General features: G+C 30.7%; 40 protein-coding genes and 6 tRNA genes (1 of these 46 running past the window's edge). 15 read left to right on the forward strand and 31 right to left on the reverse strand.

The annotated features are described in order from the left end of the window. Window positions 1-162 precede the first annotated feature (162 nt). The 5 genes from recQ (at window position 163) to obgE (ending at window position 8,454) form a co-directional block, all read left to right on the forward strand. Window positions 163-2,274, forward strand: coding sequence for a DNA helicase RecQ (gene recQ / locus Q0762_RS08060; protein WP_298765761.1), 2,112 nt, complete (start codon window positions 163-165; stop codon window positions 2,272-2,274). A gap of 131 nt (window positions 2,275-2,405) precedes the next feature. Next, a complete protein-coding gene (locus Q0762_RS08065) occupies window positions 2,406-3,008 on the forward strand; it encodes a hypothetical protein (RefSeq protein WP_298765764.1) in 603 nt (200 codons plus the stop codon). 160 nt (window positions 3,009-3,168) lie between these two features. Beyond that, a complete protein-coding gene (gene secDF, locus Q0762_RS08070) occupies window positions 3,169-6,162 on the forward strand; it encodes a protein translocase subunit SecDF (protein WP_298765766.1) in 2,994 nt (997 codons plus the stop codon). A 100-nt stretch (window positions 6,163-6,262) separates the two neighbouring features. After that, complete coding sequence (locus Q0762_RS08075) at window positions 6,263-7,381, forward strand: adenylate kinase (protein WP_298765771.1); 1,119 nt, start codon at window positions 6,263-6,265, stop codon at window positions 7,379-7,381. Window positions 7,382-7,464: 83 nt separating this feature from the next. Beyond that, window positions 7,465-8,454 carry a GTPase ObgE gene (gene obgE, locus Q0762_RS08080; protein WP_298765774.1) on the forward strand — a complete coding sequence of 330 codons (990 nt, stop codon included), beginning with the start codon at window positions 7,465-7,467 and terminating at the stop codon, window positions 8,452-8,454. Between the two features lie 99 nt (window positions 8,455-8,553). On the opposite strand, the gene Q0762_RS08085 is transcribed toward obgE, so the two are convergent. The 4 genes from Q0762_RS08085 to Q0762_RS08100 form a co-directional block, all read right to left on the reverse strand. Then, entirely contained in the window at window positions 8,554-8,994 is a 441-nt protein-coding gene (locus Q0762_RS08085) for a hypothetical protein (RefSeq protein WP_298765776.1), read from the reverse strand. 75 nt (window positions 8,995-9,069) lie between these two features. After that, window positions 9,070-10,323, reverse strand: a complete 1,254-nt coding sequence (locus Q0762_RS08090; protein ID WP_298765779.1) for a tetratricopeptide repeat protein — start codon at window positions 10,321-10,323, stop codon at window positions 9,070-9,072. Continuing rightward, entirely contained in the window at window positions 10,323-11,885 is a 1,563-nt protein-coding gene (locus Q0762_RS08095; protein WP_298765782.1) for a M56 family metallopeptidase, read from the reverse strand. The genes Q0762_RS08090 and Q0762_RS08095 overlap by 1 nt, the downstream gene beginning before the upstream one ends. A gap of 172 nt (window positions 11,886-12,057) precedes the next feature. After that, entirely contained in the window at window positions 12,058-12,420 is a 363-nt protein-coding gene (locus Q0762_RS08100) for a BlaI/MecI/CopY family transcriptional regulator (protein ID WP_298765785.1), read from the reverse strand. 1,210 nt (window positions 12,421-13,630) lie between these two features. On the opposite strand from Q0762_RS08100, the gene Q0762_RS08110 reads away from it, so the two are divergent. Beyond that, window positions 13,631-14,404, forward strand: a complete 774-nt coding sequence (locus Q0762_RS08110) for a transposase (RefSeq protein WP_298766128.1) — start codon at window positions 13,631-13,633, stop codon at window positions 14,402-14,404. Window positions 14,405-14,560: 156 nt separating this feature from the next. Here the strand turns inward: Q0762_RS08110 and Q0762_RS08115 are convergent. Further along, window positions 14,561-14,648, reverse strand: a tRNA-Ser gene (locus Q0762_RS08115). 242 nt (window positions 14,649-14,890) lie between these two features. Here Q0762_RS08115 and aroC point away from each other — a divergent pair. Then, window positions 14,891-15,955: a chorismate synthase gene (gene aroC, locus Q0762_RS08120; RefSeq protein WP_298765788.1), complete on the forward strand. Its 1,065-nt coding sequence runs from the start codon at window positions 14,891-14,893 to the stop codon at window positions 15,953-15,955. Between the two features lie 108 nt (window positions 15,956-16,063). Here the strand turns inward: aroC and Q0762_RS08125 are convergent, their stop codons facing one another. The 25 genes from Q0762_RS08125 to Q0762_RS08245 form a co-directional block, all read right to left on the reverse strand. After that, entirely contained in the window at window positions 16,064-17,086 is a 1,023-nt protein-coding gene (locus Q0762_RS08125; protein ID WP_298765790.1) for a phytase, read from the reverse strand. Window positions 17,087-17,099: 13 nt separating this feature from the next. Further along, window positions 17,100-19,955, reverse strand: a complete 2,856-nt coding sequence (locus tag Q0762_RS08130; RefSeq protein WP_298765793.1) for a TonB-dependent receptor — start codon at window positions 19,953-19,955, stop codon at window positions 17,100-17,102. Window positions 19,956-20,267: 312 nt separating this feature from the next. Then, window positions 20,268-20,579: a DUF3467 domain-containing protein gene (locus Q0762_RS08135; protein WP_298765795.1), complete on the reverse strand. Its 312-nt coding sequence runs from the start codon at window positions 20,577-20,579 to the stop codon at window positions 20,268-20,270. A gap of 187 nt (window positions 20,580-20,766) precedes the next feature. Beyond that, window positions 20,767-25,041, reverse strand: a complete 4,275-nt coding sequence (rpoC, locus tag Q0762_RS08140; protein ID WP_298765798.1) for a DNA-directed RNA polymerase subunit beta' — start codon at window positions 25,039-25,041, stop codon at window positions 20,767-20,769. Between the two features lie 104 nt (window positions 25,042-25,145). Continuing rightward, window positions 25,146-28,955 carry a DNA-directed RNA polymerase subunit beta gene (rpoB, locus tag Q0762_RS08145; RefSeq protein ID WP_298765802.1) on the reverse strand — a complete coding sequence of 1,270 codons (3,810 nt, stop codon included), beginning with the start codon at window positions 28,953-28,955 and terminating at the stop codon, window positions 25,146-25,148. 150 nt (window positions 28,956-29,105) lie between these two features. Further along, window positions 29,106-29,483, reverse strand: coding sequence for a 50S ribosomal protein L7/L12 (rplL, locus tag Q0762_RS08150; RefSeq protein ID WP_298765804.1), 378 nt, complete (start codon window positions 29,481-29,483; stop codon window positions 29,106-29,108). Between the two features lie 47 nt (window positions 29,484-29,530). Next, window positions 29,531-30,049 (reverse strand): 50S ribosomal protein L10, encoded by a 519-nt coding sequence (gene rplJ, locus Q0762_RS08155; RefSeq protein WP_298765809.1) that lies wholly within the window; start codon window positions 30,047-30,049, stop codon window positions 29,531-29,533. A 20-nt stretch (window positions 30,050-30,069) separates the two neighbouring features. After that, a complete protein-coding gene (rplA, locus tag Q0762_RS08160; protein ID WP_298765811.1) occupies window positions 30,070-30,759 on the reverse strand; it encodes a 50S ribosomal protein L1 in 690 nt (229 codons plus the stop codon). 20 nt (window positions 30,760-30,779) lie between these two features. Beyond that, complete coding sequence (gene rplK, locus Q0762_RS08165; RefSeq protein ID WP_298765814.1) at window positions 30,780-31,217, reverse strand: 50S ribosomal protein L11; 438 nt, start codon at window positions 31,215-31,217, stop codon at window positions 30,780-30,782. 73 nt (window positions 31,218-31,290) lie between these two features. Beyond that, window positions 31,291-31,839 carry a transcription termination/antitermination protein NusG gene (gene nusG / locus Q0762_RS08170; protein ID WP_298765816.1) on the reverse strand — a complete coding sequence of 183 codons (549 nt, stop codon included), beginning with the start codon at window positions 31,837-31,839 and terminating at the stop codon, window positions 31,291-31,293. 9 nt (window positions 31,840-31,848) lie between these two features. Then, the gene (gene secE, locus Q0762_RS08175; RefSeq protein WP_298765818.1) at window positions 31,849-32,037 is read right to left on the reverse strand and encodes a preprotein translocase subunit SecE; all 189 of its coding nucleotides are present in this window, start codon (window positions 32,035-32,037) and stop codon (window positions 31,849-31,851) included. A gap of 21 nt (window positions 32,038-32,058) precedes the next feature. Next, window positions 32,059-32,130 (reverse strand) — tRNA-Trp (locus Q0762_RS08180). Between the two features lie 79 nt (window positions 32,131-32,209). After that, window positions 32,210-33,397: an elongation factor Tu gene (gene tuf, locus Q0762_RS08185; protein WP_298765820.1), complete on the reverse strand. Its 1,188-nt coding sequence runs from the start codon at window positions 33,395-33,397 to the stop codon at window positions 32,210-32,212. A gap of 61 nt (window positions 33,398-33,458) precedes the next feature. Beyond that, a tRNA-Thr gene (locus tag Q0762_RS08190) sits at window positions 33,459-33,531 on the reverse strand. A gap of 17 nt (window positions 33,532-33,548) precedes the next feature. After that, a tRNA-Gly gene (locus Q0762_RS08195) sits at window positions 33,549-33,621 on the reverse strand. Between the two features lie 13 nt (window positions 33,622-33,634). Then, window positions 33,635-33,716 (reverse strand) — tRNA-Tyr (locus Q0762_RS08200). A 57-nt stretch (window positions 33,717-33,773) separates the two neighbouring features. After that, window positions 33,774-33,847 (reverse strand) — tRNA-Thr (locus Q0762_RS08205). A gap of 106 nt (window positions 33,848-33,953) precedes the next feature. After that, a complete protein-coding gene (gene raiA, locus Q0762_RS08210) occupies window positions 33,954-34,262 on the reverse strand; it encodes a ribosome-associated translation inhibitor RaiA (RefSeq protein WP_298765823.1) in 309 nt (102 codons plus the stop codon). A gap of 4 nt (window positions 34,263-34,266) precedes the next feature. Further along, window positions 34,267-35,151, reverse strand: a complete 885-nt coding sequence (locus tag Q0762_RS08215) for a tyrosine-type recombinase/integrase (protein WP_298765825.1) — start codon at window positions 35,149-35,151, stop codon at window positions 34,267-34,269. Window positions 35,152-35,479: 328 nt separating this feature from the next. Next, a complete protein-coding gene (gene rpsU, locus Q0762_RS08220) occupies window positions 35,480-35,677 on the reverse strand; it encodes a 30S ribosomal protein S21 (RefSeq protein WP_088323159.1) in 198 nt (65 codons plus the stop codon). Between the two features lie 413 nt (window positions 35,678-36,090). Continuing rightward, window positions 36,091-37,257 carry an acyl-CoA dehydrogenase family protein gene (locus Q0762_RS08225; RefSeq protein ID WP_298765840.1) on the reverse strand — a complete coding sequence of 389 codons (1,167 nt, stop codon included), beginning with the start codon at window positions 37,255-37,257 and terminating at the stop codon, window positions 36,091-36,093. A gap of 23 nt (window positions 37,258-37,280) precedes the next feature. Further along, window positions 37,281-38,177, reverse strand: a complete 897-nt coding sequence (locus tag Q0762_RS08230) for a helix-hairpin-helix domain-containing protein (protein WP_298765842.1) — start codon at window positions 38,175-38,177, stop codon at window positions 37,281-37,283. Window positions 38,178-38,189: 12 nt separating this feature from the next. Then, a complete protein-coding gene (locus tag Q0762_RS08235) occupies window positions 38,190-39,782 on the reverse strand; it encodes a sodium:alanine symporter family protein (RefSeq protein ID WP_298765844.1) in 1,593 nt (530 codons plus the stop codon). 176 nt (window positions 39,783-39,958) lie between these two features. Next, complete coding sequence (locus tag Q0762_RS08240) at window positions 39,959-40,957, reverse strand: TrkA family potassium uptake protein (RefSeq protein ID WP_298765846.1); 999 nt, start codon at window positions 40,955-40,957, stop codon at window positions 39,959-39,961. 3 nt (window positions 40,958-40,960) lie between these two features. Next, the gene (locus Q0762_RS08245) at window positions 40,961-41,197 is read right to left on the reverse strand and encodes a PspC domain-containing protein (RefSeq protein ID WP_298765848.1); all 237 of its coding nucleotides are present in this window, start codon (window positions 41,195-41,197) and stop codon (window positions 40,961-40,963) included. A gap of 162 nt (window positions 41,198-41,359) precedes the next feature. Here Q0762_RS08245 and uvrA point away from each other — a divergent pair, with 162 nt between their 5' ends. The 5 genes from uvrA (at window position 41,360) to Q0762_RS08270 (ending at window position 53,302) form a co-directional block, all read left to right on the forward strand. Then, window positions 41,360-44,179 carry an excinuclease ABC subunit UvrA gene (gene uvrA / locus Q0762_RS08250; RefSeq protein WP_298765850.1) on the forward strand — a complete coding sequence of 940 codons (2,820 nt, stop codon included), beginning with the start codon at window positions 41,360-41,362 and terminating at the stop codon, window positions 44,177-44,179. 223 nt (window positions 44,180-44,402) lie between these two features. After that, a complete protein-coding gene (locus Q0762_RS08255; protein WP_298765853.1) occupies window positions 44,403-45,110 on the forward strand; it encodes a TIGR00730 family Rossman fold protein in 708 nt (235 codons plus the stop codon). A gap of 251 nt (window positions 45,111-45,361) precedes the next feature. After that, window positions 45,362-48,163: an aminopeptidase gene (locus tag Q0762_RS08260; protein ID WP_298765856.1), complete on the forward strand. Its 2,802-nt coding sequence runs from the start codon at window positions 45,362-45,364 to the stop codon at window positions 48,161-48,163. A 145-nt stretch (window positions 48,164-48,308) separates the two neighbouring features. Continuing rightward, window positions 48,309-50,762 carry a thiamine pyrophosphate-dependent enzyme gene (locus Q0762_RS08265; RefSeq protein ID WP_298765858.1) on the forward strand — a complete coding sequence of 818 codons (2,454 nt, stop codon included), beginning with the start codon at window positions 48,309-48,311 and terminating at the stop codon, window positions 50,760-50,762. A 128-nt stretch (window positions 50,763-50,890) separates the two neighbouring features. Continuing rightward, window positions 50,891-53,302 (forward strand): zinc-dependent metalloprotease, encoded by a 2,412-nt coding sequence (locus Q0762_RS08270; protein ID WP_298765860.1) that lies wholly within the window; start codon window positions 50,891-50,893, stop codon window positions 53,300-53,302. Between the two features lie 132 nt (window positions 53,303-53,434). On the opposite strand, the gene Q0762_RS08275 is transcribed toward Q0762_RS08270, so the two are convergent. Beyond that, window positions 53,435-54,706 carry a DUF2851 family protein gene (locus Q0762_RS08275; protein WP_298765862.1) on the reverse strand — a complete coding sequence of 424 codons (1,272 nt, stop codon included), beginning with the start codon at window positions 54,704-54,706 and terminating at the stop codon, window positions 53,435-53,437. 113 nt (window positions 54,707-54,819) lie between these two features. On the opposite strand from Q0762_RS08275, the gene Q0762_RS08280 reads away from it, so the two are divergent. From Q0762_RS08280 to Q0762_RS08290, 3 genes are all read left to right on the forward strand, one after another. Then, window positions 54,820-55,449, forward strand: coding sequence for an NAD(P)H-dependent oxidoreductase (locus Q0762_RS08280; protein WP_298765864.1), 630 nt, complete (start codon window positions 54,820-54,822; stop codon window positions 55,447-55,449). A 128-nt stretch (window positions 55,450-55,577) separates the two neighbouring features. After that, complete coding sequence (locus Q0762_RS08285) at window positions 55,578-57,038, forward strand: aminoacyl-histidine dipeptidase (protein ID WP_298765896.1); 1,461 nt, start codon at window positions 55,578-55,580, stop codon at window positions 57,036-57,038. Between the two features lie 191 nt (window positions 57,039-57,229). Then, window positions 57,230-57,671: the 5' portion of an AAA family ATPase gene (locus Q0762_RS08290; protein WP_298765898.1), read on the forward strand. 323 nt of this gene lie beyond the right edge of the window; the window shows 442 of its 765 coding nt (coding positions 1-442); it begins with the start codon at window positions 57,230-57,232; its stop codon lies off the right edge, out of view.

The following is a 57,671-nucleotide window of genomic DNA, read 5'->3' on the forward strand; positions in this document are numbered from 1 at the left end:
TTTAGACTTTAGACTTTAGACTTTAGACTTTAGACTTTAGACTTTAGACTTTAGACTTTAGACTTTAGACTTTAGACAAAAATAAAAAATCCAGCTTTTGCTGGATTTTTTATTGTGCTTTATTCAAAGAAAAATTTCATTTTTGTAGTATAATTTTATCCCTTGAAAACAACAGCAAATACACTTTTAAAGACAGTTTATGGTTATGACAACTTTAGACCTTTACAAGAAGATATCATCAACAGAACTATAGCAGGTAAAGATAGCTTTGTTTTAATGCCAACTGGCGGTGGTAAATCTATTTGTTTTCAAATACCAGCATTATTGTTTGACGGAATTACAATAGTAGTTTCTCCATTAATTTCTTTAATGAAAGATCAAGTACAAGCATTAAAAGCAAACGGTATTAAAGCAGATTTTTTTAACAGCTCTATTACACCTCAAGAGGAAAATGAAGTGATTGAAAAAGCAATTAAAGGAAATATTCAACTGCTATATTTATCACCAGAAAAATTAATAAGTGTAAGCAGCACTTGGCTAAAAATGCTGAATATTAAATTAGTTGCCATAGATGAAGCACATTGCGTAAGTATGTGGGGTCATGATTTTAGACCAGAATACACCCAACTAAAAACCTTTAGAAGATCTCTGCAAAACGTGCCTTTCATGGCACTTACTGCTACTGCAGATAAATCTGCCAGAAAAGATATTGAAGCACAATTAGGCTTGCAAAACTCCAAACTATTTATTTCTTCTTTTGATAGAAAAAACTTAAGTATTGAAGTTCGCGGGCAAGTGCCAAAGAAGAAAAAACTACATGAAATTGGCAATTTCATCAACCAAAGAAAAAATGAAAGTGGCATTATTTACTGTTTGAGTAGAAAAAATACAGAAGAAGTTGCCAGTTATTTAAAAGCTGAAGGACATTCTGTTACTTTTTATCATGCAGGAATGGATTTTGAAGAAAGAGAACAAACCCAAACTAACTTTATAAATGACGATATAAAAATTGTTGTAGCAACCATAGCATTTGGAATGGGAATTGATAAATCTAACGTGCGCTATGTAATTCATTATAATTTACCAAAAAATTTAGAAGGCTATTACCAAGAAATTGGAAGGGCTGGTAGAGATGGTTTACCTTCTGAAACCATTTTGTATTATAATATGAGAGATTTTGTATTGTACAGTCAGTTTGCAGATGAAGGTGCAAATACTACCATGCAAAAAGAGAAGTTAAATAGAATGTTGCAATTTGCAGAAGCAAAATCTTGTAGAAGAAAAATATTACTCTCTTATTTTGGAGAACATTTAACCGAAAATTGTAATAATTGCGACGTTTGTTTAAATCCGCCCAAAGATTTTGAAGGAACTATTTTAGCACAAAAAGCATTATCTGGTATTGTAAGAATGCAAGAAAAAAACGGAATTACCATGCTAATTAATGTTTTAAGAGGTAGTAATAATGCAGATATTCATGCAAAACAATACTATACTTTAAAAACTTACGGAGTTGGTAAAGAAGTTTCTTTTTTTAATTGGCGAGATTACATCATACAAATGGCAAACCAAGGATTAATAGAAATTATGTATGCAGAAAACTCTGCTTTAAAAATAACACCAATTGGCTGGCAAGTTTTAAAAGGAAACAAACAAATCCGTTTAACTACACCAATAGAAAAAACAGAAAAAACCAAAATAAAAAAACAACTAAAAGTTGGTATTGAAGGTGAAACCAACACCAATTTATTAGCCGAATTAAAAAAGCTACGTTTATCAATTTCCAAAGAAGAAAAAATGCCTGCTTACATCATTTTTAATGATAAAACCTTAAAATTAATGGCAAGTGAATTACCAACAACAGAAAACGAATTCTTATCCATTTCTGGAGTTGGAACCAACAAAATGGAGAAATATGGAGACGATTTTATGGATATTATTCGTAAATATAAAAACGTTGCTAAACCTAGAAAACAATCTACTACGTTAAAAACTTTTGAATTGTATCAGCAAGGTTTAAAACCCATTGCAATTGCTAAAGAAAGAAATTTATCTATCACAACCATTTATTCACATTTATCGCAATTGTACACAGAAGGGAAAAATATTAATTTAAGCCAATATGTTACCAAAGAAATCATAGAAAGGGTACGTTCCGTTTTTAATAAATTCAATAAAAAAATAGAGCTAAAACCAATCTACGAAAAACTAAATGAAGAGATTACTTACAGTGAAATTAGAATAAGTATTACGCTTATTTTAAAGGAAGAGTAAGCAAAGTTCATAACAAAACCTAGCCTTAAAAACCCTCATTCATTATCAATTTACTAAAATACTTTTATAAACTACCGTAAACTTTACAAATCACTAAGAAAAAACCAATCTTTTTTACATATATTTGGCACATGAAAGCAAAATGGTACGTAAGTGCTTTACTTTTTATTTCGCTGTGTTTTGGAGCTTTCCAAGAGCAAGTGTATGAGCCTAATCAAGAAATTGTATTAGAGTTTACAAACACAAACCGTACAGAAAATAGCGTTGCTTTTACCATTAATCAAATTAAAGAAAGTCTTTTAAAGGTTGGTGCCACCAATATTAAAATTCAGAATAACAAAAATGGAAGTTTAAAAATTGGCTATTACAGCACTTTAGATGCCCAAGATGTAAAAGCTATTCTTACCGAAAAAAAGCAATTAAATTTACTAGAACAATCTAAGCAAAAAGAAAATAAAGAGATTTCTTCTATTTATAATTTAGATGTTTATGAATTAAAAGAGCAAACAGATCTTTCCTCTACAACAGATAACAAGTTTATCCTAGAAATAAAATATCAATCAGACAGGTTTACAACCAATCACTTTTCTGATCTTTCTAAAAACCTAGAGTACAAAGCAAATCGATATTTTAAAACTGCTTTTAAAATAAGTAAAAGCAATCCTTTTGCTAAAGATTTTACTTCACATAAAGAACCAGAGGTTAGAGCTGGCCCACAAATAAAACTTTCTTAAAAGAGTTTATTACAACACTCTTTTGCAATTAATTACCTAGTATTGGTGTGCCCAAAACACATCAACCAAAACAAACATTAAAAACATTGTCAGGTTTTACGAGTTGGTATATATTTGCTCGTTTTTTATTTAAAAAAAAATCAGACTTAAAAATTACAAAATGCAAAACAAAGGACTTATTAAGGTATTTGCTATTCTATTTGGTTTAGTTAGTTTATACCAATTATCATTTACGTTTTTAGCCAATAAGGTAGAAGACGATGCTGTGGTTTATGCAGAAAGCAAAGCAAGCACTGCAAGAGAAAAAGCAAATTTCGAAAGAAAATATTTAGATAGTGTTGCCAATAAAGACATTATAAATTTAGGTATTGCACAATATTCTTACAACGATGTAAGAGACAAAGAAATGAATTTAGGTTTAGACCTAAAAGGTGGTATAAATGCCATTTTACAAGTTTCTGTAAAAGAAGTTTTAAGAAGTTTATCTAACGATTCTAAAAACGAAGCGTTTAACAATGCTTTAGCTGCTGCAGACGAAAAACAAAAAAGTAGTAATGAAAACTATTTAGATTTATTTTTCGAAGAATTTGAAAAAGTTGCTGGAGACACAAAATTAAGCGATCCTGCTATTTTTGGTACAAAAGCTTTAAGCGAAAAAATTACTTTTAATGAAGCAAATGCATCTGTTAAAGAAACTTTACAAGAAGAAATTAACAGTTCTATAGGTACTGCTTTTGAAGTTTTAAGAAGTAGAATAGATAAGTTTGGGGTAACGTCTCCAAACATTCAAAGAATTGGAAACTCAGGTAGAATTCAAATTGAATTGCCAGGTGCTAAAGACATTGAGCGTGTTACAAAATTAATTACAAGTAAAGCAGAATTACAATTCTGGGAAGTGTACACCAATGCAGAAGTGCAAGGATTCTTATTTTCTGCAAACGCAAAAGTAGCAGAATTATTAAAGGAAGATGTTACTACTGAGCAAGTAAAAGACACTACTAAAAAAGACGATATTGATGATCTTTTAGGCGAAGCAGTAGATTCTACAAGTGTTCAAAAAAACTTATTTACGTACTTATTTCCTAATGTAGCACAATCTCAACAACAAATGAGCTCTTTAGTGGCACGTGCTAGAGTAATTGATACTGCTAAAGTTAATGATTTATTGGCTCGAAAAGAAATTAGAGATTTATTACCAAATGAATTAAGGTATGTAAAATTCTTGTGGGATTACAAACCTTTTACAACTGAAAAACCAGCAACCGCTGGAGACGATTTTGAGGCAGAAGAAATAATTGGTTTATATGCAATTAAATCTAATAGAAATGATGTTCCTTCAATTGAAGGAGACGTTATTTTAGATGCTGGTCAAGTATTTGATCAATTAAACAAGCCAGAAGTTAGCATGACAATGAACAGCTCTGGAACAAAACAATGGGCAAAAATGACTGCAGAAAATGTAGGTAGATTTGTAGCTGTTGTTTTAGATGATTACGTTTATACTGCCCCATCTGTAAATCAAGCCATTACTGGTGGTAGAACTTCTATCTCTGGTGGAAGTATGACAGTTGCAGAAGCAGAAGATATTGCTACAGTTTTAAAAGCAGGTAAATTACCAGCCGCTGCAAGAATTATACAATCTGCAGTTGTAGGACCATCTTTAGGACAAGAAGCAATTGACGCCTCTTTCTTATCTTTTGGTTTGGCTATTTTATTAGTTTTAGTTTGGATGGTAGTGTATTATGGTAAAGCAGGTTTATTTGCAGATGTTGCTTTAATTGTAAACATTTTATTCATTTTTGGTATTTTAGCAAGCTTTAATGCTGTGTTAACTTTACCTGGCATTGCTGGTATAATATTAACTATTGGTATGTCTGTAGATGCCAACGTAATTATCTTTGAAAGAATTAAAGAAGGTTTAGGTTTAAAGAAAGGTTTAAAACAATCTGTAGAAGAAGGTTTCTCTGTAAAAGGAGCGCTTTCTGCAATTATAGATGCCAATATTACTACACTTTTAACAGGTATTATTTTATATGTATTTGGTACAGGACCAATTAAAGGTTTTGCATTAACTTTAATGATTGGTATTGCAACTTCTTTATTTACAGCAGTATTTATTACACGTTTATTAATTGATGGCGCCGTTAATAAAGGCACTAACTTAACCTTTAATACTTCTGTATCTAAAGGATGGTTCCAAAATATAAATGTAGAGTTCTTAAAGAAACGTAAAATTGCATATGTAATTTCTGGAGGAATTATTATTGCAGGTTTAATTTCTATTTTATCTATAGGTTTAAAGCAAGGTGTAGATTTTAAAGGAGGTAGATCTTACTTGGTTCGTTTTGATCAAGCTATGGTACCAACTGAAGTAGCTTCTACTTTAAAAGATGCATTTGGTACAGCACCAGAAGTAAAAACGTACGGAGAAGACAATCAATTAAAAATTACAACCGTTTATAAAATTGATGATGAAGGGCAAGCTGTAGATGAAGAAGTACAAAATGCTTTATTTACAGGTTTAAAACCATATTTAGGAAATACTACTTACGAAAGCTTTAAACCAGGTTTTGAAAAAACTGGTGCAGGAATTATGAGTGCAGATAAAGTAGAACCTACAATTGCAGATGATATTAAAACCTCTGCTTTATATGCTGTATTTGGTTCTTTATTAGTTGTTTTCTTATATATTTTATTACGTTTTAGAAAAATATCTTATTCTATTGGAGCTGTAGCAGCCGTTTTTCATGATGTATTAATTGTACTAGGTGTATTCTCTATTACCTACAATTTTATGCCTTTTGATATGGAAATTGGCCAATCTTTTATTGCAGCCATACTAACTGTTGTTGGTTACTCTCTAAATGATACAGTGGTAATTTTTGATAGAATTAGAGAATTTGTTGGAGATTATAAAAACAGATCATTAAGCGAAAATGTAGATAAAGCCGTAAGTTCTACCTTAGGAAGAACAATAAACACCTCTTTAACTACCTTATTGGTAATGATTGCAATATTTGCTTTTGGTGGAGATTCTATTAAAGGATTTATGTTTGCATTAATTGTAGGTGTTGCTGTAGGTACATACTCATCATTATTTGTGGCAACTCCAATAATGTATGATGCTACCAAGAAAAAAGAAAAAAATAAGTAATTCTTTAGAACATACTAAAAACCGTTTTCTTATGATGATTTTAGAATCTCATAATAAAACGGTTTTTTCATTTGATAATTAGCGTTTATATTTGCAATATATGAGTATTATTAAGCTACATAACCTCTATTTTAAACCTTTTATTAAAAAGGAAGAAATAAAACAAATTGTAAAGCAATTAGCTTATCAAGTAAAACAGGAATTACCCAAAGATGAAATCCCTATTTTTGTAGGAATTTTAAATGGTTGTTTCTTATTTGCTGCAGATTTTATAAGAGAATTTAATGGAAATTGTGAAGTTTCTTTTGTAAAACTAGCCTCTTATAATGGCACAAAATCTACTGAAAAAGTAAAAGAATTAGTAGGTATAAATGAAGATATAACGAATAGAACTGTTATTATCTTAGAAGATGTTATAGATACTGGCACTACCTTGCAAGAAATTTATAATATCTTTAGAAACAAAAATGTAAAACAATTAAAAATAGTCTCACTTTTTTTTAAACCAGATGTTTTTAGAAAAGAATTACCAATAGATTATATTGGCAAAAGTATTGCAGATAAATTTATTGTAGGTTACGGATTAGATTATAACGGATTAGGTAGAAATTACCCAGAAATATATCAATTAACAACAGCACCCAAAATGAAAAACATTGTATTATTTGGTCCTCCAGGAGCAGGAAAAGGAACACAAGCAGAATTTTTAAAAGACATGTACAACTTAGTACATATTTCTACTGGAGACGTTTTTCGTTTCAATATTAAAAATGCTACTGAATTAGGTTTACTAGCAAAAAAATATATGGACGAAGGAGATTTAGTACCAGATGAAGTTACCATAAATATGCTAAAAGCAGAAGTAGAAAAAAATGCAGATGCTAACGGTTTTATTTTTGATGGTTTTCCTAGAACACAATCTCAAGCAGAAGCTTTAGACGCTTTTTTAGCTGATAAAGGAGAACAAATAAACGGAATGGTAGCTTTAGAAGTGCCTGAAGATTTATTAGTAGAACGTTTGCTAGAAAGAGGAAAAACTAGCGGAAGAGCAGATGATACCGATGAAGGTAAAATTAGAAATCGTTTTAACGAATACAACACAAAAACTGCTATTCTTAAAGATTATTTCGCAGAACAAAATAAATATTACGGCATTAATGGTGTAGGTTCTATTGCTGAAATTACCAAAAGAATTGCAGAAGTATTTAATACATTGTAAAATGTGTAACTTTTTAAACGTTTAACTTTTTAAACGTTACAAATACAACTACACTTTTAACAATTACCCAATTATACACTAAGATGACCGAAGGAAATTTTGTTGACTACATAAAAATATACGCTTCTTCTGGAAAAGGAGGGCAAGGTTCTGCACACTTACACAGAGAAAAATACATTACCAAAGGTGGTCCAGATGGTGGAGATGGTGGACGTGGAGGACACATTATTTTACGTGGAGACAAAAATATGTGGACTTTATTTCACCTAAAATTCAAACGTCATTTTAGAGCAGAACACGGTGGTGCTGGTAGTAAAAGTAGAAGTTCTGGGCACGATGCAGAAGATGTTTATATAGATGTACCCTTAGGAACTATTATTAGAGATGCAGATACCGATGAAATTTTACACGAAATTACAGAAAATGGTAAAGAAGTAATTTTATTACCTGGTGGTAAAGGTGGTTTAGGAAACTGGAATTTTAAATCGTCTACAAACCAAACACCAAGATATGCCCAACCAGGAATTGATGGACAAGATGGTTGGTTTAGAATTGAATTAAAACTGCTGGCAGACGTTGGCTTAGTAGGTTTCCCAAATGCAGGAAAATCTACGCTTTTGTCTGTATTAACTAGTGCTAAACCTAAAATTGCAGACTATGCATTTACAACTTTAAAGCCAAATTTAGGTATTGTAGAACATAGAAGTCATGCTACTTTTGTAATTGCAGATATTCCTGGAATTATAGAAGGCGCTGCAGAAGGAAAAGGCTTAGGCCACAGATTTTTACGTCATATAGAACGTAATTCTGCCTTATTATTTTTAATACCTGCAGATTCAGATGACATTCAAAAAGAGTATGATATTTTATTAAACGAACTTAAAAAACACAATCCAGAATTGTTAGATAAGGAGCGTTTGTTAGCCATTTCTAAAACCGATATGTTGGATGATGAATTACAAGCAGAAATTAAAGCTGAATTACCAAAAGGCGTAAAAAGCATCTTTATTTCTTCTGTTGCAGAAATTGGTTTGCAAGAATTAAAAGACAACCTTTGGGAAATGTTAAACTAAGTTTTTGTTTTTACGTTTTACAGAAAGTTTATAGCAATTTAGAATTTTGCAACTGTAAGTTTCTAAAATTTTTCACTGCATTTTAATGTAATACTTATATTACTCCAGTTCAATTTTAATAGGCAATTGATATTTTGATTTTACTGGAATTCCTCTTTTTATCGCTGGAAAAATAGCAGGAATTTTAGCAATACTGTTTTGTAAAACACTATCTAAACTGGGTAAATTTTTCTTTATTTTTTCGTTTGATGTAATTTGTTGTAACTCAATTTTACCATCTGTATTAATAATTAAATCTACATAAACCGTTTCTGAGATAGACTCTTTAAGCGTAAACTGATGTTTCTGTATCTCCTCTCCTATTTTTAAGTGAATTGTAGTTCTAAAACAATCGGCTTTTTTTTGTTTGGTAATTAAAGAATCGCAATTTTTAAAAGACGGAAACGTATCTACAGAAGAAAAATCTACAATAGTATCTAAAACAGGTAGATTTTTATTTTTAGAGAACGAAAAATAATCACACGAAGTGAAAAAAATCATTAAAAACAAAAAAGTTAAAACCCGTAAAAACATTTGCTAATTTATAGCGTGAAATTACTAAAAATTAGCGAAATACTATTCTAAACTTTCTCCTTTAATAAAATAGGCCTTTTTTATGGCTACAATTCGACTTTCTACAAAATCAGACATTTCCTTATCTCTTCTAAAAAACCGACTTTTAAATTTTTTATACAAATCATAAGCTATTTTTTTATCTTTATAGTAGTCTTCAGAAAGTTTTGCTTGCTGAAAAAGCGCTTTGTAATTCTGGGCGTTTTCATCAAAAGCTTTTTTAAAATAATTAATAGCACTTTTTGGTTTTTCTTGCTCATAAAACATAGTTGCCAAACCATAATAAGCGTTGTCTCTAGGCTCTTTACCTACTTTTGCTGCTCTAAGATAATGAAACATTGCCATTCTGTAATCTTTTTCTTTTAAAGCAATATTTCCTAAATAAGTAAACGCTTTAAAATCTTCTGCATCTATTTTTACTACATTTTTAAAACGGTCTTTTGCATTTTTATAATCTTCTAATTGGTAATAAGATTTCCCTAACATATTATTAGTAAAATGCTCCATTTTTTCTAAACTATCTAACCTTAACAACACAGGTATGGTTGCTTTAAACTTTTTTTCGCTGTAAAGTTGGTTTGCTTTTATGCGATTTAAACTAATATGATTTTCATCTAAACGCAAACCTTTATTTATAAACAAATAGGTAGAATCTTTATCTCTTAAAGCAAAATACTGAATGGCGAGTTTTGTAATTGCTTTTAAATGTGTGCTATCTTTTTCTAGAACATCTAAAAAACAATTCATCATTCTATTGCCGTCATTTACAAAACTATAAGCCAAACCTAATTGGTAAGAATAATGCGGATTTAAAGTATCTTTAGTTGTTAAATCTTTAAATAACGAAATGGCATTTTCACTTTTTCTATTTTGTAAGTACAATTTCCCAAGTTGATATTTCAACACCAAATTCATAGAATCTTTTGCCAATAAATCTTCATAAATTTTTATAGATTTATTGGGTTTAAAAAGCCTTAAATACGCTTTTGCTAGTTTTAAACTTGCTTTTTTATGTTCTTTAAATTCCAATGCTTTTTCTAAAAAAGAAACTGTTTTTTTATAATTATCTATAGACTCATAAATAAGTGCTGTTTTGTAATTGCTTAAAAAAGAAGGCGGATTCATAGCCTCTAATTTTTGCAATGCCAATTGATATCTTCCATTTTCGAACAAACTATCTATAGCAGCAAAAGCAGAAGTTTGTGCCTCTACTTTTACCACTACAAATAATACTACAATTAAAACTTTCTTTTTCATTAGTATTTATTCTTTCTTTTTTCAGGTACAAATATTGTAAATGGTATTGTATAAGAAACCTTAACTTTTTTGCCATCTTGCTCCCCTGGTTTCATCTTTGGTAAAAGTTGCATTACTCTTAAAACTTCTTTCTCTATTTTAGGATGTGGTCCTCTTGACTTTATATCAACTACGTTTCCTTTATTATTAATACTAAAAGCAATAAAAACTCTTTTTTTACCCGAACTTAAACCCAATGTTTCTCGTAAATCAGCATTGAAATTTCTAGCAAAATGCTTTTGTATCATTTTAGAAAAGCAAGTTTTATCTCCAATACCACAACCAGGGAAAGTTGGAGATTTCTCTATTTTAAGAAAACTTACACTTTTATCATCAGCTTTATTTTCACGAAATCTATATTCTGTTTTTACTGAAAATCCTTTTCTAATATGAACGCCAACAATTTTTCTTCCTTTATATTCATAAAATTTATACTCATATGTTTTTAAACCTTCCTCTCCCCTTTGTTTTAATGTTAATTCTAAAAACTTATTAAACTCTTTTAATTCTTTTTTTGATAAATCCTGTTTGTTAATTTCTTTACCAATAGGTTTATGACTTTCTCCAGCTATATAATAATCTAAGTACGTTTTTTCTTGTCTTACTGTAAAATCATCGGTATTTGAAGTATAAATCTTTTGTAATTCTTTTTTAGAAGCTGAATTATTAAACACTTTTTGAGAACAAGAAGTATAAAAAAGCATGCTTGTTAATACAGGAATCAACACCAAATATTTTAGCTGATTCATTTTTTTAGATTTGTTTTTCGTCATCATAGTAATTCTTTTTTTAATGAATGTTTGTTTGTAAAACTGATTGATAAAAGCAATATTTTCTACTTGAAAAAAGTTAGATAGCAATTGATTGATGTAGTTTTCTTTGGGTGAAGATTTTGTGGCAACTTCATCTGAAATATACTCGTGTATTAAAGTGATTCTTTTCTGATAAATAAAAATCATTGGATTAAACCACATTACAATTTTTAAAACCTCGAAAAACAATAAATCCAAAGAATGTTTTTGTTTACTGTGCACTAATTCGTGCGCAATTATTTGTTCTTTTTGAGATTTTGGTATTTCTTTTCCTAAAAAAATATAATTGAAAAAAGAAAACGCTTTGGTTTGGTTTGGAATTAAAACCAATGTGTAGTTCTCTATTTTAACAAGTCTATAAGTTCTTATTAAGTTGATAATTGCCAATAACTTAGAAACAAACAACACACTGAAAACAATAACACCAATACCAAAAAAAACATCGATATAATTTACAGATTGGTACCAGGAAGATGCTACAATTACCTTTTCAGGAAACAGCACCAATTCTGGTAAATTCACTATATATTCTTGAGGCACTGCTTGTTGAAATGTAGGTATTTTAATTAAAGGAATTAAAAAAGACAATAATGGCGTAGATAATAAATACCATCTATTTTTTCTAAAAAAGGTTTCTTTGCTTAGAAAGAAATCATAAATAGCCAAGAATAACACTTGGAATAAAATTACCTGAATTATATAATTAATCATAGCTTTTGTTTTTTATTGATTTTAACTTCTAAAAATCTTATTTTATGAAAGATTGTAAAGAAAAATTGAATTTATAATGTAAATTTTTTGATACAAATTTTCGTACCTCAAAAACCCCACGAACTAGAGGTTTTTACTACTGTTTACTGAATACTGATGACTGAAAAACTGCTTACTTTTTCTTATGTACTTCTTTTAAAATACTTTCTAATTCAGAAATATCCATTTTATTTTCTTTTACAAAAAAGGAAACCATACTTTTAAAAGAACCATTAAAATAGCCATTCATTAATTTGTGTAAACTTTGGTTACTATAGGTTTCTTTTTCTATAATTGGATAATATAAAAAACCTCTTCCTAAAGGTTTGTGATCTACAAATTCTTTGGTTTCTAAAATTCTAATAATGGTAGAAACTGTATTATATGCTGGTTTGGGTTCAGGTAATTTTTCGATTACTTCTTTTACAGAAGCCTCTTGTAAATCCCACAAAACTTGCATAATCTGCTCTTCTGCTTTTGTTAATTGTTTATTCATATTTACAACTAAATTTTTAGTTTAACAATACAAATATAACTAAAAAATTAGTTTAAACTAATTTTTTAGTTCTTAATTATTTTTACGAAGGCATTTATCCATATAAACTAATTTATAGCTTGTGTATTTAATGCAACAAATAGCGTTTGTTACAATGTTATTGTAAGTTTGAAAATTGAAGAATATTTTTTACGAATTCTTATTATTTGATTTTCATTATATTCTGCTCATTTAAAATAGATGCTATCAATTAGTGTTTTATAATGATGTTTTTGCAGTGTAAAAGGGCACTTTTTCGTTTGTTCTTTTTACTTCCTTTTTCTTTTCTGTTGATGTGTATTGAATGAAATTCAAGATAAGTTTTAACAAAGAATCTACATATTAATACACTAACATATTAAAACCAATACATTCTTTACATATTTACCACTTCTTAAGATTTATATTACTACAAAAACTAAAACAAGATTACATTTAAAAAAACAACTACGCTAAAAATTATACATTATGTTGGCAAACAAGACTAGCCCAGATTGAACGGCTTGTTTGAGCTCTTTTTTATTCTTTTTTGAATAAAAAAAGCGAGTAGTGAAAGCTGGAAATAGCTTCAAAAAAGAAATATTATGGATCAATACCAAAAGTTGTGGAGTAAATAAAAAAGGCTGAACTTTGATATTAAGACATTTATGTCTTCAGAACCTTTATGTTACTTAGTTTGAACTTATCAAGCACAACGTTAAATCAAAAGAAATTCATTTTTATTTTACAGAGTTAAACAGTATTCCAGAAGAATTTAAAGATGTTAAGCTGCATTCTAAAGGTTTCTTTGCAGAAGCTACCGTTCAAGATTTTCCTATTCGAGGTAAAAATGTATAGTTACATATAACCAGACGAAGATGGTTTGATCAAGACACTAATAAAATAGTTACCAGAGATTGGAATTTAGTAGCAAAAGGAACTAGAATCACTAGTGAATTTGCTGCTTTTTTAAAAGAACTCCATTAGTAATAAAGCTTCTAGTACTAGTATTGTAGCTGATTTTTATGGCGTAAACCCAAGAAATCTACAAAGACAATACAGAGACTCTTTAAGTGATTTTAAATCATGGAATCAAAAAACACATGCTAAAGATTGGCTCTTATTCGCAAAAAATTTAGGAAGTAATTTATCTTTAGATGAAACCGCTTTTTCTAATGGTGATTTATATACCATTTTAACCAATAAAAAAGCAAAAGGAAAAAAAGGGGCAATAATAGTAATGGTTAAAGGAACTAAAGCTGAAACCGTCGTAAAAATATTGCATAAAATCCCTTTAAAACAAAGAAAAAAAGTCAAAGAGGTTACTCTAGATATGGCTGGTAATATGGGGCTTATTGTAAGAAAATCATTCCCAAACGCAACTTTGGTTATAGACCGTTTTCATGTTCAGAAACTAGCCTTAGATGCATTACAAGAAATAAGAATAAAACATCGTTGGGAAGTAATAGATGCAGAAAATGATCTGATAGAAAACGCTAGAAGTAAAAACTTAAAATACAATCCAGAATTAATGCCAAATGGCGATACACTAAAACAATTATTAGCTAGAAGCAGGTATTTACTCTACAAATCAAGCTCTAAATGGACTGATAATCAACAGCAAAGAGCAACAATATTATTTGAAAAATACCCTGATAGAGAAAAAGCATACAAATTATGCCAGAACCTTTCTTGGATATTTAATACTACAAAAGATAAAACTTCTGCGTTAATAAGATTCGCTAAATGGGACGAAAAAGTAAGACAAGCGGATTTTAAAAGTTTTAGAACCATAGCAAGAACTATGTCCATACATTATAAAAACATCCTCAATTATTTTGACAATAAAAGCACAAATGCCTCTGCGGAATCTTTTAATGCTAAGATTAAAGCTTTTAGAACGCAATTTAGAGGTGTGAGAAATATAGAATTCTTCCTGTTTAGATTAACAAATATTTTTGCCTAATTATAAAATCCCACAACTTGTTGACTTGATCCTTAAAAAGGTAACCTAATAGGTATCCAACAGAATGGTAATTAATACACTTTTTGATGTTTTGGGATAAAAAAAAACCCTGTAAACATAGTGTTTACAGGACTTTAACAGATTTTGAATAAATACTGGCGGAGAAAGAGGGATTCGAACCCCCGGACCTGTTACAGTCAACAGTTTTCAAGACTGCCGCATTCGACCACTCTGCCATTTCTCCAAGTGTCTCATTAGGTATTCCCCAAATGCGGTTGCAAATATAGAAAGGTTTTTTATTTCTAAAAAACAAAAAAGACATTATTTTTAATGTTTTTTGAATATAATTAACTATTTTTTCTATCTACTTCATTATCAACAAATATTGATAAATTAAAAACAGTAGAAATCGTTATAAAGTGTAAATAATTAGAAACTTCTTTTGTTGTCTTTAGTATCTTTGCAATCTCATTTAATACAAAAACTATGTCTTTTAATTCTTTTGGAAATTTATTGAAAGTAACAACTTATGGAGAATCTCACGGAACAGCTATTGGTGGTGTTATAGATGGTTTTCCTGCAGGGTTAAAAATTGATTTTGATGCAATTCAAGAAGAATTGAATCGAAGAAAACCCGGTCAATCTAAAATTGTTACACAACGTAAAGAACCAGATAGTGTAGAGTTTTTATCTGGTATTTTTGAAGGAAAAACCACAGGTACTTCTATTGGATTTATCATTAGAAATACAAATCAAAAATCTAAAGATTATAACCATAACACCAATGTTTATAGACCATCGCACGCAGATTATACTTATGACCAAAAATATGGCATAAGAGATTATAGAGGTGGTGGTAGAAGTTCTGCCAGAGAAACTGCCAATTGGGTTGTTGCCGGCGCTTTAGCAAAACAGTTAATCGCTTCCATAAACATTAATGCCTTTACTTCTTCTGTAGGTGATATTTTTGTTGAAAAACCTTACCAAGAGTTAGATTTCTCTAAAACTGAAGATAATATTATTCGCTGTCCAGATGAAACTTCAGCAGAAAAAATGATAGAAAAGGTAAAAGAAATTAGAAAAGCAGGAGATACAATTGGTGGCACCATTACATGTGTAGCTAAAAATGTACCTGTTGGTTTAGGAGAACCTATTTTTAACAAATTGCATGCTGCTTTAGGAAGTGCAATGCTTTCTATAAACGCTGTAAAAGGTTTTGAATTTGGCAGTGGCTTTTGTGGTGCAAAAATGAGAGGTTCTGAACATAACGATGTTTTTAACGCAGATGGCTCAACCCAATCTAACTTATCTGGTGGTATACAGGGTGGTATCTCTAACGGAATGGATATCTACTTTAGAGTAGCTTTTAAACCGGTAGCTACTATAATGAGCTCGCAACAAACCATTAACTCTGAAAATGAAGTTACAGAAATTACGGGTAAAGGTAGACACGATCCTTGCGTTGTACCAAGAGCTGTGCCTATTGTAGAAGCAATGACTGCTTTAGTTTTAGCAGATTTTTGGCTACTTAACAAAGCAAGAAAAATATAATTCATATATTTTTATTTATGTTTTTAATAATAAACATAAAATTATTTTTATGATAAAAAAGCGAAACTTAAAAGTTTCGCTTTTTCTTTAAATAGAGTTTTATCTAAACTATTTTATAACTTTACTAAAATTATAGAAGTAAAAGTTTTTATCATTATTCATAGCTACAAACAAACCACTATCAAATGTTTTGTTTAACGGAACTGTAACTACCTCACATCCATCTGTCTCTAAAGTAGATAAATTTACAGCTTTTATAAACGCATTTGTATTTCTATCAAAAAGGTTAAATTGTCCATTTTGTTGATCTGATACAATTAAATAACCTGCACCATTTTCTTGTTTTGCAATTGCAATTCCCTCTATATCTCTATAAAAATACTCAGCTCCAAAACAACTAATTTCATCACTGCCTTTTGACGGTTCTGCATAATATTTACGAATGCAATGCATTTCATCAGCATAATAAACAAAACCCATTTCAGCATCTACTGCAATTGCTTCGATTTCCTTTTTACCACTAAAATTTCCAAATTTTCTTACTAGAGTATATTTTAGAAGACCATTTTCTGAAGCTAATTTGTATTGATACAAATAACCCTCTTTGGGTCCAGGTTTTCTACCCACAATTATATAAAAAGAGGAATCTACTGGTGATTTATATATAGCTACACCCATTGGCAAATTATACTCAGGCTTTGTTGCATCTTCAAAAACAGGAAATCCACCATTATCTAAAGCTTTCATATCTGGAATAGAAAAAACTCTAATTTGTTGCTTTTCTCTTTCCGTAAATACTAAAATATCGGTATTTGTTGAATCATTTAATTTAAAACCATATTCTAAATCGACGTTATTTGGTCTTTTTATATTTCTAATGGTTTTGTCTTCAATAATTTTTCCTTTTAAATCAAAAGCATAAATAGCTCCGTTTGTTTCTTTATCTGTGCCAAAAACAATACTTTTTTCTGGGTCTGTTGGGTGAATCCAAATTGCAGGATCATCAGTATCATTTAAAGTATTCTCTGTAATTACATCTGGTTTAATAACTGGCAACTTACTTTTATTACTACAAGAAAGCAGTATAACAGCACTTAAAAAACAGATACTTATTTTATGATTTATTTTCATTTTGACAGCTAAATTACTTTTTGAATAAATCATACTTTAAGCCTAGTGTTATTCTTCTTCCATAATATTCCATTTGCATGGTTCTATCACTAACTCCTTGAAAATAACGTAAAGGTTGGTCTGTAATATTGTTTACATCTGCATAAATTCTTAAATTTTTATTGATGGTAAACGTAGCATTAAAATCTAAAAAGAATTGCTTGTCGTAATAACGATCTTCAAAGGCATTTCCTCCAATTTCATCTATATAAGAATCAGAGAAGTTTGCTGAAAGTCTTCCGCTAAAAAATTTATTAGCATACCCTAATGAACCATTAAACATATTAGGTGCTGTATTGGGTAAATCTAAGTCATTTCTTTCATCTCCATCTTCATTTCTAATACCATTTGCACTTGATGTTAAATAGGTATAATTAACATATAAGCTAAAGTTTTTTAAGAAACCTGGTAAAAAATCTAATTGTCTTTGTAGCGCAAACTCAAATCCGAAAATAGAAGCGTCATCACCATTTACTGGTCTTGTTGTATCAAATCCTGTTGTGTTTGCTCCAAGAGAATCATCTGTAGTTTGAGATGCTAAAGGATAAATAAAGTTATCTATTTTTTTATAGAAAATACCTCCTGATAAAATACCAACATTTTTAAAGTATTGCTCACCTAATAAATCAAAGTTCATAGATGTAGTTGGGTTTAATTCTGGATTCCCTATTTCTATTTCTGCATCTTCTCTTATGATGTTTCTAAAAGGAACCAAATCTATATAATTAGGTCTTGCAATGGTATTTGTCCAAGCAAAACGTAATGAACTATTTTTAGTGAAATCATATTTTAAATGCAAGCCTGGTAATATGTTTGTATATGAATTATTTTCTGTTGTTGATGTAACACCATCAAAATCTCCATTTACATCAAAATTAACAATATTACCAGTAGTTTCTATTTTAGTGGTTTCTAATCGTAAACCTCCTAAAAGTGTTAACTTATCATTCAACTTATGCGTAATCATTATATATCCAGCAAATACATCTTCTTTAGCATCGTAATTTCCACCTAAAAATTCATCAACAACAGACTCTTTATCAAATAAAGACGCATCATTAAAATTAAGATTTCCTAAAAAAGCAGGATCTACATACTGACCTGCTGCATATCTACTTCCTGCTAAAAAATTAGCATCTGTTTGATTTGTTAATGGCAAAGCAGAAAAATCATCAAAAGTGGCATTTGTTGGATCTAACTCAAAAAAGTCATTATTTCTATCTTTACTTTTTGTTCTGATTCTCCCTCCAAATTTTAAAGATCCTTTTTTAGTTGGTAGTTTAAAATTAGCTACAAAGTTTACATCCTTTTCTTCTGTAAACTGATTTTCTTCTGTGATTTCTTTTAAGGAATATCTATTTAAAGCAGCATCAGTTGCAACACTTGGATTTATAACTGGAAATCTAGTATTATTTAAATTTACTTGTAAACGAATAGGGTCTCCTGCTGGGTTTTCTTCTAACTCATATTCTATATATCTTTCGTTTAATCTTTCTTCTGAAGCTGCAGCTAAAGAACCAAACCAATCAAACTCCAATTTTCCAAATACATGCTTACCTCCTAACGTATAATTTTGCATACGTTGATCTTCTAATCTTGTGTTTTTATTTCTATCATTATTAATACCACCTTTGGTTTGTCTTCTAATTTCACCTTCATAACCTGAAATTTGATCAGTTCCTGGAGTAAATATTGGCTCGATACTTCTGTAACGTAACCTATACCTATTTTCTCTATCATCTCTCCAATTGTACATTGTTTTTAAGTAGATGTTATTATTATCGTTGATCTGATAGTCAAAATTTGCAGAAAAACTTCTACGAACACGCTGTACTAAATACGTTCTAATATCAGATTCTGCAATATATGGGCTAACAGTAATATCATTCCCTGTTAATGGGCTTTCAGCTTCATCTACCCATTCTGCTTCAACATTATCAGAACCAAAATCGTTATCATTTACAGTTGCAGAAATCATCCAACCAAATTTTTTGTTTTTAGAACGATTCCCCACTAAAAAAGAACCATTTAAAATTCTTTTATTGGTAATTGTATTTAATCCAGACCCTGCAGTTGAAGATAATCTAAATCCTTGTGGAGCTGTTCTAGTTATTAAATTTACAGAACCTCCTATAGCATCAGCTTCCATATCTGGAGTAACTGCTTTATTAACTTGAATAGACTGAATCATATCAGATGGAATTAAGTCCATTTGAATATTTCTGTTATCACCTTCTGCTGATGGGATTCTACTACCATTTAAAGTAACCGAGTTTAATTGAGGAGAAAGCCCTCTAATGATAATGTTTCTAGCTTCTCCTTGATCTACTTGCATTGTAATTCCAGGAATTCTTTTTACAGCATCTCCAATGTTAGCGTCAGGAAATTTACCAATCTGATCTGTAGAAACAACATTGGTAATATTAATATTATTTTTCTGTTTATTTAAGGCTTTAGATTGACCACTTAAAGCGTATGTTTTTATTTGGATTTCATTTAATTCAATTCCTCCGGATTTTAATTGTAAACTTACTTTAGTTGTTTGGTTTTGCTTAACAGTTATTGATTGCTCAACATCTTTATAGCCCAAATAGGTAACTTTTAAAGTATAAGTACCTGCAGGAACAGCTACAATAGTAAACTTACCATCAAAATTGGTGACATCTCCTTTTTTGATTGATTCTAAAGATACACTAGCACCTGGAACGTAAAATCCGTTTTCATCGGTTATTAAACCTTGTATTGTACCTGTTTGTGAAAATGTTTGAAATGCCGTTAAAGAAAATACAGCAATACATAAAAAAAGTCTTAAAGTATTAAGTTGTCTCATTTTAGTTTAGTTATAATTTTACCCAAAATTAGGTTTAAAATAACTTTAGTCGATTAATAAAATGAAAAGAAAAAGCTAAATAATAGCTTAAAAACAAGCCCAATTAACGTTTAATTAATTTCGTTTTTACAATTTATTTAATACCAAACAACTAAATATCTAGCTACCAACAATTATTAAAAAAGAAGCTTTTATTCGTTATTTATGACTAGTTTTAAATATAGGACTACTTTAATTCAGTCTTTTTTAATAATACAATTGATAAAAATTTTGTAAAAAAAAAGTGAAACTTTCATTTCACTTTCTTTATTTTTAAGCTTGACCTGTAGGTCCAAAGTTCATAGGCATTGGTGGTTGCTCATAATCTTTGATCTCACCATTTTGTTGTTCGAATTTTCTTACATTATCTGCTAAAGCTTTTGCCAACCTTTTAGCGTGTTGTGGCGTTAAAATTATTCTAGATTTTACTTTTGCTTTTGGTACACCAGGCATAATATTTATAAAATCTACTATAAATTCTGATATAGAATGATTGATAATTGCCAAATTTGAATAGGTTCCTTCTGCTATTTCTTGGTCTAACTCTATATTTAATTGACCATCTTTATTTTGATTTTCTTCCATTGTATGTGTTGTAAAATTTTGTAATTGTTGAACTGTGTAATTGTAATATATTAGAATTTTTCGACTGTGCTCAAAATAACGATTGACAGCAATTTTTCTCAAAATAAAAAAAGTTGAATTGAATTCTGTAAAAAATTACAGTAAACAATTCAACTTTTAAACACTTAAACGTTTACACGTTATTTATTTAGAAACTTTGTTCTATCTCATCTTTTGGTCCAACAATAATCTTATCGTAAGCTCTCATTCCTGTTCCTGCTGGTATTTTCTTACCTACAATTACATTCTCTTTTAAGCCTTCTAAGGTATCTATCTTTCCATTTACAGCCGCCTCGTTTAATACTTTTGTAGTTTCTTGGAAAGAAGCTGCAGAAATAAATGATTTGGTTTGTAGTGATGCTCTTGTAATACCTTGCAACACTTGTTCTGCTGTTGCTGGTCTTGCATCTCTAGCTTCTACTAAGTTCTGATCATTTCTTCTTAATAAAGAATTCTCATCTCTTAATTGACGCGCAGTAACTATTTGACCTTCTTTTAAGTTCTCAGAATCTCCAGCATTTTCAACAACTTTCATTCCGTAAATTGCATCATTGTCTTTGATAAAGTCAATTTTATGAATCAATTGATTCTCTAAGAATAAAGTATCTCCAGAATCTATAATTTTAACTTTACGCATCATTTGACGCACAACTACTTCAAAATGTTTGTCATTAATTTTTACACCTTGTAAACGATATACTTCTTGTATTTCATTAACTAAGTACTCTTGTACTGCAGACGGTCCTTTAATTCTTAAAATATCAGAAGGCGTTGTTGCTCCATCAGACAATGGCATACCCGCTTTAATAAAGTCGTTTTCTTGAACTAAAATTTGGTTAGAAAGCTTTACTAAATACTTGCTTACTTCCCCTGTTTTAGATTCAACAATAATTTCTCTATTACCTCTTTTAATTTTACCGAAAGAAACCACACCATCAATCTCTGAAACCACAGATGGGTTAGAAGGATTACGCGCTTCAAATAATTCTGTTACACGTGGTAAACCTCCTGTAATATCACCGGCTTTACCAGATTTTCTTGGTATTTTAACTAATGTTTTTCCGCTTTCTACAGCTTCTCCATCATCTACCATTAAGTGTGCACCTACTGGTAAACTGTAAGAACGTAATGCGTTTCCATCAGCATCTTCTATAATTAAAGAAGCAATAATCTTCTTGTTTTTAGAATCTGTAATTACTTTTTCTTGGAAACCAGTTTGTTCATCAATCTCTACAGCATAGTTCATACCTTGCTCTAAATTATCAAACTTCACTTTACCTCCAAATTCAGAAACAATTACACCGTTAAATGGATCCCATTGTACAATTACATCACCTTTCTTAATTGTCTTTCTTTCTTTATCAAAAATAATAGAACCATAAGGAATAATGTTTGTACTCTGTGTAATTCCTGTTTTCTTATCTATAATTTTAATCTCCGCAGTTCGTGAAATTACAATATCAACATCGTTTCCATCATTATCCTTACCAACTACGGTTCTTAAATCTTCTATATTTACATTACCATCAAACTTAGCAATTAACTTATTGTCTTCTGATATGTTACCTGCAACCCCACCAACGTGGAATGTACGTAATGTTAACTGCGTTCCTGGTTCTCCAATAGATTGTGCTGCAATTACACCAACTGCTTCACCAATTTGTACTTTGTTAAGTGTAGATAAACTCTGTCCGTAACATTTTGCACAAATTCCTTTTGCAGATTCACATGTTAATGGAGATCTTACTTCTATACTATCTAAACCAGAGTTTTGAACCGCCATTGCCAATTGGTATGTAATACGGTCATTAGCATTTAAGATTACATCTCCTGTTACAGGGTGATATACATTATTTAAAGAAACTCTACCTTCAATTCTATCTGCTAAAGATTCTACAATTTCATCGTTTTTCTTTAATGCAGCAACCTCTAAACCTCTTAAAGTTCCACAGTCTTCTTCATTAATTATAACGTCTTGAGAAACATCTACCAATCTTCGTGTTAAGTAACCAGCATCTGCCGTTTTTAAGGCGGTATCTGCTAATCCTTTACGTGCACCGTGTGTAGAAATAAAATATTCTAAAATTGATAAACCTTCCTTAAAGTTAGATAAAATTGGATTTTCAATAATTTCTCCACCACCTGCTGTAGATTTTTTAGGCTTCGCCATTAAACCACGCATACCTGTTAACTGACGAATTTGCTCTTTAGAACCCCTTGCACCAGAATCAAGCATCATGTAAACCGAGTTAAAACCTTGTTGGTCTTCTCTTAAACGCTTCATAGATAATTCTGTTAATTGATTGTTGGTTCTACCCCAAATATCAATTACCTGATTGTAACGCTCTTTTTGCGTTAACATACCCATATTATAATTTCCTACAATTATATCCACCTCTTTGTTGGCTTCATCAATCATAGATTGTTTTTCTTTAGGAATAATAATATCTCCTAATGAGAATGATAAACCACCTTGGAAGGCAAATTTATAACCCATATTTTTAATTTCATCTAAGAAAGCCCCTGTTGTAGGAATATCTGTAGCTTTTAAAATACCACCAATAATTCCTCTTAAGTTTTTCTTAGTTAAAACTTCGTTGATATAACCAGCAGCAGGAGGAACTTTTTCATTAAATAAAACTCTACCAACAGTAGTTTTTATTATTTTAGTTACTTGCTCTCCATTCTCATCAATATCTTGAGTTCTTACTTTAATACCGGCATTTAAGTCTACCATTTCTTCGTTAAAAGCAATAGTTACTTCTTCTGGTGAATAGAAAGTTAATCCTTCTCCTTTAATTTTAACTTCTGGAGTAGAAATTCTTTCTTTAGTCATATAATACAAACCAAGTACCATATCCTGAGAAGGAACTGTAACTGGTGCACCATTTGCAGGGTTTAAGATATTATGAGAAGCTAACATTAATAATTGTGCTTCTAAAATAGCCTCTGGTCCTAATGGTAAGTGAACCGCCATTTGATCTCCATCAAAATCGGCATTAAATGCAGAACACGCTAATGGGTGTAACTGTATTGCTTTACCTTCAATTAATTTTGGTTGAAATGCTTGTATACCAAGTCTGTGTAATGTAGGTGCTCTGTTTAATAAAACAGGATGACCTTTAATTACATTTTCTAAAATATCCCAAACAACTGGTTCTTTTCTATCTATTATTTTCTTAGCAGATTTTACAGTCTTAACAATTCCTCTTTCAATTAGTTTTCTAATTACAAATGGCTTGTAAAGTTCTGCCGCCATGTCTTTTGGCAATCCACATTCAGACAATTTCATTTCTGGTCCAACAACAATTACAGAACGTGCAGAATAATCAACACGTTTTCCTAATAAGTTCTGACGGAAACGACCTTGCTTACCTTTTAATGAATCTGATAAAGATTTTAAAGGTCTGTTAGATTCTGTTTTTACTGCAGATGATTTACGCGTGTTATCAAATAAAGAATCTACAGATTCTTGTAACATACGTTTTTCATTACGTAAAATAACTTCTGGAGCTTTAATTTCTACTAACCTCTTTAAACGGTTGTTTCTAATAATAACTCTTCTATATAAATCATTTAAATCTGAAGTTGCAAAACGACCACCATCTAATGGAACTAAAGGACGTAATTCTGGTGGAATTACTGGTACTGCCTTCATAATCATCCATTCTGGATTGTTTTCTCTGTTTTTCTGAGAATCTCTAAATGCTTCAACAACATTTAAACGCTTTAAAGCTTCCGTTTTACGTTGTTTAGACGTTTCTGTGTTTGCTTTATGTCTTAACTCAAAAGATAACGACTCTAAATCGATACGTGCTAACAAATCTATTAAACACTCAGCTCCCATTTTAGCGATAAACTTATTTGGGTCTGAATCTTCTAAATATTGATTTTCCTGTGGAATTTCATCCACGATATCTAAATATTCCTCTTCTGTTAAGAAATCCATTTTTTGTAATGGTTCTCCTTCAGGATTTTTTGCAATACCTGGTTGAATTACTACGTAACGTTCGTAGTAAATAATCATGTCTAACTTCTTAGATGGTAAACCTAAAAGGTAACCCATTTTGTTAGGTAATGATCTAAAGTACCAAATATGAGCAACAGGAACCACTAAATTAATGTGTCCTACTCGATCTCTACGTACTTTCTTTTCTGTAACTTCTACACCACATCTATCACAAACAATACCTTTGTAACGTATTCTTTTGTACTTTCCACAAGCACATTCATAATCCTTTACAGGACCAAAAATACGCTCACAAAATAAACCATCACGCTCTGGCTTGTGCGTACGATAGTTTATCGTTTCTGGTTTTAAAACTTCACCTTTAGAGATTTCTAAAATCGCTTCTGGAGATGATAAACCAATAGATATTTTGTTAAACTTTTTTACAGTGTACTTCTCTTGTTTTCTTGCCATGTGTTTTTATAGTCTTCAGTCTTCAGTTGGCAGTCTTCAGTTTACAAAACTTTGTGTAAAGATTTCTGCAAACTGCAGACTGCTTTACTGCCCACTATTAAAAATTATTCTTCTAATCTAACGTCTAATCCTAAACCTTTCAGTTCGTGCATTAATACGTTAAACGATTCTGGTAAACCTGGTTCTGGCATAGTTTCACCTTTCACAATACTTTCGTATGTTTTGGCTCTACCCATTACATCATCAGATTTTACAGTTAAGATTTCTCTTAAGATACTAGAAGCACCATAAGCCTCTAATGCCCAAACTTCCATCTCTCCAAAACGCTGACCACCAAATTGTGCTTTACCACCTAATGGTTGTTGTGTAATTAATGAATATGGTCCAATAGAACGCGCGTGCATTTTATCTTCAATCATATGCCCTAACTTAATCATATAAATGATACCAACTGTTGCTGGTTGATCAAAACGTTTTCCAGTTCCACCATCATATAAATAAGTATGTCCATACCTTGGTACACCTGCTTCATCTGTAATTCCGTTGATCTGATCTAAAGATGCTCCATCAAAAATTGGTGTAGCATATTTAGTATCTAATTTTTGACCTGCCCAACCAAGAACAGTTTCATAAATTTGACCAATATTCATACGAGATGGTACACCTAATGGATTCAGTACAATATCTACTGGAGTTCCATCTTCTAAGAAAGGCATATCTTCTGCCCTTACAATACGAGCAACAATACCTTTGTTACCATGACGTCCTGCCATTTTATCACCTACTTTTAACTTACGTTTTTTAGCGATATAAATTTTAGCTAATTTTAAAATTCCTGCTGGCAATTCATCTCCAACGGAAATTGTAAATTTCTGACGTCTTAAAGAACCTTGTAAATCGTTTACTTTAATCTTGTAGTTATGCACTAACTCACCAACTAACGAATTTAATTCGCTATCTGTAGTCCAAGAACCTGTTAAGTGCACATAATCATCTACAGAGTTTAACATTTTTAAAGTGTACTTTTTACCTTTTGGTAAAACTTCTTCACCTAAATCATTAAATACACCTTGTGATGTTTTTCCACTGATTAAGTTGAATAATTTTTCAATTAATTCATCTTTTAAACCTTCAAACTTAGAAATAAAAGAATGTTCTAATTTAGCTACAGCTTCCTTGTCTCTAATTCTCTTATTTTTATCTTTTACGGCTCTTCTAAATAATTTTTTATCAATTACTACACCTCTTAATGACGGCGAAGCTTTTAAAGATGCATCTTTTACATCACCTGCTTTGTCACCAAAAATTGCACGTAATAATTTTTCTTCTGGAGTTGGGTCAGATTCTCCTTTTGGTGTAATTTTACCAATCAAGATATCACCAGGATTAACTTCTGCTCCAATTCTAATCATTCCGTTTTCATCTAAATCTTTAGTAGCTTCTTCAGAAACGTTAGGAATATCATTAGTTAACTCTTCAGTTCCTAATTTTGTATCTCTAACATCTAAAGAGTACTCATCAATATGAATAGATGTAAATATATCTTCACGAACTACTTTTTCAGAAATTACAATTGCATCCTCAAAGTTATACCCTTTCCAAGGCATAAAGGCTACTTTCATATTTCTACCTAAAGCTAATTCTCCTTTTTGTGTTGCATAACCTTCACAAAGTACTTGTCCTTCTTGGACTCTATCGCCTTTTTCTACAATTGGCTTTAAGTTGATTGATGTACCTTGATTGGTTTTTCTAAATTTAATTAAATTATAAGAAACTTCATCAGAATCAAAACTTACTAGTTTTTCTTCCTCAGATCTATCATATTTAATTGTAATCTTATTTGCATCTACATAAGTTACTTCACCGTTTCCTTCTGCATTAATTAAAATACGAGAATCTTTGGCTACTCTTCTTTCTAAACCAGTTCCTACAATAGGAGATTCTGGTCTTAATAAAGGTACTGCTTGACGCATCATGTTAGATCCCATCAATGCACGGTTTGCATCATCATGCTCCAAGAAAGGAATTAAAGATGCAGAAATTGATGCAATTTGATTAGGAGCAACATCCATATATTGAATATCTTGTGGAGTAACCACAGGAAAATCTCCTTCTTCACGCGCAATAACTCTATCTAATACAATAGCACCATCTTCCTTAAGCTCTAAGTTAGATTGGGCAATTTTCATTCCTTCTTCTTCTTCTGCACTTAAATAAATAGGCTCTTCTAATGCAACCACACCATCGTTTACTTTTCTGTAAGGCGTTTCAATGAAACCTAAATTATTCACTTTTGCAAAAACAGAAAGTGAAGAAATTAAACCAATATTTGGTCCTTCTGGCGTTTCAATCGGGCAAAGACGTCCATAATGTGTATAGTGTACATCACGTACCTCAAAACCTGCTCTTTCTCTAGATAAACCTCCTGGTCCTAATGCAGACAATCTACGTTTGTGCGTAATTTCTGCTAAAGGATTGGTTTGATCCATAAACTGAGATAATTGATTCGTTCCGAAGAAAGAATTAATTACAGATGACAATGTTTTCGCATTAATCAAGTCAATTGGTGTAAAAACTTCGTTATCACGAACATTCATACGCTCACGAATTGTTCTAGCCATACGCGCTAAACCAACTCCAAATTGACCTGCTAATTGTTCACCAACAGTTCTAACACGACGGTTAGATAAATGATCAATATCATCTACCTCTGCTTTAGAATTAATTAACTCAATTAAATATTTAATAATGGTTATAATATCTAACTTTGTTAATACCTTCTGGTCTATAGGCTCATTAAGTTGAAGTTTTGTGTTCATTCTAAAACGACCAACCTCACCTAAATTATATCTTTGTTCAGAAAAGAATAATTTATCGATAATACCTCTTGCAGTTTCCTCATCTGGCGGTTCTGCATTACGTAATTGTCTATAAATATGCTCTACTGCCTCTTTTTCTGAGTTGGTAGGATCTTTCTGAAGTGTGTTATGAATAATTGCATAATCTGCTAAATGATTATCTTGCTTGTGCAATAAAACCGTTTTAGCTCCTGCATCAATTATTTCATCTATATGTTCTTTTTCTAAAATTGTATCACGATCTAAAACAATTTCGTTTCTTTCAATAGATACCACTTCTCCAGTATCTTCATCAACAAAATCTTCATGCCATGTCTTTAAAACTCTAGCAGCTAATTTACGTCCTAATATCTTTTTTAAACCAGCTTTAGAAACCTTTACTTCTTCAGCAAGATCAAAAATCTCCAAAATATCTTTATCTCTTTCAAAACCAATGGCTCTAAATAAAGTGGTTACTGGTAATTTTTTCTTTCTATCAATATAAGCATACATTACTTGATTGATATCGGTAGCAAATTCTATCCAAGAACCTTTAAAAGGAATTACCCTAGCTGAATACAATTTAGTACCATTTGCGTGGAAAGATTGCCCAAAGAATACACCAGGTGAACGGTGTAACTGAGAAACTACCACACGCTCTGCACCATTAATCACAAAGGTACCAGAGTTAGTCATATAAGGAATTGTACCAAGATAAACATCTTGTACAATAGTTTCAAAATCTTCGTGTTCTGGGTCTGTACAATACAATTTTAAACGTGCTTTTAAAGGCACACTGTGCGTAAGACCTCTTTCGATACATTCTTGAATAGAATATCTTGGTGGATCTACAAAGTAGTCTAAGAATTCTAATACAAACTGATTTCTTGTATCTGTAATAGGAAAGTTATCCATAAAGGTTTTATACAAACCTTCTTCGCCTCTTTCTTCTGCCTTAGTTTGAAGTTGGAAAAAATCTTGAAAAGACTTTACCTGAATATCCAAAAAGTCTGGATATTCCTTTATCATTTGAGAAGTTGCGAAATTGATTCTTTCAGTAGTGTTTTTCGTTGCCAAAAGAGAATATTTTTTTGATTAAAATCTGAATTAAAATAAAGAACGAATATATACACAAAATGGTTTAGGCCTAAAAACGTATGTTCCTAGTACCTAAACCTAAATTTGTTTTCCCGAATTTCGACAAAAATCGAAAGCGGGAGTAAAAGCTTACTTAAGCTCTACCTCAGCTCCAGCTTCTTCTAAAGATGCTTTAAGACCTTCAGCCTCATCTTTAGAAACTCCTTCTTTTACTGCTGCAGGAGCGCTATCCACGATACCTTTAGCTTCTTTTAATCCTAAACCAGTTAATTCTTTAACTAATTTTACAACAGCTAATTTAGAACCACCTGCCGCTTTTAAGATTACATCAAATTCAGTTTGCTCTTCAGCTCCACCTGCATCACCACCTGCTGCTGGTCCTGCTACTGCTACTGCAGCTGCTGCTGGCTCAATACCGTACTCATCTTTTAAAATAGTAGCTAATTCATTAACTTCTTTTACTGTTAAGTTAACTAATTGTTCTGCGAAATCTTTTAATTCTGCCATTTTAATTGTTTTTAATAATGTTTATTATAGTTTATTTGTGCGCGTAATTATTTTTCAGATAATGTTTTAATAATACCTGAAAGTGTTTGTCCACCTGATTGTAATGCTGAAACAACATTCTTAGCAGGCGACTGAAGTAATCCAATGATTTCTCCAATTAACTCTTCTCTAGACTTAATGCTAACAAGAGCATCTAATTGATCATCACCAATGTAAACAGACTCTTCTGCAAAAGCTCCTTTTAATAATGGTCTATCTTTAGATTTTTTTCTAAATTCTTTGATTAATTTTGCTGGAGCATTTGCTGCTTCAGAAATCATCATTGAAGTATTTCCTTTTAATACTGTTGGTAAGTCTTCAAAATCTTTATCTGAAGCTTCCATTGCTTTTGCAAGTAATGTATTCTTTACAACCGATAACTGAACACCCGCCTTAAAACAAGCCCTACGTAAGTTAGAAGTTGTTTGTGCATCTAATCCAGAAATATCCGCAAGATAAATAGTATTAGTATCTGCTAATGTTGCCGTTAAATCTTGTATTACTTGTGATTTTTCTTCTCTAGTCATAATTCCTAAGTTTTAACGTATTAGTTAGCCTTAACCTCAACCTCTACACTAGGACTCATTGTACTAGACATAAAAACACTCTTTACATAAGTACCTTTTGCAGTTGTAGGTTTAAGTTTAATAATTGTTTGTATTAATTCATTTGCATTTTCCTCGATTTTCTTAGCATCAAAAGATACTTTTCCAATCGCAGCATGCACAATACCAGTTTTGTCAACTTTAAAGTCGATTTTACCAGCTTTAACGTCTGCAACAGCTTTTGCAACATCCATTGTTACTGTACCAGTCTTTGGGTTTGGCATTAAACCTCTAGGACCTAAAATTCTACCTAAAGGACCTAATTTACCCATAACACTTGGCATAGTAATAATAACATCTACATCTGTCCAACCACTTTTAATTTTCTGAAGGTATTCATCTAATCCCACATAATCTGCACCAGCTGCTGTAGCTTCTGCTTCTTTATCTGGAGTTACTAATGCTAAAACTTTAACATCTTTACCTGTACCATGAGGTAATGTTACTACACCTCTAACCATTTGATTAGCTTTACGTGGATCTACTCCTAAGCGAATTGCTAAATCTACTGACGCATCAAACTTTACATTAGTAATGTCTTTGACTAGCGCTGAAGCTGCTGCTAAATCATACGTTTGAGAACGATCTAATTTAGAGTAAGCCTCTTTTTGCTTTTTTGTTAATTTTGCCATTTTACTACTTTTTATAAAGCTTATGCTGGTGCATTACCTTTTACTGTTAATCCCATAGAACGCGCTGTACCTGCAATCATACGCATTGCTGAAGCTACTTCAAAGGCATTTAAATCTACCATTTTGTCTTCTGCAATAACTTGAATCTGATCCCAAGTAACTGATGCTACTTTCTTTCTGTTTGGTTCTCCTGAACCCTTTTTAATTTTGGCCGCTTCTAGTAACTGAACTGCTGCAGGAGGAGTTTTTACAACAAAATCAAACGATTTGTCTTTGAAAACAGTAATAACAACAGGTAAAACTTTACCTTGTTTGTCTTGCGTTCTTGCATTAAACTGTTTACAGAACTCCATAATGTTAACACCAGCAGCACCTAAAGCGGGTCCAACCGGCGGCGATGGATTCGCTGCGCCTCCCCTTACTTGTAACTTAACTACTTTACTAACTTCTTTTGCCATTTTAAAAATGTTTAATGATTTATTTTAAGTTGGAAGCCTTAAAACAAATCGATAATATATATTTGTGTAACAATTATATCTTTTCTACTTGCATATAACTTAATTCTAAAGGTGTTTTTCTTCCGAATATTTTCACCATAACTTCAAGTTTACGCTTTTCTTCATTTACCTTCTCTATAGTTCCATCAAATCCATTAAATGGACCATCTACAACTTTAACAGTCTCTCCTGTACTAAAAGGAATTGCAATATTTTCATCTTGAACAGATAATTCATCTACCTTACCTAGCATTCTGTTCACTTCAGATTTTCTCATTGGAACAGGTTCTCCACCTTTTGTTTCTCCAAGAAAACCAATAACACCAGTAATAGATTTAATAACGTGAGGTACTTCTCCTGAAAGATTTGCCTCCACCATTATATAACCTGGAAAATAGACTCTTTCTCTATTTACTTTCTTACCATTTCTAATCTGAACAACTTTTTCTGTAGGTACAATAACCTGACTTACATAATCTGATAAACCTACTCTAGAAATTTCAGTTTCAATATAAGCTTTTACTTTATTTTCTTGTCCACCAATGGCTCTAACAACATACCATTTCATCACTGAATCAGCCATAATTTAATTTTAAAATAATTTAAAAAAGTTATCTAATCCAGTTTGAAAAACGTAGTCTATACCTGCAACTGCTAATGCGAACAAAATTGTAAAAACTGCAACAGTTACAGTTGTTTTTTGAGCATCTTCCTTTGAAATCCAAGTCATATTATTACTTAGCTCTTCAAAAGAATCTTTAATGTATTGTATAAACTTCATTGTACTTGTTTGTTTAATTTGCACGGACGGAGAGATTCGAACTCCCGACACCTGGTTTTGGAGACCAGTGCTCTACCGCTGAACTACGTCCGTTTCTTTAATTCATTATTAAAGGCGTCACGTTAAAAACGTGACACCCTTATAATTTATTAATTAGTAAACCAATATATGATTAGTCTAATAATTCAGTTACCTGACCTGCACCTACAGTTCTACCACCTTCACGGATAGCGAAACGTAAACCAACATTTAATGCAATTGGTTGGATTAAGTCTACAGTAATTGTTAAGTTATCTCCTGGCATTACCATTTCTACTCCATCAGGTAAATTAATTGTACCTGTAACGTCTGTAGTTCTTACATAGAACTGTGGACGATAATTATTATGGAATGGAGTGTGACGACCACCTTCTTCTTTTTTAAGAACATATACCTCTGCTTTAAACTTAGCATGAGGAGTTACAGAACCTGGCTTACAGATTACCATACCTCTTTTAATATCTTCTTTTGCAATACCTCTTAATAAGATACCTGCATTATCTCCTGCCTCACCTCTATCTAAGATTTGACGGAACATTTCAATACCAGTAATAGTAGAAGACATTTTTTCAGCTCCCATACCAATAATATCTACAACATCACCTGTATTAGCAATACCAGTTTCGATACGACCTGTAGCTACAGTTCCACGACCAGTAATAGAAAATACATCTTCAACAGGCATTAAGAAATCTTTATCAACTTCTCTTAAAGGCTCTTGAATCCATGCATCAACTTCACTCATTAATTCTAATACAGTATCAACCCATTTTTGTTCACCATTTAAAGCACCTAAAGCAGAACCTGAAACAACAGGACCATTATCTCCATCATACTCATAGAAAGATAATAATTCTCTAACTTCCATATCAACTAACTCTAAAAGCTCTTCATCATCAACCATATCAACTTTGTTTAAGAAAACAACGATACGAGGAATACCTACCTGACGACCTAATAAGATGTGCTCTCTAGTTTGCGGCATAGGACCATCTGTAGCAGCAACAACTAAAATAGCACCGTCCATTTGAGCAGCACCAGTAACCATATTCTTCACGTAATCCGCGTGACCTGGACAGTCAACGTGCGCATAGTGACGATTTTCTGTTTGATATTCTACGTGAGAAGTGTTAATTGTAATACCTCTTTCTTTTTCTTCAGGAGCATTATCAATCTGATCAAAAGATCTAGCTTCAGAGAATCCTGCATCAGCTAATACTTTAGTAATAGCCGCAGTTAAAGTTGTTTTACCGTGATCTACGTGTCCGATAGTACCAATGTTTAAGTGTGGTTTCGAACGGTCAAAAGTTCCTTTTGCCATAATTATTGATTTTAATTCTTAGGTTAAATATATTTAGTGTCTAATAATACTTTTTAACTTGAGCCAATGACGGGATTTGAACCCGTGACCTCATCCCTACCAAGGATGCGCTCTACCAACTGAGCTACACCGGCTTTGTTGATTATATTTGAGCGAAAGACCGGGTTCGAACCGGCGACATTCAGCTTGGAAGGCTGACGCTCTACCAACTGAGCTACTTTCGCAAAATGTAAATTGTGGGGAGAGCAGGATTCGAACCTGCGAAGACATAGTCAACGGAGTTACAGTCCGTCCTCGTTGGCCGCTTGAGTATCTCCCCGATAATTTACTATTTTAATGAACTTAAAAATCGCACTGCGATTTTTGTTTTTTTTTGAGCCGATGAAGGGACTCGAACCCCCGACCTGCTGATTACAAATCAGCTGCTCTAGCCAGCTGAGCTACATCGGCTTTTGTTGAAAAAAACAAACCGCTATTTCTAACGGTTTGCAAATGTATAAAGTTTTTTGATATTCTAAAACTTTTTGTAATTATTTTTTTGTTTTTTTTTTACTTTTTAAGAAATTAAAGAGTCTCTATGCTTTTCTTTTGACCTTTTTAATTGTCTTTTTAAATTATCTACTGCAGCATTAATGCCTTCTTCAAAGGTTTTTGTTTCTCTTTTAACAATAAGTTCACTACCTGGTATGTTAATTTTTATTTCTGTAATTTTATTTTCTTTATCGCTAGTTTTTTGAACTTTTAAAAAAACCTCTGCATCTACAATTTTATCGTGAAATTTTACAAGTGAAGCTACTTTGTTATTTGCATATTCTACTAATGTTGCATCTGCATTGAAATTGACTGATTGTGTAAATACTTTCATAAATCTATTTTTTATTGCCTCTAGGGTGCGCGTTATTATATACTTTCTTTATAGCATCAAGACTATTGTGTGTATAGACTTGAGTGGAGGCTAAAGAGGAATGCCCTAGCAATTCTTTAACCGAATTTAAATTTGCTCCTTCATTTAATAAGTGTGTTGCAAAAGAATGCCTTAAAATATGTGGACTCTTTTTTACCTTTGAAGAAACTTTACTAAAATAAGTATTAATTACTCTATAAACAAGAGTTTCATATATTTTATTTCCTTTTTCTGTAATAAATAAAAACTGGTTATTCATTTGAAGTTTTTCTTTAATTTCTAAATAACAAATGAGCGTCTTTTTTACAGTATTTAGTATTGGAAGAAGTCTTTCTTTATTTCTTTTACCTAAAATTTTTAAAGTATGCTGTTCTAAATCTATATCAGCTACTTTGATATTAATTAGTTCTGCTCTTCTAATACCTGTTGAATAAAGCAATTCTACTATTAATTTGTTTCTGAGAGAAACAAAATCTTTTTCCTTATCTAAATCTTGCAGAACTACACTAATTTCTTTTGACGTAAAAGGTACTTGTATCTTTTTTTGTGTTTTTAAAGCTTTATGTTTGTTTAAAGGGCTTACTGCTATTTGTTCTGTTTTTTGCAAAAATTTGTAAAAAGATTTTAAAGCACTTAACTTTCTATTTACACTATTATTAGATATGTTTTGCTTTACCAAACTTACTACCCAACCTCTAATTTGAGCGTAATTTATTTCGGTTAGGTCTTCTTGATCAAATTCTGTGATACAAAAATCTTTAAAATTTAATAAATCGTTTTTATATGCCGTAACTGTGTGTTCTGAATATTGTTTCTCTAATTGTATGTATTCTAGAAAAGGTGTTATCAATGGTAGATGATTTGTTTGATTGTAAATTTACGAAATATAATAATTTGGCAAGTATTTAAATTTACTGAAACTTACTTTGTTTATTGAATTGAGTTTATACAAGTTGAATAAAAGGCTTTAGATGGTCTATTTGTGTATGAATTATTTTTAACTTGATATTTTTACTAATTATTGCACAATTTTTACAAATTAGTCATAAAAAAAAACTCGTAAAATTAAATTTACGAGTTTTTGACTTTTGAATAAGTAAATTCCAACATAAAATTGGAATGAGTTAGCTTTATAATTTTTAATGGGTTGCTGAACAACTTTTAAAAATTAAGTTTTACTATCCTACTTCTTCTTGTGTTCTTAATTTTTGTACGTAAGAGGCTTTAATTCTTTGAGCTCTCTTTGCTACAGATGGCTTTGTAAAGTTTTTTCTGTTACGTAGGTTTTTCATCGTTTTTGTACGATCGAATTTTCTTTTGTAACGCTTTAACGCTCTATCTATATTTTCTCCTTCTTTAATAGGTATAATTAACATAAGTTGGCACCTCCCTTCATAAGTATCTTTATTTTTTAATCTGCTTTACGCTAGATGTTTTTTATTTTTTGGACTGCAAATGTACTTACAAATAATGAATTGGCAACTTTTATTTAAATTATTTTTAAACAAGCACTTTGCGTTAGGGATTGCAACGGCATCCTTTTTAGTAAATACTGAATGAAATTTAGTATTTATTAAAAAGATATAGTGGAAAGCCCGACCTTTAGGTAACGCCATAATAGCGTTTGTGGTTGGTGGTTTTTAGTTTTTAGTTTTTAGTTTTTAGTTTTTAGTTTGAAAGCTAAAAATTTAATTGCAAAGATTACGTTGCTGGTTTGTATTCCTTGTTATCGATTACCATTTTTGCGATAATTGGAAATAATTTTCGCAAAAACCATAATCAAAAAAAATTACGTTGCTGGTTTGTATTCTTTATTGTCGATTACCATTTTTGCGATAATCTCTTTCAGGATTTCTGAAGTTCCACCGCCAATTGGTCCTAATCTACTATCTCTTAATAAACGAGCCATTGGGTATTCTTCCATATAACCATAACCGCCTAAAAGTTGTAATGCATCATAAATTACCTCATCTGCCATTTTGGTAGATAGTAATTTAGACATACTTGCTTCTTTTACTACGTATGTGCCTTGGTCTAATCTTTTGGCAATGGAATAATTGTATTCTCTACACATATCTACTCTACTCGCCATTTCTGCAATTTTGTGTCTTAAGGCTTGAAATCTATCTAAAGATTTACCAAAAGCTACTCTTTCTTGCATGTATTTTATGGCATAATCTACTGCATACTCTGCTCTTGCATGTGCATTTACACCCATTAGTAAGCGTTCTAATGCAAAGTGCTGCATAATGTAAGGAAAACCTTTTCCTTCTTCTCCAAGAAGGTTTTCTGCGGGAATTGCTACATTATCAAAAGCTAGCTCTCCTGTATCTGAGGCTCTCCAACCTAATTTATCTAATTTGGTTGCAGAAATTCCTGGTGTTTCTCTGTCTACTACAAAGATGCTAATTCCTTTATATTTGTCTGATGGATCTGTTTTTGCAGCAACTATTAAATAATCTGAATAAACACCATTTGTTATAAATGTTTTAGAGCCGTTTAATATATATTTATCTCCTTGTTTAATTGCTGTGGAGCGCATTCCTGCAACATCACTACCACCAAATGGTTCTGTAATGCATAAACAACCTATTTTGTCTCCGGTTACACTTGGTACCAAATATTTTTGTTTGGTTTCTTCTGAGGCTTCTTTGTTTAAATGCGTCATTGCTAAATACTCGTGCGCCCACATTGCTGCTGCAAAACCACAAGAGTTTATTTTTTGCATTTCTTCTAAAAAAATAATAGTGTAAAAAAGGTCTAAATCTAAACCACCATATGCTTCTGGCGTAGAAAGACCAAAATAACCCATATCGCCAAATTTTTTCCAAATAAAACGATCTATTGTTCCTGTTTTTTCCCACTTTTCTATGTGTGGAACAACTTCTTTTTGTAAAAAATCTTTAAAACTTTCACGAAAAATTTCGTGCTCTTCAGTAAAGTAAATACTGCTCATAGAATTGGAATAAATTTTGTTAGCTATTCAGCCAACAAATATAAGACTATTCTATCATACAAATCTTTTGGAAAGTCTTGTATATTTGTTAATTCTTTTATGTTTTGTAGTTCTGCAACTTCATCTCTATAATTAAAAATCTTTTTACAGAGCTCGTAATCTATATAAGGATTTTTAAGTAATTCTTTGAACGTTACTGTATTTACGTTTAGTTTTTTAATTGCTGGTTTTTCTATAATCTTAAACGTTTGCAAAACTCTATCTGCAACTTCTTTTTCTAATTGCCAAACTTCGTATAGTTGTTCTTTTACGGAAAAACCTTGTAATTTAGAACGATACTTAATTATTCTGTAAGAAAAAGACGCTCCAATACCATTTATAGTTTGTAAATCTTCTGCTGTTGCCTTATTAATATCGTTAGTAGATCGCTTAGTTAAGTTTTTATTGTAGGAATTTTTATTGCTTATAAATGATTTATTTTTTTGCTTTTTTTGATTCTTCTGAACCACCCATTCTGGAAATTTAAAATAAGCTGCAATTTTATTTAAAAGTGAATCTGAAACATGCGTAATTTTTTGAAATTCTTCTTTTGAATTGATAAATTTATTGCTTTTTCTGTAAGCTAAAAGCCTATCTATTTCTTGAATTGACATACCCAATTGCTCTCCTTTAAAATCTGTTATATAATTAGGATTGAAAGGATAAATCTTAGGCTTTCTATTTGCTAATTCTATTTTTTTAAGACTATCTATTTGCTTTTGAAAAGCTACTATTTCTGGTGTAGTTATAGCTATTTTTTTTGAAGAAGAAAACACATCAAAAAAAATAATGAATTGAAAAATTATAATTATTAATACCAAAAGAAAAATCCCATTTCTTTGGCTTTTGTTATACCAGAAATGAGATTTTAAAAAATTCATAATAATGTAAATTTATGCTTTTTGTGCTTTTATGGCACTCATGTATTTTTTAAGTTCTTCTTTTACTTTTGGTGCTAAAATAATTAAACCAATCATGTTTGGTACCATCATTGCAAAAACCATGGCATCTGAAAAATCAATTACAGAACCTAAACTTGCGGCTGCTCCAATTATTACAAAAACACAAAAAATAATTTTATAAGTATATTCCATTTTTTTAGATCTACCAAATAAATACACCCAACCTTGAAAACCATAATAAGACCAAGATATCATAGAACTAAATGCAAATAAAACAACTGCAACTGTAAGCACATAAGGAAACCAAGAAATTGCAGATTCAAATGCACCTGAAGTTAATAAAATTGCTTGTGCATTGTCTAGTGAAGCGTTTTCTGCTGCTACATTACCTGTAATTATTAACACCAAGGCTGTCATAGTACAAACTACAACTGTGTCTATAAAAGGCTCTAACAAAGCAACCATACCTTCACTTGCAGCATATTTAGTTTTTACAGCAGAGTGTGCTATAGAAGCAGAACCAATACCTGCTTCATTAGAAAAGGCTGCTCTTCTAAACCCTTGTACTAAAACACCTACAACTCCACCAGCTATTCCTTCTGGACTAAAAGCTCCGCTAAAGATTTGACCAAAAGCATCACCAATCATATCATAATTATAGAAGATTACATATAAAGAGGCTGCTACATAAATTGCCACCATAAAAGGAACAATTTTATCGGTTACTTTTGCTATCTTTTTAATTCCGCCAATAATTACAATACCTACTAAAACTGCCATTACCAAACCAAAAGCCCAACCTTTGCCATTTAAAAAAGAAGTACCATTAACTGTTGTGATATTTTCTACTAATTGAAAAGCTTGATTTACTTGAAACATGTTTCCGCCACCAAAAGAACCACCAATTACAAAAATTGCAAATAAAGCCGCTAAAACTTTACCTAATGTTTTGTTTTTTAATCCTTTTGTTAAATAATACATTGGACCACCATAAACGGTTCCATCTGCCTCTATATCTCTATATTTTACACCTAAAGTACATTCTACAAACTTAGACGCCATTCCTAAAAAACCTGCAATAATCATCCAAAAAGTAGCACCTGCGCCACCAATTGAAACTGCAATTGCAACACCTGCAATATTACCCAAACCAACTGTTGCAGATAATGCTGCTGTTAATGCTTGGAAATGAGAAACCTCACCATCATTACCTTCTACCCTGATAGTATCTGGATTATCGCCATCTGTTGTAGAAACATTATTTGAAACTTCAATTGCTTTATGCGCTCCTTTGCCTTCTAAACCATCATACTTACCTCTTACAATATTTATTGATGTAAAAAAACCTCTAAAGTTGATAAAATTGAAATAAAATGTAAAATACAATGCTCCCAAAATAAGTGGAAATAACACCCAATAAATGCTAATTGTATCTGTAAAAGGAATTTGGTAAAAAACAATTTCTACAAACCAACCTGTTGCATTACCAAATGCTTCATCTATCTTTTGATCTAATCCTTTTTCTTGCGCAAATATTAATAATGGAGCTGCTAAAAAAAGCAGTGATAGAAGTCTTTTCTTCATAATTCTTGTTATATGTTTTTAAATTATAGCTTGCAATATGATAAAAAATTGCGCTTTTAACAAGTTTAAACAGTTAAAAATAATTTTACATTAAAAACAATTTCTACTTTAAGGAATCTAATTTGTTGTTATTCCTATCAAACTTAAAATAATAGCGATTTATTTTTAAAAAAAAATTAAAACAAGTCTCTTAATTTTAAAATTTGTTCTGGTCTTCCTAAAACAATTAATTGAGAGCCTTCTATTAATTTAATATCTGCCTCTGGATTTATAATGTAATCTTTATCCGGATTTCTAAAACCAATAACCGTACAACCCGTTTGTTTTCTTAAATCTAAATCTAAAATTGTTTTATTAATGTATTTTTTTGGCAAATCATTTACAGCAATTTCTTCTAAATTTGCAGTTGTTTCTCCTTCTATAGTTAACCTGTCTACAAATTCTATTACGTCTGGTGTGGTTACAAGTGAAGCCATATGATCACCACCTAATTTATCTGGCATAATTACATTACTAGCACCTGCAAACTTTAATTTTTTATAAGAAGATTCGTTTGCTGCTCTGCTTATTATAGTGCATTTTTTATTTAACTGACTTGCTGTTAACACCACAAATAAATTATCTGCGTCTGATGGTAAAGCTGTTATTAAATAGGCTGCGTTTGCAATACCTGCTTTTAATAAAGTTTCATCTAAAGTGGCATCTCCTTCAATATTTAAAAGACCACGATTGTCTAATTCTTCAATCATTTCTTTGTCTTTTTCTACAACTACAAATTGCTTATTGTAATTGCCCAACTTTAAAATAGCTTGTTTTCCATTTCTGCCAAAGCCACAAACTATGGTGTGTTTTTTTAGATGTCCTATTTGCTTTTCCACTTTTCTGTGTTTAAAATGTTCAAATAATTTACCGCTTACCAAATATTCTGAAAACGCAGAAACTGCATAACCAAAAACAGTAATACTAGTTAAAATTAATAAAATAGTAAAAATTTTTTCTTCTGGAGAAAACGGTTGTAACTCTCCAAAACCAACGGTAGTAACTGTAATTACAGTCATGTATAAAGCATCTACAAAATTAAAATCTGATATAAGCATATAACCTACTGTACCAAATAGAATTATAGCAACTACTAAAACAGCAATTTTATTTATTTTTGATTTTAAAATTACCATAAACTACAAATCAAAAACAGAGCTTCTTTTAGTATATACCATATCTTTTAATTTCATTGCAAATGCAAAAGTCAAGTAAAAACCAAAAGACAACCCAACTGTAAAAAAGGTTACATAAATAAAGTAAATTCGTACATTTTTGGCACGCATACCTAAACGATCTGCCAGTCTTTGAAAAAAGCCAAAACCATGTCTTTCAAAAAAATGACGAATTTTATGTATTGTTGTTTTTGATTTCATTACAACTGCAAGATACTATTTTATGATTTGTTTTTAAATGATTTTTTTAAGGAATTCTAAAAATATTATGCTAAGAAAACCTTAACAATAATCGCTTTTAGATTTGTTCCTTTTTTAAAGTTGTATTGATTAACTTTGCTTTTTCCCAAAAAATAAATCCGTTTGAAAGACCAAGAATTTATTGAAGTTTACGGAGCAAGAGCTCATAATTTAAAAAATATTGATGTTAAAATTCCGCGTGAAAAACTTGTAGTTATTACAGGTTTAAGCGGAAGTGGAAAATCTTCTTTAGCCTTTGATACTATTTATGCTGAAGGACAAAGACGTTATATTGAAACATTTTCTGCGTATGCAAGACAATTTTTGGGCGGTTTAGAAAGACCAGATGTAGATAAAATTGATGGGCTTTCTCCTGTAATTTCCATAGAACAAAAAACAACAAATAAAAGCCCGCGTTCTACTGTTGGAACTATAACAGAAATTTACGATTTTTTACGTTTACTTTTTGCAAGAGCTGGCGATGCTTATTCTTACAATACAAGCCAAAAAATGGTTAGTTATTCTGATGAACAAATAAAAGAACTGATTTTAAAAGATTTTAACGGAAAAAAAACAGCCGTTTTAGCTCCTTTAATTAAATCTAGAAAAGGACATTACAGAGAACTTTTTGAGCAAATTTCTAAACAAGGTTTTATTAGAGTTCGTGTAGATGGCAAAATTAGAGAGATTGAAAAAGGCATGAAACTAGACCGTTACAAAACTCATGATATAGAGGTTGTAATTGATAGATTGGTGGTAAACGAATCTATAGAAAAACGTTTAGATGAAACCATAAAAACAGCGTTGTATTCTGGGAATAACATCATGATGGTTATTGATTTAGAAACCAACAAACCAAGGTATTTTAGTAGAGAACTAATGTGCCCAACAACAGGAATTGCCTATCCAAACCCAGAACCTAATACGTTTTCTTTTAACTCGCCAAAAGGTGCTTGTAATTCTTGCAACGGATTGGGAATTACTAATGAAATCAACCTAAAAAAAGTAATTCCAAATGACACTATTTCTATTAAAAAAGGTGGAATTATTCCTTTAGGAGAACAAAAAAATAGTTGGATTTTTAAACAAATTCAAAACATAGCAGAACGTTACAAATTTAAATTAACAGACGCTATAAAAGACATACCAAAAGAGGCTTTAAATATTATTTTAAATGGTGGAAATGAATCTTTTGAAATTGAATCTAAAACTGCTGGTGTTCGTCGAAATTACAAAATAGATTTCGAAGGAATAATTGCTTTTATAAACGGGCAATATGACAATGCAGAAAGCACCTCTATAAAACGTTGGGCAAAAAACTTTATGGACGAAGTAAGTTGTGCTACCTGTAAAGGAAAACGTTTAAAAAAAGAAGCACTTCACTTTAAAATTACCGATAAAAACATTAGTGATTTGGCACAAATGGATGTTGCTGAATTGGCAAATTGGTTTCAAAATATAGAAGAAAAATTATCTGAAAAACAACAAATTATTGCCACAGAAATCTTAAAAGAAATTAGAACTAGAATTCAGTTTTTATTAGATGTTGGTTTAGATTATTTAACTTTAGACAGAACGTCTAAATCGCTTTCTGGTGGTGAGGCACAAAGAATACGTTTAGCAACACAAATTGGCTCTCAATTGGTGGGTGTTTTATATATTTTAGATGAACCAAGTATTGGTTTACACCAAAGAGATAATGAAAAATTAATAGATTCTTTAGTAAAATTGCGTGATATTGGTAATTCTGTTTTGGTGGTAGAACACGACCAAGACATGATAGAAAATGCCGATTTTGTTTTTGACATTGGACCTGGAGCAGGAAAACATGGCGGAGAAATTATTTCTGCAGGAACTTTTGCAGCATTAAAGAAACAACGCACATTAACTGCTGATTATATCACAGGAAAAAGAAAAATTGAAGTTCCTAAAAAAAGAAGAGAAGGAAACGGAAAAACAATAAAACTGAAAGGCGCCTCTGGTAACAATTTAAAAAATGTTTCTGTAGAATTTCCTTTAGGAAAAATGATTTGTGTTACAGGTGTTTCTGGAAGTGGAAAATCTACTTTAATAAACGAAACTTTATATCCTATTTTAAATGCTCATATTTATAGAGGTGTAAAAAAACCAATGCCTTACAAAAAAATTGAAGGTTTAGAGCATGTAGATAAAGTAATAGACATAGACCAATCTCCTATTGGTAGAACCCCACGTTCTAACCCAGCAACTTACACAAAAACTTTTGATGAAATTAGAAGTTTATTCGCAAAAACTCCAGAAGCTGCCATTAGAGGGTACAAACCAGGACGTTTTTCTTTTAATGTTAAAGGTGGTAGATGTGAAACTTGCCAAGGTGGTGGCGTTCGTGTAATAGAAATGAACTTTTTACCAGACGTGCAAGTAGAATGTGAAACTTGCCAAGGAAAACGTTTTAACAGAGAAACTTTAGAAATTAGATATAAAGGAAAATCTATTTCTGATGTGTTAAATATGACCATTGAAGATGCAACGGATTTCTTTGAAATGATTCCTAAAATTCACCGAAAATTAAAAACGATTAAAGATGTAGGCTTGGGTTATATTACACTTGGGCAACAATCTACCACACTTTCTGGTGGTGAAGCACAACGTATAAAATTGGCTGCAGAACTTTCTAAAAGAGATACAGGAAACACCTTCTATATCTTAGATGAACCCACAACTGGACTTCATTTTGAAGATATTAGAGTTCTCATGGAAGTTTTAAATAAACTAGCCGACAAAGGAAATACCGTTTTAATTATAGAACACAATTTAGATGTTGTAAAATTGGCAGATTTTATTATTGATGTTGGTATGGAAGGTGGTAAAAAAGGTGGTAAAATACTTACTACAGGAACTCCAGAAGAAGTTGCAAAACATAAAACAAGTTATACTGCTAAGTTTTTAAAGAAATTACTTTAATTTAGGAAAGTATTTATCAATTCTTAAAATGCCATATTCATTAATCTGTAAAACACTATTTTATCTTTTTAATTCAAATAGTTTCTGCTAATAGTCATAAAAAAAAATCAAATTAGAAGAATATATTTTATGAATTGATAACTATAAACGTATTTAAATTTTCATCAAAAAAGACCTATTTTAGCGTACTTTACAAAAAAATAACAAAAGAAAAATATTTAAAATGACAAACGACGATAGAAAAATAAGAGAAAAATTACAACAAAAAACCTGGAATGAAATAAAAACTAACGATTCTTGGGCCATATTTAAAATAATGGCAGAATTTGTAGATGGTTATGAAAGACTTAGTAAAATTGGACCTTGTGTTTCCATTTTTGGTTCTGCAAGAACAAAACCAGAGCATCCTTATTATAAATTAGCAGAAGAAGTCGCGTTTCAATTAACCCAAAACGGTTATGGTGTAATTACTGGTGGTGGCCCAGGAATAATGGAAGCAGGTAATAAAGGTGCAAATCGTGGAAAAGGAATTTCTGTAGGTTTAAATATAGATTTACCTTTTGAACAGCATGACAATCCTTGGATAGATCCAGGTAAAAGTTTAGATTTCGATTACTTTTTTGTTAGAAAAGTAATGTTTGTAAAGTATTCTCAAGGTTTTGTGGTTATGCCTGGTGGTTTTGGTACTATGGATGAACTTTTTGAGGCAATAACCTTAATTCAGACACACAAAATTGGACGTTTTCCGATAGTTTTGGTAGGTAAAAAATTCTGGGGTGGTTTGCTAGATTGGATTAAAAATACGCTTTTAGAAGAAGGTAACATTTCCGAAAAAGACTTAAACTTATTTAGAGTGGTAGATACAGCAGAAGAAGCTTTAGAACACTTGAACAAATTTTATGCGAAATACCAATTAAAACCAAATTTTTAAACAATTTTCACAATACAAATAAAAGTATTGTTCTTCCCAATAGAAAAACTGGTAATCATAATCTTAAAGTTAAAAAAACGTAACATTTAATAATAGCAACAATATTTTTTATAAAAGATAGTTGTTTTACAAATAGGCTTTTCTATTGGTTAGCAAACAAATTATGAATCTATCAAATACCACAAACATGAAAAGGATCTACTTTGTTTAAAAGTACATAGTCTAAATTCTTAAAAATTATTAAAATATATTTGAAAAATCGTTTTTATATACCTGTTTTCTTCTTACTTTTTTGTGCTTGCTTATGTGCACAACAAAACAACATTACCATTAAAGCAAGCTTAAATACAGATAAAAACACAATTGCTATTCAGCAAGAAATAATATATTTTAACACATCAAATAAACCCTTAAAAGAAATTTATTTAAATAATTGGCCAAATAGTTATAAAGATAGAAAAACACCTTTAGCCAATAGGTTTATAGAAAACTTTAAAAGAGCCTTTTATTTTAGTAAACCAAAAGATTTAGGGCATACAAGTATAAAAAACATTACAGTTAATTTTAGTAGCATAAAACACGAAACATTAGAAAACAAACCAGATGTATTAAAACTTTTTTTAAATACGCCTCTAAAACCTAATGAAAGCAGAAAAATAAACCTTACCTACGTTGTAAAAATTCCAAATTTAAAATTTACAGATTATGGTCAAAGTAAAAATTTGTATCGCTTAAGATATTGGTACATAACGCCAGCTATTTATAATAAAGATTGGCACTATATGAGCAATCTTAATTTAGATGATTTGTATGAAAACTTTACTACTTTTAATATTGAGTTTAAGCTACCCAATAACCTTACGCTTAATACAAGTTTAAACAAAATAAAAAAAGACAATAACACATACCTGCTTACTGGAAAAAATCAAAAAGATGTTATTGTTTACATTCAAAACAAAAGTAATTTTAAAACCTTTTCTACAGATAAACATACCGTAGAAACTGATATTTTTAATAACGAAATAAATGAAAAAATAACGAAAGATATTTTAAACAGAGAGCTCAGTTATTTAGAAGAATTCTTAGGTCCTTTGCCTATAGATAAAGTTTTTATTGATGAAGTAATGCGCAGAAAAAGCCCTGTTTATGGTTTAAATCAGCTGCCTAAGTTTATTAGACCTTTTTCTGATGTTTTTAAATACGATTTAACACTTTTTAAAGCACTTTCTAAAAGATATATTTCTAAAACACTTTTATTAAACAAAAGGAAAGATTATTGGCTTATAGATGGTTTGCATAATTATTTAATGATAGAATATGTAAATAAACACTACCCAGAAGTAAAATTACTAGGTAAAATGTCTGATTCTTGGTTCTTAAAACGGTACAACATCTCTAAACTTCAGTTCAATAAAAAATACCCTTTTATATACCAATTTACTGCCAGAAAGTTTTTAGATCAAGCGCTTACAACTTCTGCTGATTCATTATCTAATTTTAATAGAACCATAGTTAGTCCTTATAAAGCAGGCTTAGGCTTCACATACTTAAGAGGTTTTTTAGGAGATAGCACGTTAAATAAATCTCTAAAAGAATTTTATCAAAAAAGCAAAAAACAAGCTGCAACCACTGCAGATTTTGAAAACATTTTAACCAAAAATAGTACAAAAGATATCAATTGGTTTTTTAAAGACTATTTAAAAACAAACAAAAAAATAGATTATAAAATAGAATCTGTGAGCACTAGTAAAGACAGTTTAAAAGTTACTATTAAAAACAAAAGAAACATAACAACTCCTGTGGCTTTATATGGCCTTAAAGAAGAAAATATAGTTTTTAAAAAATGGCTTACAGGCATTGATAAAAACCAAACCTACACCCTACCAAAAGGAGAATTTGACAAATTAGCACTGAATTACGAAAACATTTATCCAGAATACAACACGTTAGACAATTATTTTAATTTAGATAAAAAACTATTTAATAAACCGTTTAAATTCACCTTAATAAAAGACGTAAAAGCTCCAGATTATAATCAACTTTTTTATCAACCTGTAACTAGATATAACTTTTATGATGGTATAATTTTAGGATTAAAAATAGATAATAAACCCTTAATTAAAAGAAATTTAGAATTTAAAATTGCTCCTGGTTACGCTTTTAAAAGTAGGAAATTAAGTGGCTCATTCTCTTTACGTTATAATCAATTTTTTGAAAAAACGAGTATCTATAAAATTGCCTATGGTATTGCTGGTAACACTTTTCAATATGCACCAAACTTATCGTACAGTTCTTTAAACCCATTTGTAGACATCTCTTTTAAAAGAAAATCTTTAAGAGATGCCACAGAAAAATATATAAGAGCAAAAATAGTGCATATAGACAGGGAAGTTGTCCAAAATCAATTTTTAACAGATGAAGATAATTATAGTGTATTTAATTTAAGTTATAATTTTATAGACCCTAACATTCTTAATGAAAAAAGATATAAAATAAATGCAGAGTTTGCCCAAAACTTCTCTAAACTTTCTGCAGATATTAGGTTCAGAAAACTTACCACTTCTAATACACAATTAGATTTTAGAGTTTTTGCAGGTGCTTTTTTACACAACAATACACAGTCAGATTATTTTAGTTTTGGTTTAGACAGGGCAAACGATTATTTGTTTGAATTAAACTATTTTGGCCGTTCAGAAAATTCAGGTATTTTTAGCCAACAATTTATTATAGCAGAAGGTGGTTTTAAATCTGTTTTACCTACAAGATTTGCCAACCAATATACGCTGTCTTTAAACTCTAGCATTGGCCTATGGCGTTGGGCAGAATTTTATAACGGCATTGCTTTTCTAAAAAACAAACAAAGTCCTATTTTCTTTGGTTATGAAAACGGAATTCGATTTAACTTTATTCATAATATATTTGAATTATATTTTCCACTTTATTCAAATAACGGCTGGGAAATTGGACAAGCATCTTACCCAGAAAAAATAAGATTCACCTTTACTGGAGATCTTAGAAGAGTAATTAATTTTTTTAGAAGAGGATTTCTATAAACCTAATAGAAAAACATCTTTTTTTTGCATTATTCGTAATAAAAATCAATTAAAATGATTTTATACTGCAAAATACTTAATAAATATTTATATTTTTAAATATCAACTAAAAAAACTACCTTTGCAAAACTTTAAAACATAAAAAATGCTTGATAAAACACTTTCTAAAAATAAGACAGACTTATCATTTGAAGATTTTAAAGCTGAAGTTCTGCACGATTATAAAATTGCAAGAATAAGCAGAGAATGCAGTTTATTAGGAAGAAGAGAAGTATTAACAGGAAAAGCAAAGTTTGGTATTTTTGGCGATGGTAAAGAAGTACCTCAATTAGCCATGGCCAAAGCTTTTAAAAAAGGCGATTTTAGATCTGGTTATTACAGAGATCAAACCTTTATGATGGCTTTAGGAGAACTATCTGCCCAACAATTTTTTGCTGGTTTATATGCGCACACTAACATAGAATTAGAACCCATGTCTGCAGGTAGGCAAATGGGCGGTCACTTTGCAACGCATAGTTTAAATAAAGATGGAAGTTGGAAAAACTTAACACAACAATACAACTCTAGTTCAGATATTTCACCAACAGCAGCTCAAATGCCACGTTTACTAGGTTTAGCGCAAGCTTCTAAAATTTATAGAAACGAAAAAAGCGTACAAAACCAAACTAAATTTTCTATTGCTGGTAATGAAATTGCTTGGGGTACAATTGGTAATGCAAGTACTAGTGAAGGTTTATTTTTTGAAACTATAAACGCAGCTGGTGTATTGCAGGTTCCTATGGTTATGAGCGTTTGGGACGATGAATATGGAATTTCTGTACACGCCAAACATCAAACTACAAAAGAAAATATTTCAGAAATTTTAAAAGGTTTTCAAAGAGACCCAAAAAATAAAGGTTTTGAAATTTTTGTAGTAAATGGTTGGGATTACGTAAAATTAATAGACATTTACAATCAAGCAGCTAAAGTTGCTAGAGAAGCACATGTACCTGTTTTAATTCATGTAAAAGAATTAACACAACCTCAAGGACACTCCACATCTGGTTCTCATGAACGCTATAAAAGTATAGATAGATTATCTTGGGAAAAAAAGTATGATTGCATTTCACAAATGCGCGATTGGATTTTAAATTTTGAATTAGAAACAGAAACCGGAGAAACCTTAAATTTTGTAGAATCTGAAGAAGAAATTATTCTTCTAGAAAGAGAAGCTAAAAAGATTGTTACCACAGCAAAAAGAAATGCTTGGAACGAATATTTAAACGAAATTAAGGCAGAACTTACGGTTGCTACTCGTTTATTAGATAGAATAGCCTTAAAAAGTAAAAACAAAAATTTTATTCTAAAAAATAAGACTGATTTAGAAAAAATTGTAGAGCCTGTAAGAAAAGATATTTTAGTTGCTGCAAGAAAAACACTTCGCTATGTAAAAGATGAAGATTTTTCTGAAAAAGTAGAATTACAAAACTTTATAAAGAACAGCTTACAAGATGCACACACAAAATATTCATCATTATTACAAAGTGAGAGTAATTTAAGCCCTTTACATGTAATAGAAAAAAAACCAATTTACGGTCAAAAACAAAATTTAGTTGATGCTAGAATTATAATGAGAGATAATTTTGATGCTTTACTAAAAAAACATCAGGAACTTGTAATTTTTGGCGAAGATGCAGGCTATATAGGTGACGTAAACCAAGGGTTAGAAGGTTTGCAAGAAAAATATGGAGACATAAGAATTGCAGATACTGGTATTAGAGAAGCTACAATTATAGGTCAAGGAATTGGTTTAGCAATGCGTGGTTTAAAACCAATAGCAGAAATACAATATTTAGACTACTTGTTGTATGCGCTACAAATTATGAGTGATGATTTGGCTACTTTACATTACAGAACTTTTGGTAAACAAAAAGCACCCTTAATTATTAGAACACGTGGCCATCGATTAGAAGGTATTTGGCATGCAGGTTCACCAATGGGTGGTATTATTAATAATGTGAGAGGAATGCATGTTTTGGTACCTAGAAACATGACAAAAGCTGCAGGTTTTTACAATACCTTATTAGAAGGTGATGATCCTGCTTTGGTAATAGAATGCTTAAATGGCTATCGCTTAAAAGAAGAATTACCTAAAAATTTGGGCGATTTTAAAACACAAATTGGTGTTGTAGAAACCGTAAAAGAAGGGAAAGATATTACCATAGTATCTTACGGTTCTACATTAAGAATTGTACAAGAAACCGCTAAAGAATTGCAACAAGTAGGCATAGATATAGAAATTATAGATGCACAAAGCTTGCTACCTTTTGATATACATAAAGATTGTGTTAAAAGTTTAGCCAAAACAAATAAATTATTGGTAATAGATGAAGATGTTCCTGGAGGAGCTTCTGCCTATATTTTGCAAGAAATCCTAGAGAATCAAAATGGTTATCAATTTTTAGACAGCAAACCAACAACTTTAACTGCAAAAGCACATAGACCTGCTTATGGCACAGATGGTGATTATTTTTCTAAACCTTCTGCAGAAGATGTTTTTGAAAAAGTTTACGAACTAATGCATGAAAGTAACCCAAATAAGTTTAAAAGTTTGTATTAAAAAAACTATTAATCAACACAAAAAGCGTCTAAAATTTAAATTTTAGACGCTTTTTTTTTAACAGAATCATAAGAGAGCATCCTTACTTAATTTAATAAATTTATGCGCTAATTTTAACCAAACTTATAATGCAAAAATATTTTATATGCTCCGTATGTTTTTTAGTTCTATTTAGTTGTTCCCCAAAAAGCAGCACTATTTTAAAAAATCCAAAAGCAATAACGAAAGTTAAAAAAAGAACTTCAAAAAAATACACAGATTTTGTAAAAAAAGACACAAAAACAGACGAAGGTCTTTTTAAAGTTCATGAAACTAAAAATAATTTCTTATATGAAATACCAAAAAATTATTTTGGTAAAGAAATGCTACTAGTTACCAGAATTAAAGAGTTACCTGCAAATTTAGGTGGTGGTTATGTAAACGCAGGCTCTAAAATAAATACACAAGTTATTGTTTGGGAAGCTTTCAAAGATAAAATTCTTTTAAAAGTAAAATCTTACAATGCAATTGCCAACGATTCTTTACCAATTTACAAATCTGTAAAAGCAAATAACTTAGAACCTGTAATTTATGCTTTTGATGTAAAATCTCAAAATCAAGATTCTACAGCTGTTTTAATTGATGTAACAAAATTCTTTTCATCAGATGTTAAAGCTATTTCTGGTTTACCATCGTCTTTTAGAAGCAGATACCGAGTTAGAAGATTAGATGCTTCAAGAAGCTTTATCAATTCTATTAAAAGTTACCCAAAAAACATTGAAGTTATTCAAGATTTTTCTTTTGATGCAGATGCACCACCAAGTAATGCAAGCACCAACACCATTACCATGCGTATTAATCAATCTATGATTTTACTTCCAGAAAACCCAATGATGCCTAGAGTTTACGACAAAAGAGTTGGTTATTTTTCTATTGGAAACGTAGACTACAGCTCAGAAGCCTTAAAAGCAGACAACAAAAGATATATTAGACGTTGGCGTTTAGAACCAAAAGATTTAGCTGCGTATAATCGTGGAGAATTGGTAGAACCCATTAAGCCAATTGTGTATTATTTAGATCCTGCTACTCCAAAAAAGTTAAGAAAATACATACAGCAAGGTGTAAATGATTGGCAAAAAGTATTTGAAACAGCAGGTTTTAAAAATGCAATTATGGCAAAAATGCCACCAACAAAAGAAGAAGATCCAGAATTTAGTATGGAAGATATTCGTTATTCTTCAATTAGATATGTAGCAAGCACCACAAGAAATGCAACTGGCCCAAGTGTTTCTGATCCAAGGTCTGGAGAAATTTTAGAAAGCGATATCATTTGGTATCACAATCATTTACGATCGTACAGAAACAGGTATTTATTAGAAACTGGGGCTGCAAATCCTTCTGCAAGAACGTTAAACACACCAGATGATGAAATTGGAGAAATGATGCGCATGGTAATATCACATGAAGTTGGCCACGCTTTAGGTTTACCTCACAATATGGCAGCTAGCTTTGCTTATAATACAGAAGATTTACGTAATGGTGCTTTCACTCAAAAAAACGGAATTGCAGCAACTATTATGGATTATGCTAGATACAATTATGTGGCACAACCAGGAGATAAAAACATTCGTTTTATAAGACAACTAGGCCCTTATGACCATTATGCAATCAATTGGGGTTATAGAAAAATACCAAATGTAAAAACACCACAAGAAGAAGTTGCTACTTTAGATAAGTGGATTGAAGAAAAAGCAGAGAACCCAATTTACAGATTTGGTGGGCAACGTTTTGATCCTTCTGCACAAACAGAAGGAATTGGAAATGACCAAATAAAATCTAGCACCTATGGTGTAAAAAATCTTAAAATTGTTGCGAAAAACTTGCCAAAATGGACATCTAATCAAACCAATAATTATGAAGATTTAAATGAACTTTATGGAGAGTTACTAAGTGTTTGGAGCAGATATGCTGGCCATGTAGCAGGTAACATAGGTGGCGTTTATGAGTATAATAAAAAACCAAATCAAATTGGAGACATTTATGTACCTGTTTTAAAAGAAAAACAAAAAGCAGCTTTAAATTGGTTAAATAAAAATGTTTTTGAAACCCCTTATTGGTTGTTGGATAAAAATATTTTAAATAAAATTGATGAGACAGACTACACCGATAAATTAGGTCGTTATCAAAAAAGAATATTAAGCACTATTTTAAATACGAACACTTTAAAAAGATTAGTAGAAGCAGAAGTTATTCAAACCAATAATTATGCTACAGTAGATATGATTTCTGATTTAAAAACCCATATTTTTTCTGAAACTAAAACTTCAAAAAACGTTGATATTTATAAAAGAAATCTACAAAAGTATTTTACAAATAGAATGGCAAATTTAATGAATAGCGACAGTGCAAAAGGAAACGATATTACAGCCATTGTAAGAGGAGAATTAAATGCTTTAAAATCGCAATTAAATACGGCGCATAAAAAACGAATCAATAAAATAACAAAATACCATTATAAAGACCTTATAGAAATTATTAATAAAACTTTAGAATTTAAATAAACCCATTCACCAAAAAAAGTCTTTCAAGTTTACGTTTGAAAGACTTTTTTTTGATACAATAACTACCACTTTTCTACTTTAGTTGAATAAGACATATCAATTCAAAAATTTTTAGAATAAATAATATTTCTTCTATTTCCCTAAAACTTTTAAACCAATTGGACATTCTAAACATCGTTTTGGTGTGCAAAAATTATTTTTCAACTCCAATAAAGCTTGCGTATCATAAGCATTATTAACCTCTATTTTTAAAGATTTAAATTTAGAAATGATATTATTTTTCTCAGGTTTTATTTGTTGTAGTAAACTTAAATAAAATTCTTCATTAACTACTCCTGTGCGCTTTTCGTATAAAAATTTTAAAGGTATAATCGTATTTATAACCAAAAGATCTATAAAAGGTTTTGTTAATTTTTTAGATGAGGATTTAGAAATGGACTCAAAATTATAATGTGTTTTCCAGAACTCATCAATTTCAATAGAAAATAAGGCATAAAAATCTTTTAAGTTTTGAATAGCAATTATTTTTGAAAATAGGTTTTGATGCTTTTGAAATAAACCAACCAATTGGGCAATTCTAAGGGTAGGAAAATTATTGGGACGCATTCTAAAAAATGAAAAAGTGTTTTTAGGAATACTTTCTAAACCAAATTTATGTTTTAAATAGGCATATTCATTTTTTAATTTTTCATAATAACTTTCTTGTAAATCTTCTTCTAAAAAACCTGCTTGTCCAAATAAAAGAGCAGAAAATTGTAATTTATTAAAACTAGTTTTTTGAATTATAGAAAATTCTACAGATTGTGCCAATCTTAAAAAAGCCTCTCCGTTAATTTTTAAACCAAAATTTTTTGCCAAAAGGCAAAATAAAACTGCCTCAAAATTAGAATTTTCTTTATCAAGCAAACCTTTAATTTCTTTGGATTTTCGCTCTAATCTGTTAAAAAATAAGCGTTCTTTCCAATTCACTAAAGTAAAAGCATCTATTTTAGCAATAACAGCTTCACAAGCAATCCATTTTTGAGGAGCAAACAATAAACTTCTGTAGTTTTCTAAAACATTTTTTGCCACCAAATCTTTTAATACCAAAGTTGGTATTGCTTGGTTATTTTGCCTGTAAATACTTGCATCATTTTCCCAAACCACATGTAAAATAACACTATCATAGTTTTTATCAACCTCATGTTTATGCAAATACCAATCCGAAGATTTTATATGAATTTCAACATTACCAGCCCAAGTTTGTTCTGCTATCTTTAATCTTGCGTTTAAAAAGTCTGGCCCCGCATTTGTATTGTGTAAACCTACTTTTAAAACTTGTAGTTCTTCATGTAAAGTAGTTTTCAAATTTGCATTTGAAAACAATTTATATTTCCATACATAATGTAGAAAATCTTCATTCATAGTTTTTTGTTTTCAAGGTACAAAAAAATTGATACTTCTATCAATTTATACAATTAACAACAATCATTAAACCAAGAATATTGTGGTATTTTTGCATTTCTAAATTTACGGAAATGAATATTATAGAAAGCCTAAATTGGCGATATGCAGTAAAAAAATTCGATGATAAAAAAGAGTTATCTGCAACACAAATAAACACTTTAAAAGAAGCCTTTAATTTAACGGCCACTTCTTATGGTTTACAACCTTTAAAATTAGTGGTTGTAAAAAATAAGGAAATTCAAGAAAAATTATTACCAAATTCTTGGAACCAGCAACAAATTGTGCAAGCCTCTCACATTTTAGTAATCTGTGTAAAAGACAATTACACAACACAAGAAGTAGACGATTATTTTAATTTAACACAACAATTAAGAAACACTACAGATGAAATTATAAAACCATTTAAAACCTTTTTAACTGAAGAAATTGCTAAAAAAACACAAGAAGAATTATTTCTTTGGAACAAAAATCAAGCTTATATTGCTTTAGGTAATTTAATGACAGTTTGTGCTACAGAACAAATAGATGCTTGCCCAATGGAAGGTTTTTCTCCAGAAAAATATGATGAAATTCTAGGATTAAAAAATCACAATTTAAAATCGGTTTTAGTAATGCCTGTTGGTTTTAGAGCTGCAGATGATTATATGAAAGACCTAAAAAAAGTTAGAAAACCATTAACAGAAACAGTTATTGATTTCTAAAAAAAAGTATTTCACAAGAACAAAAACTCCTTTTACACGCACTTTCCTTTGCTTTTTAAAAGGAGTTTTAACTTTTAAAAACGCTACGAAAAGCGTATTTTTGAAAACAACATTTTTAAAATTTAATAATGAGTTTAGCCGTTAGAAATCAAGAACCAAAAGAGGTTTGGAATATGTTTGCCAATTTAAACGCTGTACCACGTCCTTCTAAAAAGGAAGAGCGAGTAATACAGTTTATGATTGATTTTGCAAACCAATTAAATTTAGAAAATTTTGTAGATAAAGTAGGTAATGTAATTGTTAGAAAACCTGCCACAAAAGGTTTTGAAAACAGAAAAACGGTAGTTTTACAAAGCCATTTAGACATGGTACATCAAAAAAACAATGCTACTGTTTTTGATTTTGATAAAGAAGGTATTCAAATGATTGTTGATGGTGATTGGATAAAAGCAGATGGTACAACTTTAGGCGCAGATAACGGTTTAGGCGTAGCCTCAATTATGGCTATTTTGGCATCAAAAACAATTGAACACCCTAATTTAGAAGCACTTTTTACGATTGATGAAGAAACAGGCATGACAGGTGCAATGGGTTTGGAAGCAGGTATTCTAAAAGGAGACATTCTGTTAAATTTAGATACAGAAGAAGATGATGAAATTGGTATGGGATGTGCTGGTGGTATAGATATTACAGCTACTAGAGTCTATAAAGAAGAAGCCACACCTATAGCAGCAACTGGTTATAAAATCTTTGTAAAAGGTTTAAATGGAGGGCATTCTGGAATGGACATTATAAAAGGTTTAGGAAATGCCAATAAAATTATGAATCGTTTATTATTTGACGGTTTTACCAACTTTGGTTTAAGAATTAATGAAATTAATGGTGGTAGTTTGCGAAATGCAATTCCTAGAGAAAGCACTGCTACAGTTGTAGTTGATAAAATCTCTAAAGAAACTTTTCTTCTTGAAACGGCAACTTTAATAAAAACAATACAAGAAGAATTTAAAATACTAGAACCAAATTTATCAATTGAATTAAAAGAAATTAGTGCGCCAGAAAAAGTAATGGAATTGAGTGCACAAGAGGTTTTACTTAAATCTATTTATGCTGCTTTAAATGGTGTATATAGAATGAGTGCAACAATTAGTAATTTGGTAGAAACCTCTAACAACATAGCTAGAATTATTGTAAAAAATGGTGCAATTAAAATTGGTTGTTTAACTCGTTCATCATCTGAAACCAATAAACTAGACTTGGCAAACTCTTTAAGATCTAGTTTTGAACTGGCAGATTTCACAGTAGAATTCTCTGGAAACTATCCAGGTTGGCAACCTAATTTAGATTCAGAAATTTTAAAGATCGCCGCAGAATTATATGAAAAACTATATGGCGAAAAAGCCAAAGTAGAAGCTTGTCATGCTGGTTTAGAATGTGGTATTTTAGGCCAAAACTACCCAAAAATGGATATGATTTCTTTTGGCCCAACTATAAGAGGTGCCCATTCACCCGATGAACGCGCAAGTATATCATCTACCCAAAAATTTTGGAAATTTCTTTTAGAAATTTTAAAAAACACACCAAAAAAATAGTTATAATTTCAAAATTTATGAGAATAAAATACTTATTTTTTTTCGATTAAAATTTGTGTAAAAAGACAAAAAAAATCAATATAAAACACTAAATTAAAGCTTGTTAAAAAAAAAATCTTTTGTTAACATCTTTCACTTTTTAAAGTCATAAAAAAATGTAATTTTACATTTACAAAAACAGGAACATTTCTATGGGTAAAATCATCGCAATTGCAAATCAAAAAGGTGGTGTTGGTAAAACAACAACTAGCGTAAATCTAGCAGCTTCTTTAGGTGTTTTAGAGAAAAAAATATTGCTTATAGATGCAGACCCACAGGCAAATGCCTCTTCTGGCTTAGGCATAGATGTAGAAACGGTAGAAAGTGGTACTTACAATGTTTTAGAACATACATTATCTGCAAAAGAAGCCATTATTAAAACAGACTCGCCAAACGTAGATATTATTCCAGCTCATATAGATTTAGTTGCTATAGAAATTGAATTGGTAGATAAACAAGAGCGAGAATACATGCTAAAAAAAGCATTAATAGAAGTTAAAGATTTATACGATTATATTATTATTGATTGTGCCCCTTCTTTAGGTTTAATAACATTAAATTCTTTGGTGGCAGCAGATGCAGTTATAATACCTA

It is taken from the genome of uncultured Polaribacter sp. (assembly GCF_947495205.1).
GTDB lineage: Bacteria > Bacteroidota > Bacteroidia > Flavobacteriales > Flavobacteriaceae > Polaribacter.

Bases quoted from the DNA above. Each gene is read 5' to 3' on its own strand.
- Q0762_RS08065 (WP_298765764.1), top strand. From the start codon at position 2,406: ATGAAAGCAAAATGGTACGTAAGTGCTTTACTTTTTATTTCGCTGTGT.
- secDF (WP_298765766.1), top strand. From the start codon at position 3,169: ATGCAAAACAAAGGACTTATTAAGGTATTTGCTATTCTATTTGGTTTA.
- Q0762_RS08075 (WP_298765771.1), top strand. From the start codon at position 6,263: ATGAGTATTATTAAGCTACATAACCTCTATTTTAAACCTTTTATTAAA.
- obgE (WP_298765774.1), top strand. From the start codon at position 7,465: ATGACCGAAGGAAATTTTGTTGACTACATAAAAATATACGCTTCTTCT.
- Q0762_RS08085 (WP_298765776.1), bottom strand. From the start codon at position 8,994: ATGATTTTTTTCACTTCGTGTGATTATTTTTCGTTCTCTAAAAATAAA.
- Q0762_RS08090 (WP_298765779.1), bottom strand. From the start codon at position 10,323: ATGAAAAAGAAAGTTTTAATTGTAGTATTATTTGTAGTGGTAAAAGTA.
- Q0762_RS08095 (WP_298765782.1), bottom strand. From the start codon at position 11,885: ATGATTAATTATATAATTCAGGTAATTTTATTCCAAGTGTTATTCTTG.
- Q0762_RS08100 (WP_298765785.1), bottom strand. From the start codon at position 12,420: ATGAATAAACAATTAACAAAAGCAGAAGAGCAGATTATGCAAGTTTTG.
- aroC (WP_298765788.1), top strand. From the start codon at position 14,891: ATGTCTTTTAATTCTTTTGGAAATTTATTGAAAGTAACAACTTATGGA.
- Q0762_RS08125 (WP_298765790.1), bottom strand. From the start codon at position 17,086: ATGAAAATAAATCATAAAATAAGTATCTGTTTTTTAAGTGCTGTTATA.
- Q0762_RS08130 (WP_298765793.1), bottom strand. From the start codon at position 19,955: ATGAGACAACTTAATACTTTAAGACTTTTTTTATGTATTGCTGTATTT.
- Q0762_RS08135 (WP_298765795.1), bottom strand. From the start codon at position 20,579: ATGGAAGAAAATCAAAATAAAGATGGTCAATTAAATATAGAGTTAGAC.
- rpoC (WP_298765798.1), bottom strand. From the start codon at position 25,041: ATGGCAAGAAAACAAGAGAAGTACACTGTAAAAAAGTTTAACAAAATA.
- rplL (WP_298765804.1), bottom strand. From the start codon at position 29,483: ATGGCAGAATTAAAAGATTTCGCAGAACAATTAGTTAACTTAACAGTA.
- rplJ (WP_298765809.1), bottom strand. From the start codon at position 30,049: ATGACTAGAGAAGAAAAATCACAAGTAATACAAGATTTAACGGCAACA.
- rplA (WP_298765811.1), bottom strand. From the start codon at position 30,759: ATGGCAAAATTAACAAAAAAGCAAAAAGAGGCTTACTCTAAATTAGAT.
- rplK (WP_298765814.1), bottom strand. From the start codon at position 31,217: ATGGCAAAAGAAGTTAGTAAAGTAGTTAAGTTACAAGTAAGGGGAGGC.
- nusG (WP_298765816.1), bottom strand. From the start codon at position 31,839: ATGGCTGATTCAGTGATGAAATGGTATGTTGTTAGAGCCATTGGTGGA.
- secE (WP_298765818.1), bottom strand. From the start codon at position 32,037: ATGAAGTTTATACAATACATTAAAGATTCTTTTGAAGAGCTAAGTAAT.
- tuf (WP_298765820.1), bottom strand. From the start codon at position 33,397: ATGGCAAAAGGAACTTTTGACCGTTCGAAACCACACTTAAACATTGGT.
- raiA (WP_298765823.1), bottom strand. From the start codon at position 34,262: ATGAAAGTATTTACACAATCAGTCAATTTCAATGCAGATGCAACATTA.
- rpsU (WP_088323159.1), bottom strand. From the start codon at position 35,677: ATGTTAATTATACCTATTAAAGAAGGAGAAAATATAGATAGAGCGTTA.
- Q0762_RS08225 (WP_298765840.1), bottom strand. From the start codon at position 37,257: ATGAGCAGTATTTACTTTACTGAAGAGCACGAAATTTTTCGTGAAAGT.
- Q0762_RS08230 (WP_298765842.1), bottom strand. From the start codon at position 38,177: ATGAATTTTTTAAAATCTCATTTCTGGTATAACAAAAGCCAAAGAAAT.
- Q0762_RS08235 (WP_298765844.1), bottom strand. From the start codon at position 39,782: ATGAAGAAAAGACTTCTATCACTGCTTTTTTTAGCAGCTCCATTATTA.
- Q0762_RS08240 (WP_298765846.1), bottom strand. From the start codon at position 40,957: ATGGTAATTTTAAAATCAAAAATAAATAAAATTGCTGTTTTAGTAGTT.
- Q0762_RS08245 (WP_298765848.1), bottom strand. From the start codon at position 41,197: ATGAAATCAAAAACAACAATACATAAAATTCGTCATTTTTTTGAAAGA.
- Q0762_RS08255 (WP_298765853.1), top strand. From the start codon at position 44,403: ATGACAAACGACGATAGAAAAATAAGAGAAAAATTACAACAAAAAACC.
- Q0762_RS08265 (WP_298765858.1), top strand. From the start codon at position 48,309: ATGCTTGATAAAACACTTTCTAAAAATAAGACAGACTTATCATTTGAA.
- Q0762_RS08270 (WP_298765860.1), top strand. From the start codon at position 50,891: ATGCAAAAATATTTTATATGCTCCGTATGTTTTTTAGTTCTATTTAGT.
- Q0762_RS08275 (WP_298765862.1), bottom strand. From the start codon at position 54,706: ATGAATGAAGATTTTCTACATTATGTATGGAAATATAAATTGTTTTCA.
- Q0762_RS08280 (WP_298765864.1), top strand. From the start codon at position 54,820: ATGAATATTATAGAAAGCCTAAATTGGCGATATGCAGTAAAAAAATTC.
- Q0762_RS08285 (WP_298765896.1), top strand. From the start codon at position 55,578: ATGAGTTTAGCCGTTAGAAATCAAGAACCAAAAGAGGTTTGGAATATG.